We start from the raw sequence: 56638 nt of genomic DNA on the forward strand, positions 1-56638 counted from the left end.
CCCCCCCCCCCCCCCCCCCCCCCCCCCCCCCCCCCCCCCCCCCCCCCCCCCCCCCCCCCCCCCCCCCCCCCCCCCCCCCCCCCCCCCCCCGCTCCTGCGTCTCCCTAGCCCAGACGAGTGAGCTTCGCCCCGAAGCCGGGCTCCGCGAGATTCTTCTGCAGGGCCACCGGAGCCGAGACCTGACCGGTGCCGGAGCCCACGGTCAGCTTGCCGACCACCGTGCCCGCCTTCGCGGAGTGCGGCAGCTTGCCGCCGCCGGCCGTGAGCGAGATCGCCACCTTCAGGCTGGGCCATCCGGCGACGGTCAGGTCCTTGGTCGCGACGACCGGGTCCTTGCCGCCGAGGCCGTCGTCCACGTACCCGACGACGTCACCCTTCTTGATCACGGTCTGCGACGTCAGCGACTTACGGGTGGCGAGCAGGACGTCCTTGCTCACCTTGTTGACCAGGTCGAGGATCGAGACGGCCTTGTGCTGGCCGAAGACCGCGCCCACGATCGTCTGCTTCGTACCGCCGACCTCCTTGACGGCGGCGAAGAGCAGATTGCCGCCCGCCTTGGAGGTGGAGCCGGTCTTGATGCCGATCGCGCCGTAGTAGGGCACCAGCTTGTTGTAGTTCGGCCACTTCTGGCCGGTCGAGTCGTACCAGTACGGCTGCCGGGTGATCTCCACCAGCGCCGGGTCCTTCACCAGCTCGGTCGCGAGCTTCACCTGGTCGGCGGCGGTCGAGACGGTGGTGGCGGTCAGACCGGACGGGTCGGTGTACGTGGTGTTCGTCATCCCGAGCTGCTTGGCGGTGTCGTTCATCTTCTTGACGAACGCCGCCTCCGAGCCCGCGTCCCAGCGCGCGAGGAGGCGCGCCACGTTGTTCGCGGACGGGATCATGACCGCGCTGAGCGCGTCCTTCTGGCTGAGCGACTGACCCGCCTTGATGGTGTCGACGGTCGACTCGTCCTTGCCGGCCTTGTTGTAGCCGCCCTCCTTCTCCGCGAGGCCGTCGACGGGGATGGAGGCACCCTTGGAGCCCACCTTCATCGGGTGGTCGCGCATGATGATGTACGCGGTCATCGACTTGGTGACACTGGCGATCGGGACCGGCTTCTCCTCACCGAACCGCCCCACGGTGCCCAGGCCCGACACGGTGATCATGCCCTGGCCCTCGGACGGCCACGGCAGCTGCGGGGCGGCGCCGTCGAAGGTGAAGTCCGGCGCCGACGTCATCGTCAGCTCAGCGTCAGGAAGCGGGCGTACGAACTGTACGACCGCAAAGACGATCAGCAGCAGGATGACCAGCGGGGTCCAGATCTTGAACCGCCGCACCGCGGTGCGGACCGGGGTCTGCGCCGGGGGCGGGGTGTTGGTGAGCTCCGCGAGCAGGTCGAGCGGCGGCTTCGGCGGCAGCGGCTGCTGCCGGGTCCGCTCGGCGGCGTCGGCGTCCGGCACGGAGATCCGGGGCGAGACGGGCGCGGCCGGCACGGCGGCCTTCGCGACCTCGGCCTTCGGCTTGCCCGGCGCCGGCTTCTCCGTGTCCGGGGCGGCCTTGGGGGTGGCCGGGCGTACGTCGTCGGAGCGCAACGGCACGAACGTGCTGGCCCGCTCGGCCGTGGGCTCGGCCGTGCCGCCCGGCCGCCGGATGGCGGTGGTCGGCTGGTCCACCACGGGCGGCTTGACGGCCTTGAAGACGGCGGTGGGCTGATCGACACCGGCGCCGGCCCGCGCGCCCGCGCCCGCGGCGCTGGGCTTGGCACCCCAGGAGGCGGACCGGCCCCGGGGGCCGGACTCGTCACCATCGGGGTCGGGGACGGCCCCGGCGGCGGCGGCGGGCTTGGCGGCGTCGGCCTTCGCGGCGTCGGCCTTGGCGTCGCCGGTCGGCTTCGCGTCGGTGGTCGGCTTCGCGTCGGGCTTCACCTCGGCGGTCGGCCTCGGGTCGGCCGTGGCATCGCCGGTCCGCTTCGCGTCAGCGGCGGGCTTCGGGTCGGCCGTGGCATCGGCGGCCGACTTCGCGTCGCCGCTCGGCTTCGCCTCGGACCTGGCATCGCCGGTCCGGTTCGCGTCGCCGCTCGGCTTCGCGTCGGACCTGGCATCGCCGGTCCGCTGCACCTCGGCCTCGACGGCAGGCTCATCGGCGTCAGAGGCCCCGCCAACCCTCTGGACGGGCCCGTCGGCAGCCTCGCGAGGCGCCTCGGCCGACTTCTCGTCCGCGCCCCTGTCCGCCGCCTTGCCCTCTGCCTTGTCGGCGGCCCGGCCCGCACGCGACGCCGAAGCGGTCTCGGCGTCGGCATCCGGAGCCCCGGGGACGTCCTCGGAGGCTTCGGCCGCGGCCTTGTCCGGCCCGGCGGCCGGGGTCGCCTTCGGCGCGGGCGCACTCTCCCGTACGGGCGTGGTCTCCCCGGCGGGCTCCTCGTCCTTCGCGGCACCGGCACCCGCACCCGCCGACTCGTCCGCGGCACCAGCGGCATCGGCCTCGTCGTCCGTCGCCACCCACGCCGCCACGGCCGCCCGCAGGCGGGTGTCGCGGGACTCGGGTTCCGCCGGGCGCGGGGCGCGGAAGACCGCGGTCGCCTGGTCCACGGGGGCGGAACCACCGTCCGCGGCCCGGTCGGCACCGGCACCCTCGCCCGAGCCGTTCACGGCCGCGCTCGCGGAACCCTTCGCGGAGCCGTTGGCCGCACCGGCCGCGGACCCGTTCACGGAACCCTTCGCGGAGCCGTTCGTCGAACCAGCCGCGGAGCCGTTCGCGGAACCCTCGCGCTCCGGTGCGGAACCGGACGCGGCGCCGGGACCGTCATCCGGTCCGAACACCGCCACACGGGGATCGCGTTCGCTCGAAGTCGTCTCCCCCGACGACTGCTGCTGCTTCGACCTGTCGGGGGACTCGCCCGCCACCGATGCCTCCTCCCGGCGCCCCGGGGCGCCGTCCGAACCTGTCCGAACCATCTACCAGTGTCCTGTGTGCGGGGTTGACCCCCGTGCTAGACGAGAACGACATACCTGTCGGTTCCCGTACGTACCGGCCAGGCGCTCTCGACAGATGAATGTGAGAGGGGTCACCCTGTCATTCATCCACGCGGGGAGGCATGGATGGGCAGGAGCCGCAGAACAATTCCGGAGGAGCTTCTGCTGCTCGCTCTGGACCCGGCCACGGGTACCACAGCGCAGCCGCAGTCGCTCGACCTCGGCCTCGCCGGAGCCCAGCTAGTGGAGCTGGCTCTGGCAGGACGGATAGCCCCAGACGGGGATCGTATCGCCGTGGTGATGGCACGGCCGACAGGAGATCCGACACTGGACTCCGCACTGGAACTGCTGCGCAGGCGCGGCAGTCCGGTCCGGGCCGTCCACTGGATCGGCGGGCCCCGGCTGGGGCTGCGCCAGATTTACCTCACGCACCTGGAGCGGTGCGGCATGGTCCATGCCGTGGCGGGCCAGATGTGCGGAGTGCTGCCGACGACTCGCTACCAAGCGACGGACACGGCGATCAGCCGGGACATCAGGGCCCGGCTGGACAGTGCGATCCGCACCGGCGTACCGCCGGACCCGCGGACCGCGGCGCTCGCCGCGCTGGCCCACGCGGTCGGACTCGGCAAGCACCTGTACCCCGGCAACGAGGGGCGTTCATCGCGCTCCCGCCTCCGGGATCTGATCAGGCACGACCCGATGGGCGGACTGGTGGCGCACGCCGTCATGGACGTCCAGAACGGAGTGGGCGCGCAACCGCGTCGCAGCGCCGGCGGTCCCGCCGCCGCGGCGGGCGCCCGCGCGACCGCGACCGCGCCCGGCGTCCCGATGCAGCCGCACCGTGGCGGCATGGCCCGCGCCGTGGCCCATTAGCGGCCCGCTCCGGCACCACCTCACGCACCACGGCACCACCGGCACGACCCGTACCACCCAGCACCAGGGCACCACCCCGCACCACCGCCGCACCGACGTCCCCCTCACGACCCGGTTCGGGAGTCGCGTCACGGGCGCGCGGGGCCGGCCTTCGCCGGTCCCGCGCGACTCGCGTCCGCCGAGGCCCGGCGCTCGTACCGCCGGTAGCCAGGACCCCACCGTGTGTGGCCATTTCCCAGCGCGGCCGGGAACTTTGGTGGCAGTCTGCTGAGCACAAGAGCAGAAGAGCAGCAGCAGTGCCGCAGCCGGAGGTGCAGTTCCCGTGGCGTCCAACGTCAATCCCACCGTCAGGCGACGCCGACTGGGCCAGGAGCTCCGTCGGCTCCGCGAGCTCAAGGGCATGACGGCCGAGGAGGTCGCCGAGCGCCTGCTGGTCTCCCAGTCGAAGATCAGCCGACTGGAGAACGGCCGCCGCTCCATCAGCCAGCGCGACGTACGCGACCTGTGCGGGGTGTACGAGGTCGAGGACCACCGGATCGTCGACTCCCTGATGCAGATGGCCAAGGACTCCCGGCAGCAGGGCTGGTGGCACGCCTTCGGCGACATCCCGTACAGCGTCTACATCGGTCTGGAGACGGATGCGGCGAGCCTGCGCGTCTACGAGTCGCTGATCGTGCCCGGACTGCTCCAGACCCGGGAGTACGCGCAGGCGGTCATCGAGGGCATGTGGCCCGAGGCCGCCTCCAGCGACATCGACAAACGGATCCAGATCCGGCTCAAACGCCAGGACCGGCTCACCGACCCGTCCAACCCACTGCGCTTCTGGGCGGTCATCGACGAGGCGCTGCTGCGCCGGGTGGTCGGCAACGAGCAGATCATGCGTGACCAGTTGCTGCACCTGGCGCATCTCAGCGAGCAGCCGCACGTGACGCTCCAGGTCCTGCCGTACGACGCGGGCGCGCATCCGGGGATGTACGGCAAGTTCGCCATCCTGGAGTTCCACGACGCCATGGACGCGAGCGTGGTCTATCTGGAGGGCGTCACCAGCGACCTGTATCTGGAGAAGGCCGCCGACGTACAGAGCTACACCGTGATGTACGAGCATCTGCGGGCCAAGGCGCTCAGCGCCGAGCACTCGCGGGACTTCATCCACCGTGTGGTGGACGGGTACTCGCTGTGAGCGAGTGACACCAGGGACGGCCGGGCCCTCGGGGGCGGGCACCCTACACCTTGGCTTCCTCAACTGAGAAGGTCCCAAGGGAATATGCCATCCGGACGGGTGAACGGCCCCTGCGGCCGGTGATGTTGCGGCGTAGCGTCACACGCAGACCCGCTGGCCTCAGCGGCCGGGCACAGCACCCGGACAACCGGATCAAGCATCGGAGTCATCATGCGTGTTCAGCACCCTGCACTGACGGACTGGACCAAGTCCTCGTACTCCGCCGTGAACGGCGACTGCGTGGAGATCAAGGCGGCGGACCGCTCGACCGTCTCCGTCCGCGACTCCAAGAACCCGCTCCACGGGAAGCTGGACTTCGCCCCCGAGACGTGGTCGGCCTTCCTCCAGGACGTCAACCGCACCTCTCCGCGTGGAGTCTGACCTCCACCGGCATCGCTCCACCGCGAAGTGAGCAAGGCCCTCTCGACTGGTCCGCCGTCCTGGCCGAGGGGGCTGGTTGCTGTCCGGGCACACCCGCTCAGCGACGCAGCCGGTCGACATGGCGGTCGGTGCCCGGCACCGTGGGGATGAAGGGCGCGGCCAGCTCGACCCGACCGAGCCCCGATCCGGCGACCACCGCCCCCAGATCCGCGAAGTGCTCCTGCCACACCTCGCCCGGGTCCCGCTCCAGGAACCACAGCAGCGTGAGACGGGTACCGACCCCCTCGACCTGCTTGACGTAACTCATCCGGTCGCCGGGCAGCGGGGTCGGCCGGAAGACCGTCACCAGCGCGGCCGGGCCGCCCGCGAGCCGGCGCGGCAGATGCCGCGAGCGCAGCCACTCCACCAGCTCGGCGCGCCGGCCCGGGCTCCCGGAGTCGATCACCTGGAGGACCAGGCCCGCGTACGGGTGGTCCAGCGCGTGGTAGTCGCGCGGACCGGCCGCCCCGTCCCGGTAGACGGTCGCCTCGTGGTCCTGGAAGGCGGTGAAGACGTGCGTACGGTCCTGGTAGACGCGGCCGTCCCGGTTGAGCCGCTTGTTGATGCCGACGGTCCACCTCATGTGGTCGTCGTAGCGGCCCTCGGTGATCCAGTACGTGGAGAGGTAGCACCCGGTGGTCACCGGCCGGGCCACCGCCGACTCCTCCGGGTAGCGCAGCTCCTGGAGCGCGCGGGTCGCCACCCAGCGCCGCCCGGCGAACATCCAGGGCATCGCCATGGCCCCGGCGTAGTAGTGGTCGTCCTCGTACCAGCGGTTGTAGGCGTACTCATGGCCCGGATGCGGCTCCACCATGGTGATCAGCGCGTGGCCGGGGTGCACCCCGTACGGTCCCACCGCCGCCAGCTCCGCGTACGTCTCGCTCCTGGTCTCCTCGCCCACCGCGCTCCCCTTCCCTCCTGCCGCCGACCGCCCTACTCTGACGCCCCGTCAGAAGAACTGCCAGAGCCGGGAGGCGCCCAGATGTCGCTGAGCGGGAAGACGGTCCTCGTGTCCGGTGTCGGGGCGGGCCTGGGGCACCGGGTGGCCGCGACCGTCGTACGGGACGGCGGCAACGCGGTGCTGGGCGCGCGCACCGAGGAGAACCTGCTCAAGACGGCCCACGAGATCGACCCCGGCGGCGCGCACACCGCCTGGCGGACCACCGACATCACCGTGGAGGCCCAGTGCGAGGCGCTGGCCGCGCTGGCGCTGGAGCGGTTCGGCCGGATCGACGCGGTGGTCCATGTGGCGGCCTGGGACAGCTACTTCGGCGGGATCGAGGACGCGGACCTCACCACCTGGCAGGGCGTGCTCGACGTGAATCTGCTCGGCACCCTGCGGATGACCCGGGCGTGCCTGCCGGCCCTCAAGGAGCGCGGCGGCGCGGTGGTCATCGTCGGCACGCAGTCGGCGATCGCCGCGCCCTCCCAGGTGAGCCAGGCGGCGTACGCGGCGTCCAAGGGCGCGCTGACGTCCGCGATGTACTCCATGGCCCGGGAGTTCGGGCCGCACCGGATCCGGGTGAACACGGTCCTGCCGGGCTGGATGTGGGGGCCGCCGGTGCAGGCGTACGTCCGGTTCACCGCGCACACCGAGAAGGTGCCCGAGGCCGAGGTGCTCGGGCGGCTCACCGAGCGGATGGCCCTGCCGGAGCTGGCGACGGACACGGACGTGGCGCAGGCCGTGGCGTTCCTGGCCTCGGACCGGGCCAGGGCGATCACCGGGCAGTCGCTGCTGGTGAACGCGGGCGAGATCATGCGCTAGCAGAACCAGGTGGACCCGCTCTCCCGGCCGCACGGGACCCGCATCCCGTGCGGCCCTTCGCGTAGGTACGCGTCTGACGAAGTGGCCCGTTCATGGTGGGGCGGGCCCGCTCGGGGCGACAACACTCAATGAAGCAAAGGGCACGCAAAATCGTTCTGCTTCCTGACCTGCGTTCATATCCGTGACCGCCGAACGTCTTGACCAGCCCTCCGAACAGGCGGTTCAATCCCCGGAAGTCCCCGCTCCCGCACGGGGCCCGCTGAGCCGGACGTACTGACGAAGAGCACCGGCATACACCTCGACGTTCACAAGGCGGACCCCTCGGAGGGGACAAATGAACAGTCTCGACTGGGCCGTACTCATCGGCTACTTCGGCGTGATGGTCGCGATCGGCGTCTGGTCCCACAAGCGGGTGGACGACGTCTCGGACTTCTTCACGGCCGGGGGCCGGATGCCGTGGTGGCTCTCGGGCATCTCGCACCACATGTCCGGGTACAGCGCGGTGATGTTCACGGGATACGCGGGGATCGCCTACCGCTACGGTGTGACGTCCTTCGTCACCTGGTCCTTCCCCATCGCGGTGGGCATCGGCATCGGCGCCAAGCTCTTCGCGCCCCGCCTCAACCGGCTGCGCTCCAAACTGCGGGTGGCTTCGCCGCTCGAATACCTCAAGAACCGCTACAACATCCCCACCCAGCTCGCGCTCGCCCTGTCGGGGATGCTGCTCAAGATCGTGGACGTGGGCGCCAAATGGGCCGCCATCGCCACCCTGCTGTCGGTGTTCACCGGCGTCACCCTCACCCAGGGCATCTTCATCACCGGCTGCATCACGGCCGTGTACTGCACGGTCGGCGGGCTGTGGGCGGACGCGCTCACCGAGCTCGGGCAGTTCGTCATCCAGCTGTGCGCGGGTGTCGCCATGCTGGTCGCGACGATGGGCAAGCTCGGCGGGTTCAGCGCGCTGTGGACCGTGTGGGACAAGCTCCCCAGCGGCCACGCCGACCCCACCGCCGGGCCCTACACGGTGACGTTCCTGCTCGCGTTCCTCTTCATCAAGACCTTCGAGTACAACGGCGGCATGTGGAACCAGGCCCAGCGGTACATGGCCACCGACTCGGCCCGTTCCGCGACCCGTTCGGCCCGGCTCTCCGCGATCCTGTGGCTGGTCTGGCCGGCGGTCCTGTTCTTCCCCATGTGGTGCGCGCCGCTGCTGGTGCACGCCAAGAAGCCGGACGCCTCGGACTCGTACGCCCTGATGACCGAGAGCCTGCTGCCGCACGGACTGCTCGGGTTGGTCATCGTCGGCTTCTTCTCCCACACGATGGCAATGTGCTCCTCCGACGCCAACGCCATCTCCGCCGTCTTCACCCGGGACATCGCCCCGGCGCTCTCGCGGCGGGCGCGCGGCTGGGACTCACGGGCGGGGCTGCTGGCGGCGCGCCTCTCGACGCTGGTGTTCCTCGGCCTGTCGATGTCGATCGCCACGCAGGTCAACTCGCCCGCCTTCAAGGACATCATCACCGTGGTGATCAAGTGGGTGGCGGGTCTGATGGGCCCGATCGCGATCCCGTTCATGCTGGGCATGCTGCGCGCCTTCCGCAAGTCCGGCCCGACGGCGGCGCTCACCAGCTGGGCGGCGGGCCTGGTGACGTTCTTCCTGGTCAACTACGACCTGGACGGCTCCGACCGTACGGGCGTGGCGCTCCAGTACCAGGTGTCGGTGCCGCTGGCGGTCTCGCTGGTGCTGTACGTGGTGATCGGCCTGGTGCGGCCGGAGGACACCCCGGAGCGGGACGCGCTGCTGGCCCGGATCAACTCCGACGGCGACGGCGACGGCCACGGCTCCGGGGCCGGCTCCGCGTCGGCGGCGGTCCCCGCGCAGACGGGCGAGGCGAAGGCGCTGGAGCTCTGAGGACGGCCTGCCCCCAGGGCGTGTCGCCCTAGGCGCGGGGGTAGCGGGCGAGCCAGCCCGGGGAGTTGATGCCCGGGCCGTGCAGGGCGGGCCCCTGGGTCATCTCCATCGCGAAGTCGTCGGCGAGTTGGAGGACCGTGGAGCGCCCTTCCAGGCCCGCGACCCAGCCGGGCGGGAGGGCGGTCTCGCCGTGCAGCGCGCCCAGGAGCGTGCCGCACAGGGTGCCGGTGGCGCCGGAGGGGCCGCCGTGGTTGACGGCGAGCAGCAGGCCGTGGCGGATGTCCTCGCCGACCAGGGCGCAGTACACGGCGACGGCCAGCGCGTCCTGGGCGAGGTGCCCCTCGCCCAGCGAGGCCACCAGGTCCGGGCCGGGCATGCCCTGGCGTACGGCGCCCAGCGCGTTCTGGAGGGCGTCCGTGACGGGCTGGTGGCCGGGGCGCTGGGCGAGCAGGCCGAGCGCCCGCCGGACGGCCGCGTCCAGCGACTCGCCCCGGGCGAGCCCGTGCACGACCACGGCGAAAGCCCCGGCCGAGAGGTACGCGGCGGGGTCGCCGTGGGTCTGCGCGGCGCACTCCACGGCGAGCTGGAGCACGAGCTGCGGCTCCCAGCCGACGAGCAGACCGAAGGGGCCGGAGCGGGTGACGGCGGCGGCGTCGCGGGCGTCGGGGTTCTTGGGCCGGTCGAGGGTGCCCATGACGTCGTCGGCGAGCCCGAGCAGACACGGCCGGGTGGGGTCGCGCCTGCTGTACAGCCACTCCTCCGCGGCCAGCCACCCGTTGTCCGTACGCCGCTCGTCCGGCCCCCAGTCCCGCTGGGTGGCGCTCCAGCGCAGATACGCCCGGTGCACGTCGGTCGGGGGGTGCCAGGCGCCGGTGTCGCGGCGGACCTGGGCGCGGATGAGCCCGTCGACGGTGAAGAGGGTGAGCTGGGTGGCGGCGGTGATACGCCCCCCGGCAGCCGGGCCCGTGACGCCCTGCGGCCCGTACCGGGCGCGGATCGCGTCGAGGGCGAGGGGGGTGACCGGGGCGCCGAGCGCGTCGCCGATCGCACCACCGAGGAGGCTGCCGCGGACTCGGCTGCGGAAGTCCTGCTGCTCGGTGCGGCCCCATATGGAGGTGGCGGGTCCGGTGGCTGCTGCGGTCATGGCGCAGCACTGTAATTGATTGGGTGCGGGCGAATAAGACCGCACGGGACCGCTCTCTGGCGAGATTTGATCCCCCCGGCCTGCGGAGACCCTCCGGGGGGGCGGGGTTTGTCCGCGGGTTAGGGGGTGGCTGGCCGCGCAGTTCCCCGCGCCCCTGGCTGCCTAGGGGCGCGGGGAACTGCGCGAGCAAGCCGGCACGGTCCGCGGGCGAAAGACGCTGTCCGGGGCGCAGCCCCCGTCAGGGGTCCGGGGACGGAGTCCCCGGGGAAATCCCCACCCACCCCCGGAGGGTTCAGGGGGGTGGGGGAAGCTCCCCCAGGAGGGTCCACGCCCGGGTCGTCCGGTCCCTCAGCTCCGACGGGGCGGCCCCGCACAGACCCAGCTCCTCCAACCCCTCCGCCCGCCCGGCCCACCCCTCCCACGACACGCCCCCCGCCGACGCCAGCAGGGCGTCCGCCCGGGACCAGTCGCCCCGCGCGCACGCCGCCACCACGCCGTCGCCCCGCCAGTGCGCCGGGCCGCCCGCCCGGCTCGCCGCCATCGCCCGGTGGAACGCGCCCTCCTCGCCCGGCAGCGAGGCCGCCGCGTCCGCCGCCGCCCCGAAGTTGCCCCGCGCCCGGTGCGACGCCGCCCGGGCGGGACCGGCGGGGACGCGGCCGGACAGCAGCGCCAGGCAGTGGTCCAGGAACGGACCCGCCGCACCCCCCGCCGCCAGGCACACCCGCGCCCGGCGCCCGTACGCCCAGCCGATCTCGGGGTCGAGCAGCAGCGCCCGGTCCAGGGCCGCCAGTGCCTCGCCCGGCCGGGACAGGGACAGCAGCGCCGAGGCCACCGCCGCGTGCAGCGCGCCCTGCCCGGGGTCGAGTGCCACCGCCCGCGCCAGCGCCTCGTACGCCTCCTCGTACCGTCCGAGCGCCAGCAGCACCCGGCCGCGGCCCGCCACCGGCACCGGGTCCACCGGGTCCGCCGGGTCCGCCGGGTCCTGTTCGGCCGCCGCCGCGTAGTCGCGAAGGGCCTCCTCGTACCGCCCGGCCCGCCAGTACGCCTCCCCCCGTGCCGCGCGCACCCCCCGGTCCCCGGAACCGGCCAGGGCCACCGCCCGGTCGAGGTCGGCCAGTTCGGCCGCCGTCTCGCCCAGGTCCGCCAGCAGGAACGACCTCTCCAGCAGCGGCGGCACCCCGGAGCCGGGCAGACCTACCGCGCGGTCCAGGTCCGCGCGCGCCCCCGCCACCCGCCACAGCCGCCGCCGCACCCGGCCGCGCCAGGTGAGCGCGTACGCGTCGTCCGGTGCCTGCGCGACCGCCTGGTCCAGGTCCGCCGACGCGCCCTGGGGGTCGCCCAGTTCGGTGCGCAGCCGGGCCCGCATGATGAGCGCCCAGGTGTAGCCGGGCTCCAGCTCCAGCGCGCGGCCGAAGTCGGTCAGCGCCTCCTCGTGGCGGCCCAGCGCCTCCAGGGACAGGGCGCGGCTGCCGAGCGCCCACGCGTACGACCCGTCGAGGGCGAAGGCCCGTCCGTACTCCGCCACCGCCTCCTCGTGGCGGCCCGCCGAGCGCAGGAGGTCGCCGCGCTCGCCGACCACCCACGCCGGCTGCGCCGACAGCCGCTCCGCGCGGTCCAGGTCGGCCAGCGCGCCCGCCGGGTCCGCGAGGCCGCGCCGCACCTGGGCCCGGCGCACCAGCGCCCACACGTAGTCCGGGTTCAGCTCCAGGGCCCGGTCCAGGTCCGCCAGGGCGTCTTCGAGCCGGCCCGTCTGGTGGCGGATCCGGCCGCGGCTGGCGGGCGCCCAGGCGTCGCCCGGGTCGAGGAGGATCGCGCGGTCCAGGTCCGCGAGCGCCTCCTCGAAGAGCCCCAGCCGCCGGTACATGTCGCCCCGGTAGCCGATGTAGTACGCGTCGTCCGGCGCCAGTTCGCACGCCCGGTCCAGATCGGGCAGCGCCGCCGCCGGGCCGTGCAGGGCGCACCGCGCCACGGCCCGCCCGTAGTACGCCCGCGCCCGGCCCGGGTCCAGCGCGATCGCCTGGTCCAGCTCGGTCAGCGCCTGTTCGTGCGCGCCCGCGTGGCGCATCTCCCGGGCCCGGACGACATGGGCCGCCGCGCGGCCCGCCGCGTCCAGGCCGCCCCGGGACAGCAGCAGGCCCACCACCCGGTCCACGCCCGCCCGTTCGTCGGCGAGGGCCGCCAGGCAGTCCGCGCCCCAGCGCCGCAGCGGCCCGTCGTCGGCGTCCTCGCCCGCCTCGGCGAGCGTGGTGGCCCAGCGGCGGGCGGCGGCGGGCCCGGCCTCGCAGGCGTCCACGCCGTCGCGCAGCATCCGGGCGAGCGCGGCCCCGGGCCGGGCGCACAGCAGGTGGTAGGACTCCTCAAGGCGCAGTTCGCGCCACCGCTCGCCGCTCCACGGCTGCCGGGCGGGGACGGGCCCGGCAGCCTCGCGGCGCGCCGCGAGCGCCTCGGCGAGCCGGTGGTGGCAGTCGCTCCAGCGCTGCGGGGAGCCGGTGCGCTGGACGCCGAGCATGGCCGTGCGCACCACCGGGTGGTACTGGGCGCCCCCGCCGTGGTCGCTGACGAACGGCAGGGACCGCAGCCACCCGTACAGCCCCGCCGCGTCCGCGTCGACCGCCGCCCGGAACACGTCCTCGTCGATGCGGCGGGGCAGCGCGCAGGCGAGCGCGGCGGCCCGGCGCACCGGGTCGCCCTCCCACCTCAGGAAGCGGTCCACGGCGGTGGCGCCGGGGGCGCGCGCGTCGCCGGGGTTCTGGGCGAGCGTGGAGACCAGGACGGGCAGCCGCCCCGACAGCCGCAGCACATCGCGGACGACGTCCTCGTCCACCACGCCCTTGGCGGCGAGCAGTTGGCGCGCCTCGGTCTCGGTGAACAGGTCCAGGGGCAGTTCGGCCACCAGGTCCGCGCTGTCGGCCCAGCAGCCGGGGTCGAGCCGGCGCTGTCCCGCGAGGACCACCACGACCTGGGCGGGCAGCGCCCCGTACCGCTCGGTGGTGATCAGGTCGCGCAGCCAGGTGTCGAGGAAGGGCGAGGTGCGCTCGTAGGTGTCGAAGAAGAGCACCGTCCACGGCGCCTCGTCGGCGAGCCGGGCCAGCTCCGCGACGAAGACCGGGGTGAGGGCCCGCACCGGGTCCAGGACCAGCTGGGCGTCCTGCTGCTTGCCGAACCGGGCGCTCAGCGCCGCCCGCGCCCGGTCGGCGCCCTGGGCGAGCTGCTGGGCGTCCACCGCGCCCGTCAGCGCGCCCACGCCCGGCACCAGGCCGAGGCCCGCCAGGGACGCCTGGGCGAGCACCGAGGCGCCGGGGGAGGGCGCGGTGGGCCCGGAAGCGGCGGGGGCGGCGGCGGACTCCGCCTCGTACCGCATCCGGCGGTAGGTCGCGAGGAGCCGCTCCAGGGACTTGAGGGGGTGTCCCTGGCGGGCGAAGTGGGCGCAGAGCGCGGCGAGCGTCTCGGGGACGCTGTTGACGGCCTCGTCGGCGCACGCCGTCACCGCGCCGCGTTCGCGCGCGGTGTGTTCCAGCTCGCGCACCAGCGAGGTCTTGCCGACCCCGGCGGCCCCGTGGACGTGGAAGACGAACCGGTGCCGCTCGTCGTCGACGGGGATGTCGAAGTTCTGCCGGAACAGGGCGAGTTCGCCCCGGCGCCCGACGAAGCCCGCCCGTCTGCGCCGCCGGATGAGCTCCTGCATCGACGCTCTGCCCGCTGCCATGGGATCAGTATGCGACGCCCCCCTGACAGCGGGCCTCCGGCGCCTCGGCCGCTCAGTCCCCCAGCACCGGCAGGAGCTCCGGCAGATGGCCGTCGGAGGCGAGCGCCGCGGCCCGCCGCTCGGGCGGCACCTCGCCGTACAGCGTGGTGCGCGGCCTGGCCGGGCGGCCCGCCGCCTCCGCGATGGCCACCAGGTCCTTGATGGAGCGGTACGAGCCGTAACTCGACCCCGCCATCCGGGAGATGGTCTCCTCCATCAGGGTGCCGCCCAGGTCGTTGGCGCCCGAGCGCAGCATCTCGGCGGCGCCCTCGGTGCCCAGCTTCACCCAGCTGGTCTGGATGTTCGTGATGTGCGGGTGGAGCAGGAGGCGGGCCATCGCCATCACCGCGCGGTTGTCGCGGGTGGTCGGGCCGGGGCGGGCGATCCCGGCCAGGTAGACCGGCGCGTTGGTGTGGATGAAGGGCAGCGTCACGAACTCGGTGAAGCCGCCGGTCTCCTGCTGGATGCGCGCCAGCGTACGGAAGTGGCCGAGCCAGTGGCGGGGCTGGTCCACATGGCCGTACATCATCGTGGACGAGGAGCGGATGCCCAGCTCGTGGGCGGTCTTCACCACCTCGATCCAGGTGGCGGTGGGCAGCTTTCCCTTGGTGAGGATCCAGCGGACCTCGTCGTCGAGGATCTCGGCGGCCGTGCCGGGGATCGAGTCGAGCCCCGCCTCCTTGGCGGCGGTCAGCCACTCCCGGATGGACAGGCCGGTGCGGGTGGCTCCGTTGACGACCTCCATCGGCGAGAAGGCGTGCACGTGCATGCCCGGTACGCGCTCCTTGACCGCGCGCGCGATGTCGAAGTACGCGGTGCCCGGCAGGTCCGGGTGGATACCGCCCTGCATGCACACCTCCACCGCGCCCACCTCCCAGGCCTGTTCGGCCCGGTCGGCCACCTGCGACAGCGACAGGGAGTAGGCGTCGGCGTCGGTGCGGCGCTGGGCGAAGGCGCAGAAGCGGCAGCCGGTGTAGCAGACGTTGGTGAAGTTGATGTTCCGCGTCACGATGTACGTGACGTCGTCGCCCACCACGTCCCGGCGCAGCTCGTCCGCGATCCGGCAGAGCGCGTCCAGGGCCGGGCCGTCCGCGTGCAGCAGCGCCAGCGCCTCGTCGTCGGTCAGCTTCGTCGGGTCGTCGGCGGCGGTGGCGAGCGCGGCCCGGACGTCGGTGTCGATCCGGGAGGGCGCCATCCCCGGGGCCGCCGCCTCCCGCAGCGCCTCCCAGTCGCCGTACACCTCGTCGAAGTCGTCGCGCCGGTCGGCGGTGCGGCCCTCGGTGTCGATGGTGCGGTGCAGATCGGTACGGCCCGTGGAGGTGAAGGCCTCCTCGGGCTCCTGCCACGGACGGCCCTCGACCACCGCGTCCGGCCGGGCCAGGCCCGTCAGCGGGTCCGCGAGCGCCCGTACGTGCGGCAGCAGCCGCGGGTCCAGCCAGGGCTCGCCGCGCAGCACGAACTCGGGGTACACACACAGACGTTCGCGCAGCTCGAAGCCGGCGGCGGCGGACTCCGCGGCGAGCAGCTCGATCCGCGGCCAGGGCCGCTCCGGGTTCACATGGTCGATGGTGAGCGGCGACACCCCGCCCCAGTCGTCGATGCCCGCCCCGATGAGCCGTCCGTACTCACTGTCCACCAGGTTCGGCGGCGCCTGGAGGCAGGCGGAGGGGCCCATGATGTGCCGCGCCACCGCGACCGTGGCGACCAGCTCGTCCAGCTCCGCGTCGGGCATGCCGCGCATCGCGGTGTCCGGCTTGGCGCGGAAGTTCTGGATGATCAGCTCCTGGACGCCGTGGTACGAGCGGGCCACGCGGCGCAGCGCGAACAGCGACTCGGCGCGCTCCTCGTACGTCTCGCCGATCCCGATGAGCAGCCCGCTGGTGAAGGGGACGGAGGAGCGGCCGGCGTCCTCCAGGACCCGCAGCCGTACGGCGGGCTCCTTGTCCGGGGAGCCGAAGTGCGGGCCGCCCGGCTCCGACCACAGCCGGGTCGCCGTCGTCTCCAGCATCATGCCCATGCTCGGGGCCACGGGCTTGAGGCGCTGGAAGTCGGTCCACGACAGCACCCCCGGGTTGAGGTGCGGCAGCAGGCCGGTCTCCTCCAGGATGCGGATGGAGATGGCCCGTACGTACGCGATGGTGTCGTCGTAGCCGTGCGCGTCCAGCCACTCGCGCGCCTCGGGCCAGCGGTCCTCCGGCTTGTCGCCGAGGGTGATCAGGGCTTCCTTGCAGCCGAGCGCGGCGCCCCGGCGGGCGATGTCGAGGACCTCGTCGGGGGACATGAACATCCCGTGCCCGGCCCGGCGCAGCTTGCCGGGCACGGTGACGAACGTGCAGTAGTGGCACTTGTCCCGGCACAGCCGGGTGAGCGGCAGGAAGACGCTCTTGGAGTACGTGATGACTCCCGGGCGGCCCGCCGCCTCCAGCCCCGCGTCGCGCACCCGGGCGGCGGAGGCGGCGAGGTCCACCAGGTCCTCGCCGCGTGCCTGGAGCAGTACGGCCGCCTCGGCGGTGTCCAGCGCGACACCGTCCCGGGCGCGTCTCAGGGCGCGCCGCATCGCGTTGGCGGTGGGTGCGGTTGCCTGCGGTTCCTGCGCGCTGGAGGTCATCCCCCGAGCATACGAGCGGGGGCCGGTCGGGGGTGCGGGGGTGTTGAAGTGCGGACCGCGGCGCGCTCAGGCCGCGCTCAGGAACGGCCCGAAGTCGTCCAGCGCCTTCAGGACCGTCGCCTCGTCCGCCGACGGGAGCTGGACGATGACCTCCTCGATGCCCAGCCGCTCGTAGTGGGCGAGCTTGCCCGGGTCGGGCAGGACCGCGTACGGGACGACCCGGAGGTCGGCCGGGGCGCGGCCCGCCTCCTCCCAGGCGCGGCGCAGCAGCGGCAGGGAGTCGGTGAGCCCGCCGCCGCCGATCGGCAGCCAGCCGTCCGCGTGCTCGGCGATGTGCGCGAACAGCTTCGGTCCCGCCGCGCCGCCGATCAGGACGCGCGGCGCCCCGTTCCGTACCGGCTTGGGGTGGGCCTCGCTCGCCCGCACCGAGCCGAAGCGGCCCTCGTACGCGGTGGGCTTCTCCGCCCACAGCGCCCGCATCAGGGCCAGACGGTCGTGGACCAGTTCGCGGCGGGTGGACCACTCCACCCCGTGGTCGGCGGCCTCCTCACGGTTCCAGCCGTAGCCGACGCCGAGGGTGAAGCGGCCCCCGGAGAGGTGGTCCAGGGTGGCGGCCTGCTTGGCGAGGTCGATCGCGTCGTGCTGGGCCACCAGCGTGATGCCGGTGCCGAGGTCCAGCGACGGGGCGACGGCGGCGACCTGCGCGAGGGCGACGAAGGGGTCCAGGGTGCGGCTGTACTGGCGGGGCAGCTCGCCGCCCGGCGGGTACGGCGAGAGGCGCTCGACGGGGATGTGGGTGTGCTCCGGCAGGTACACCCCGGCGAATCCGCGCGCCGCCAGCTCGCGGGCGAGCCGGACGGGGGTGATCGTCTCGTCGGTGAGGAAGATCGTGGTGGCGATACGCATCCCCACTTCCTATCCCCGCGCCCCTCCAGGTGCAAGGGATACCGCCCGGCCACACGGGCGCCACGGACCGGCCATCGCCCAACCGCCGCCCCTTGCCCGGACGTTCATACGCGCGTACGACTGTGGACAGCGACGGACACGAACGGACAGGCACGAACGGACAGGCACCAACCGACAGGCCCCTTCCACCCCCGCCGGGAGCGCATGCCATGACCGGATCCGGATCCGAGGACAGAGCCCAGGACGGCACCCGCGACGCCACGCTGGGGCGGCGCGCACTGTTCGTGACGGGAGCGGCCACCGCGCTCACGCTGGGAACCGTGAGCTTCGCGGACGCGGCGCCGGGGGGCGGGGGTTCGGGCGGTTCTGGCGGTTCCGGCGGTTCCGGGGAGACGACCCGGACCGTCACCGGCACCCTGCCGCCCGGCGCGCCGGACTTCGTCCATCTGCCGGTGGAGGTTCCGCGCGGGGTGCGCGAGCTGGCCGTGGCGTACACGTACGAGAAGGCGGCCGTCCCGGCGGGCACGCCGAACAACGCCCTGGACATCGGCGTCTTCGACGAGCGCGGCACCGAGCTGGGCGGCCGGGGCTTCCGGGGCTGGTCGGGCGGGGCCCGCACCGAGTTCTTCATCCGGGCGGACGCGGCGACCCCCGGCTACGTCCCGGGCCCGGTCCGGGCCGGGACCTGGCACATCGTGCTCGGCCCCTACACGGTCGCGCCGCAGGGGCTGCCGTACACCGTGACGATCACCCTGAAGTACGGCGAGCGGGGCACCACGCCCCGGCCGGTGTACCCGCCGGCCCGCGCCCGGGGGCGGGGCCGGGCCTGGTACCGGGGCGACTGCCATCTGCACTCCTGGTACTCCGACGGCCGGCGCACCCCCGCCGAGATCGCGGCGCTCGCGCGGGCGGCGGGCCTGGACTTCATCAACACCTCCGACCACAACACGCACGCCTCGCACCCCGCGTGGGAGGGCCTGTGGGGCGACGACCTGCTGATCCTCACCGGCGAGGAGATCACCACCCGCAACGGCCACGTGCTGGCGCTCGGCGTCGACCCGGGCACCTTCGTCGACTGGCGCTACCGCGCCCGCGACAACCGCTTCGGCCACTTCGCCCGGGAGATCCGGCGTGCCGGGGGCCTGGTCGTCCCGGCCCATCCGCACGGCACGTGCGTCGGCTGCAACTGGAAGTTCGGGTTCGCCGAGGCGGACGCGGTGGAGGTGTGGAACGGGCCGTACACCCCGGACGACGAGGTCTCGCTCCAGGAGTGGGACGGAATGCTGGCGGTGGCGGCGCGTTCGGGCGGGCGGTGGACCCCGGCGATGGGCAACAGCGACGCGCACCGGGACCCGGACCGGATCGGCGGCCCCCAGACGGTGGTCCTCGCCGACGACCTGTCCCGGCAGGCCGTCCAGGCGGGCCTGCGGGCGGGCCGCTCGTACGTCGCGGAGTCCTCGGCGGTCTCGGTGACCTTCGGGGTGTCGGGCGCGCGGGGCGAGCACGCGGGGATCGGCGACCGGCTGCGGGTGCCGGCCGACGAGCCGGTCACGGTACGGCTGGACGTCACGGGCGCACCGGGCTGCACGGTGTCCTTCGTGACGGACCAGGGGACGGTGTTCAGTACGGCGGTGGGGGGTTCCGGGGCGGGGGCGGGGAGTGCGGAGTGGGGGACGACGGGTTCGTACGCGACGTACGTACGGGCGGAGGTCCGCCACGCACCGGTCACTCCGGGCCTGCCCGGACCCTTGGCGGCGTTCACGAATCCGGTGTTCCTGGGGGAGTGATGCTGGGGGGCGTGTGTCGTGTGCGGGCCGGTGGTGGGCCGGTCGCGCAGTTCCCCGCGCCCCTTAGGTACTGCGCCGCAGCCAGAGAACAAGCTCAGCCACAGGCCTTTAGGGGCGCGGGGGTCAGCCCGGCCAGACTATGGACTGGAGCTCGCTGTACGCCTGCAAGGCGTACGACCCCACATCCCGCCCCACCCCACTCCTCTTGAACCCTCCGAACGGCGCCTCCATGTTCCGCCCCACCGTGTTCACCCCCACCCCGCCCGCCCGCAGCCGGCGCGCCACCCGGAAGGCGCGGGCCACGTCGCCCGACCAGACGTAGTCGATCAGGCCGTACTCGCTGTCGTTGGCCAGCGCGACCGCCTCCTCCTCGTCGTCGAAGGGGACCACCGCCACCACCGGCCCGAAGATCTCCTCGCGGACGACGCGCATGTCGTGCGTGCAGTCGGCGAGCAGGGTGGGCGCCACATAGAACCCGCGCCTCAGCGGCGGCCGTTCGCCCCCGGCCACCACCCGCGCCCCCTCCTTCCGTCCCAGCTCCACATACGACTCCACCCGGTCCCGGTGCGCGGCCGAGATCACCGGCCCGACCACCGTCCCCGGCGCCGAGGGATCGCCCACCGCCAAGTGCCGCGCGTACAAGGCCAGTTGGCGCACCAGCTCGTCGTGGACCGACCTGTGGACCAGGACCCGCGTCGGCGCCGTGCAGATCTGGCCGCTGTAGAACGAGAACGTCGTGCCGATCCCCCGCACCGCCGACCCCAGGTCCGCGTCCTCGAACACCACCGCCGCGCCCTTGCCGCCCAGCTCCATCAGCTGGCGTTTCATGCCCCGGCCGCACACCTCCGCGATGCGCTGCCCGACCGCCGTGGAACCGGTGAAGCTGACCATGTCGACGTCCCGTGAGTCCACGGCCGCCTCCCCGACGGCCGGTGCGGAGCCGGTGACCACGTTCACCACGCCCGGCGGCACCCCCGCCTCCGCGAGCGCCTCGGCCATGCGGAAGACCGAGAGGGGGTCCTGCGGGGCGGGCTTCACCACCACCGTGTTGCCCATGGCGAGCGCGGGCGCGACCTTGCCCGCCGGGTTGGCCCAGGGGTTGTTGTACGAGGTGACGCAGGTGACCACACCCACCGGCTGCCGTACCGCGACCGCCCCGAAGACGCCCGCCGCGCCCATCGGCCCGGCCTCGTTGATCTGCGGCGGTACGGCGCTCTCGACCGGTTCCAGGGCGCCCTTCGCGTACCGCCGGAAGCGGGCCGCGCCCACCGCGACCTGCATCCCGCGCGCGGTGGCGGTGGTGGCGCCGCTCTCGGCGCGGACGAGTCCGGCGTACGCGGCGAACTCGCGCTGGATGACGTCGGCCGCCCGGTCGAGGATCGCGGCGCGCTGTTCGGGGGCGGTGCGGGACCAGCCGTCGAAGGCCTGGCGGGCGGCGGACGCCGCCGCGTGGACCTGGGCGCGGCTCGCCTCGGGGGCCAGGCCCACCACCTCCTCGGTGGCGGGGTCGACGATCTCGTACCGTCCGTCGTCGGGCTCGACCCACTCGCCCCCGATGAACAGCTTCGGCTCGTACAGGCTCACTTGACCGACACCGTCCTCGTGTCGCGTCCTGAGCGCAGGACCGTACCGGGCACGGCGCCGGTCACCACGTCGTCGCGGATCGTCTCGACGCCGTTGACGCGGACCGAGACGACACCGATCGCCTTGGAGTCCAGGCGCGGGCTCCTTCCCGGCAGATCGTGGACGAGGGTGGCGGGCCCGGCCGCGACGCGTTCGGGGTCGAAGAGGACGAGGTCGGCGTGGTGGCCCTCCTCGATCCGTCCGCGCCCGCGCAGCCCGAACAGCCGGGCCGGGTCGTCGCTGAGCATCTTCACGGCCTGTTCCAGCGGCACAAGACCGCGTCCGCGCAGACAGTCCCCGAGGAAGCGGGTGGTGTACGGGGCGCCGCACATCCGGTCCAGGTGGGCGCCCGCGTCGGAGCCGCCGAGCAGGACGTCCTCGTGCTGCCAGGTCTCCCGGCGCAGCGCCCAGCTGGCCGGGTCGTTGTCGGTGGGCATCGGCCACAGCACGGTCCGCAGCCGGTCGTTGGCGCAGATCTCGACCAGGCAGTGGAAGGGGTCCTGGCCGCGTTCGGCGGCGATGTCGCGCACCACGCGTCCGGTGAGCGAGGCGTTGGCCTCGGAGTAGGTGTCGCCGATGACGTACCGGCCGAAGTCGGCGAGGCGCCGGAAGACCCCGGCCTCCTTGCTCTGGGCGCGGCGCAGCATCTCGGCGCGTACGGCGGGTTCGCGCAGCTTCGCAATCCGTTCGGGAACGGGGAGGTTGAGGATCTCCCCCCATCCCGGGATCAGGTTGAGGGCACAGAAGGTGCCGAGCGACATGTTCATCGGGGTGAGGATCGGCATGGTCAGCGCGACGATCCGGCCGCCCGCGCGGCGGGCCCGCTCACTGGCGGCGAGCTGGCGCGGGACGCGTTCGGGGACGGCCGCGTCGATGGTGAGCACGTTCCAGTTGAGAGGACGCCCGGCGGCGGCCGACATCTCCACCAGGAGGTCGATCTCCTCGTCCGCGAACTGGTCGAGGCACCCCGCCACGATCGCCTCGATCTGGGTGCCCTCGTGCTGCCCGACCGCCCGCGCGAGGGCGATGAGCTCGGCGGGGCCGGCGTGCCGGGAGGCGACGGGACGGCCGTCGCCGTCGGAGTGGGTGGACGACTGGGTGGTGGACAGGCCCCAGGCGCCCGCGTCCATGGCGTCGTGGAGGAGGCGCAGCATCGCGTCGAGCTGGGCGGGGGTGGGGTCGCCGCCGACGGCGTCGGGGCCCATGACGTAGCGGCGGAGCGCGCAGTGGCCGACCATGAACCCGGCGTTGACGGCGATACGTCCTTCGAGGGCGTCCAGATACTCCCCGAACGTCGACCAGCTCCAGTCGACCCCGTCCTCCAGGGCCTTGAGCGCCATGCCCTCCACCCGGGCCATCATCCGCCGGGTGTAGTCGGCGTCCTCGGGGCGGTCGGGGTGGAGGGGGGCCAGGGTGAAGCCGCAGTTGCCGCCGGCGACGGTGGTGACGCCGTGGTTCATGGACGGGGTGGCGTACGGGTCCCAGAAGAGCTGGGCGTCGTAGTGGGTGTGGGGGTCGACGAAGCCGGGGGCGAGGACGAGTCCGTCGGCGTCCTCGCTGGTGCGGGCGGTGTGGGGGGCGAGGGTGCCGGGCTCGGCTATCGCCTCGATGCGGCCTGCTCGGATGCCGATGTCCGCGGGGTAGGCGGGGGCGCCGGTGCCGTCGGCGACGGTGGCGCGCCGGATCAGGTGGTCGAGCATGTCCCTCTCCCTCACGTGGGTGCCCCGGCCGGGGCCGTGTGGCGGGCCGCCGCCGCGGGGGGCTCCGGCCGGGGGTACGGGCCGACGTTCCGGGAGGTCGCCGTCCCGCGCCTGTTTTGACCCCCACCCCGCCCCTTCCCCAAACCCTCCGGGGGCTGCGGGTGGGGTGGGGGCTGCTCGCGCAGTTCCCCGCGCCCCTTAGGTACTGCGCCGCAACCGGAGAACCCAGCTCAGCCACAGGCATTCAGGGGCGCGGGGAACTGCGCGACCAGCCCACCCCCACCCGCGGACAAACAGCGGCCGAGAAGGGGGTTCGGGGCGGAGTCCCGAGTCAGACTCCCGCCGACCCGCGGAATCGGGTCGTCCTGTGCACAGGATCCGTATCGATCTTCGGAATCACATGCTCCCCGATCAACCGGATCGTGTTCATCGTGTCCTCGTACGGCACCCCGATGGGCAGCCCGAACGACAGCTGGTCCGCCCCCGCCTGCTCCCACCGCTTGCACTGCCGCGTCACCTCCTCCGGATCACCGCAGATCATCAGCTCCTCCGCGATGAGGAGTTCGATGATCTCGGTGGTGTACTCGGGCAGCAGCTCGGGCCACTCCGGTACACCCTCCGGCCTCGGGAACGTGTCGTGGTAGCGGAAGACCAGGGACTGCAGGCGGTTCAGTCCGCCGGCCGCCGCGATGGCCACCGCCTTGTCATGGGTCTCCGCGCAGATCGCCGTCGACGTCACCATCACGTTGTCGTTGACGAAGTCGGAGATCGGCTCCGCCTCCCGGATCGCCGTCTTGTACTGCTCCAGGACCCACTCCATGTCCGAGACCTTCTGGACGGAGAAGCCGAGGACGCCCAGGCCCTTCCTGGCGGCCATGGCGTACGACGAAGGGGACCCGGCCGCGTACCACATCGCGGGGTGCGACTTCCCGTACGGCTTGGGGAAGATCTTGCGCGGCGGCAGCGACCAGTGCTTGCCCTGGAACCCCACGTACTCGTCCTGGAGCCACATCTTGGGGAACTCCGCGATGGTCTCCTCCCAGATCTCCTTGGTGTGGTTCATGTCGGTGACTCCCGGCATGAACCCCAGGATCTCGTGGGAGCCCGCGCCCCGCCCGGAGCCGAACTCGAAGCGGCCCTCGCTGAGGTGGTCCAGCATCGCGACCTTCTCCGCGACCTTCACCGGGTGGTTCACCGCGGCCAGCGGGTTGAAGATGCCCGAGCCGAGGTGGATGCGCTCGGTGGCGTGGGCGAGGTAGCCGAGGAAGACCTCGTTGGCGGACAGGTGCGAGTACTCCTCCAGGAAGTGGTGCTCGGAGGCCCAGGCGTACTTGAAGCCGGACTTGTCGGCCTGGATGACGTACTCGGTCTCCTCCATCAGCGCCTTGTGCTCGGCCTGGGGGTCGACCGACGAGCGTGCCACCGGCACGTATCCCTGTACGAACAGCCCGAATTCCAAGGCGGTTCACCGTCCCTGTCGTCGTCACCACGTCTGGTCAGATTCTGACGTACCGTCAGATGTCTGGTGCTGCGACTGTTCCACCGGGCCGCCCCGCCCGTCAATACCTGATGCACGGTCAGAAGAGGCTCACGCCGGCCAGCCAGCCTCCGTCGATCACGAACGGCTGGCCGGTGATGTACGCCGAGTCCTCGCTGGTCAGGAAGAGCGCCAGCGCCGCCACCTCCTCGGGCCGGCCGATCCTGCCCAGCGGCACCAGCCGCTTGTAGAGCTCGCCCACCGCCGCCCCGGCCTCCTCCGGATCGGCCGTCGGGTCCAGGGCCGCCGGATTGGTCATGGGGGTGTCCACCGCGCCGGGGCACACCGCGTTGACCCGGATCCCCTTCGCCGCCAGCTCCACCGCCGCCACCCGGGTGAGGCCCAGGACGGCGTGCTTGGTGGCGGCGTAGGCGCCGACGTACGCCATGCCCGTGAGCGCGGTGTACGAGGCGGTGTTGACGATGGTGCCGCCGCCGGCCGCCTCGATCTCGGGCGCCGCGTGCTTGATCCCCAGGAACGTGCCCACCTGGTTCACCTGGACGATCTGCTGGAACTCCTCCAGCGGCGTGGCCACGAGCTCGTTGAAGCGCAGGATGCCCGCGTTGTTCACCAGCCCGTCCAGATGCCCGAAGGCCTCCTTGGCCAGCGTGATCGCGGCCCGCCACTCCTCCTCCCGGCCCACGTCCAGGTGCGTGAACCGCGCCGACCCCGCGCCCAGCTCCTCGGCCACCGCCTCGCCCTGGTCGTCCAGGACGTCCGCGACCACCACCTTCGCCCCCTCGGCCGCGAAGAGCCGCGCCTCCTGCTCGCCCTGCCCGCGCGCCGCGCCCGTGACGAGGACGACCCGCCCGTCCAGCTTGCCCATGTCCGTACTCCCTAGCTCAGATGGGGGGCCACATCGGCGGCGAACGCCGCGATCTGGTCGACGAGTTCGGCACGGCCGCGCGAGCGGAAGCGCAGCTGGACCTGGTGGACGCCGAGCGCGGCGTACTCGCGCAGGGAGTCGGCGAGCGCGTCCGGCTTGCCGCTGAGGGTGCGGCGCCCGAGGTCCCACCGCGCCTCGCCCACATACAGGGGCTCGGCGATGGCGCCGACGCAGAACGGACCGTCGAGCCCGGCCCGCTCCCGCAGCTCCCGTATCCGCGCGATCTGGTGGGGCAGCCGGTCGCGCGGGTCGCCCTGCGGGAGCCAGCCGTCGCCGCGCAGCGCGGCCCGGCGGACGGCGGCGGGCGAGGAGCCGCCCACCCAGACCGGCACCCGCTCCTGGGCGGGGCGGGGCCGCTGCCCGAGGCCGGAGAAGGCGAACCGCTCGCCGTGGAACTCCGGGAACTCCTCCGGGCCCAGCGCCGCCCGCAGCGCGTCGATGGACTCGTCCAGCACCGCTCCCCGGCCCGCGAAGTCGGCGCCGAGCACCTCGAACTCCTCCTGTACGTGTCCGGCCCCGACCCCCAGGACCAGCCGGCCGCCGCTGAGGTGGTCGAGGGTCGCGTACTGCTTGGCGGTGAGGAGGGGGTGGCGCAGGCCCACCACGGCGACATGGCTGAGGAGCAGCGTGCGGGTGGTGAGGGCCGCGAGATAGCCGAGGGTGGCCACCGGGTCGTACCAGGTGGTGCCCATCGCGCCGGCCAGTCGGCGCGGGATGGCGACGTGGTCGCAGGTGGCGAGGTAGTGGAAGCCGGCGCGGTCGGCGGCCCGGGCGATCTCGGCGAGGTCTTGCGGGGTCGCGCCGGCTTCCCAGGGTTCGGCGTAGAGGGTGCTCTGGGACTGGATGGGGAGCTGCATCCCGTAACCGAGCCGCCCCCCGGTGGGTGTGTGCGCGTACGGGTCCACGGTGCCGCCTCCTCGCTCCGGACGGGCGCCGGGGAACTGACGCGCGTCACGTCGACTCGTCCGTGCCCATCGTGGTATCTGATGGACCGTCAGACAAGGCCCCTGGCGGACCCCTCGGGAGGCGTACGGTCAGCCGAGGAGCGCGTAGACCGTGCTGGCGCGGGCCGCGGGCTCGTCGGCGCCCTCGGCGGTGAGGGTGATGTCGGCGAACGCCATGCGCCGCCCCAGCTTGGTGACCCGCGCCTCGACCAGGACGTCCGCGCCGACGACCGGGCGCTGGAAGCTGGTCGACTGCTGCACGGTGGTCATGGGGACGTACGCGCCCCGGGCGGCCGAGACGGCGATGACGGTGGCGGTGTCGGCGGCGGCCATCAGCGCCTGTCCCGACATCCCGCCCCCCTCCCGCGCCAGCCGCGCGTCCCACGGCAGCCGCAGCACGGCGCGGCCCGCCCCGGCCTCCTCGACGGCCAGGCCGAGGTCGAGCACCCAGGGGGCGAAGTTCTCGGCGAGGATCTGCTGTGCGGTGCGGGCGTCCATGAGGGGATGGTGGCGGGGGGCGGCGCCGGGGGCAAGGCCGCCGGGCCCCCGCGCACACGGCGAAGCGCCCCGCGGCACGTCCGGCCGCGGGGCGCTTGGTTCCCCCGTACCTCCCCCGTTCCCCCCGTACCTCCCCCGTTCCCCCGTGTCCCCCGTACTTCCCCCGTGTCCCCCGTGCTCCCCCGTCCGGGGACGCGCACCCCCAAGTACGCGTCCCCGGGCGATCCCCCGTGGCCCCCGTTCCCCCGTGGCCCGGTGGTTCCCCCCGTGGTTCCCCCGTGGTTCCCCCGTACGTCCCCCGTACGTCCCCCGTGTGTCGCCGGCCTCGGTGACCCCCCCTCCGCGTCGCCGCGGCCGGTCCCCGCCCAGCGGTGGTGCCCGGGTGCTCAGACCTCTTCGGAACCGGCGTGGTTCTCCTGGGGCTTGAGCACGTCCGTACCGATCAGACCCGCGTGGTTCTCCATGGGCTTGACCGGACCGCCCACGCCCACGAGCCCGGCGTGGTTCTCAAGGGGCTTGATGGTGGCGTCGCCACCGAGCAGGCCCGCGTGGTTCTCCATCGGGACGATGGTGCCCGTCCCCGTACCCGCGCCGGAGCCCGGGATCCCCGCGTGGTTCTCCTGCGTGGTGGTGTCGCCGGTCTCGGGCTTGTTACCGTCACTCATCGTGTTCAGCTCCCCTGAGTTGCTGCATGTCGTGCTGTGAACGGTGCCCGCCCGGCGGCTCCCCCGAGGGTCGCCGGACGGGCACTGCAAGGGCCGTCCACAGTAGCGGGGAGGCCCACCGTCGACCCGCCTGCCCCCCGACGCGGCGGATCGTTGAGTAGAAGAGTGCCGAGGGGCGATAAACGAAGGCTAAACGGCGTCGGCAACCCCTTGGACGGTGCCGGGACGGCCGCTTCGGCTCGGGGCGCGCGAAGCCGCCCCGCCGAGCGAAAGCCCTGGTGGCGGCGGGTGCGGTAGCCGCTACGCCGCCGCCGTCAGACTCAGCAGCTGCCGTACGTCCTTGGCCTCCGCCGCACCCGTCGACTCATAGATGGCCAGCGCCTCGCGCCAGCACGCGCGCGCCCGGTCGGCCTGGCCGAGCTGGTCCAGGGCCCGGCCCAGCGTCGTCAGGACGTTGCCGCGCATCCACTCGCCGCCGATGCAGCGCAGCGCCAGCGCCTGTTCCGCGTGCTGGGCCGCCCGCGCCGGGCGCCGCGCCGCGAAGTGGGCCTCGGCGATACGGAAGTGCGTGGTGCCCTCCCACAGCCGGTGCCGGTTCTCCTGGAAGACCTCCAGGGCCTGGCCGAGCTGGGACAGCGCCTCGTCGAGCCGGCCCGCCCGGGTCAGCGCGATTCCCAGCGCGAAGCGGCCGTTGGCGCACCGCAGCGCCAGGCCCATCTCGCTGAAGATGTCCAGCCCGCGCTGGGCGAGCTCGACCGCGCTCGCCGTCCGGCCCATGTTCACGTGGATACGGGAGAGGTTGCACAGCGCGCTGGCCTCGCCGGGCCGGTTGCCGTCGGCCCGGTAGTTCTCTATGGCCTCCTGAAGGAAGCGCTCGCCGTCCGCGTGCCGGTTCTGGTAGAACGCGATGATCCCGCGGTCGGTGGGTGCGGCCCCGGCCGGCATCGGATCGCCGGCCTCCCGGGCGAGCAGCGCGGAGACCCGCGCCTCCTCGTCGGCCTGCTCGAAGCGGCCGGAGACGAGCAGCACGGTGGAGAGCGCGAGCCGGGCCCGTCCCTCGGCGAGCGCGTCGCCCCGCCGGTGTCCGGCGTCCCGTACCGCCACCGCCGTCGTCTCGTACTGGCGCGAGTTGGCGCCCGACTCGGCGAGGTCCTTGGCCGCCCACAGCAGGTCCACCGCGCGCCGCAGCATCGCCGGGTCGGCCGCGCACTGGTGCAGGCACGCCAGGAGGCAGTTGGCCTCCGCGTACAGCCAGTCCACGGCCGCGTGCCCGTCGGTGAAGGTGAGGCCGGGGTACTGGGTGGGCGCCAGGTGCTCCACCAGCCGGTCGCCGGGCCGCTCGATCGCGTACACCCGGGCGGCCGTGGCCAGATAGAAGTCGAGCAGCCGCGACATGGCGTCGGCCCGCTCGGAGGGCGGGTCCTCGTCGCGCTCGGCGCAGGCACGGGCGTAGAGCCGTACGAGGTCGTGGTAGCGGTAGCGGCCGGGGGCCGCCGATTCCACCAGGCTGGTGTCGACGAGGGATTCGAGGAGGTCCTCGGTCTCCTGGAGCGGCAGGTCCAGGACGGCGGCTGCCGCGGCCAGCGAGATGTCCGAGCCGTCGGGCAGGCCGAGCAGCCGGAAGGCGCGGGCCTGGGCGGGCTCCAGCTGGCCGTAGCCGAGTTCGAAGGTGGCCTTGACCGCGAGGTCGCCCGCCTGGAGCTCGTCCAGGCGGCGCCGCTCGTCGGCGAGCTTGGCGGCGAGGACCGAGACGGTCCAGGTGCGCCGGGCGGCGAGCCGGGAGGCGGCGATACGGATGGCGAGCGGCAGGAAGCCGCAGGCGGCCACCACGTCGAGGGCCGACTGGCGCTCCGCGCTCACCCGCTCCTCGCCCACGATCCGGGTGAAGAGCTGGAGGGCCTCCTCCGGGGACATCACGTCCAGGTCGACCAGGTAGGCCCCGGCCAGGTCCAGCATCCGGATCCGGCTGGTGACCAGCGCGGCGCAGCCCGCCGTGCCGGGCAGCAGGGGGCGGATCTGGGCCGCGTCGCGCGCGTTGTCGAGCAGCACCAGGACCCGGCGGCCGTCGAGGGTGGAGCGGAACAGGGCCGCGCGCTCCTCCAGCGAGTCGGGGATGGACGCGTCGGGGGTGCCGAGCGCCCGCAGGAACGCGCCGAGCACCGCCTCGGGCTCGCAGGCGCGCGGCCCGGTGCCCTGGAGGTCGACGTAGAGCTGGCCGTCGGGGAAGTGCGGGCGGGCCGCGTGGGCGACGTGCACGGCGAGCGTCGTCTTGCCGACGCCGCCGATCCCGGCCAGCGCGGAGACCGCCATGACGGTGGACTCGGCGGCGGCGAGCCGCGCCGACAGCTCCTGGACGAAGGAGACCCGGCCGGTGAAGTCCGGGACGGAGGCCGGGAGCTGGGCGGCCCGGACCGGCGCCGGGGCGGCCGGGGCCTCGGCGGGCCGGGCCAGGTCCTCGTCGGCCTGGAGGATGCGCTGCTGGAGCCGGGCGAGCTCGGGGCGCGGGTCGACGCCGAGCTCGTCGGCGAGCAGGCGCCGGGTGTCGGCGTAGACCGCGAGGGCCTCGGCCTGGCGTCCGCTGCGGTAGAGCGCGAGCATCAAGAGCTCCCGCAGCCGCTCGCGCAGCGGGTGCGCGGCGGTCAGCGCGGTCAGTTCCGAGACGGCCTCGGCGTGGCAGCCGGCGTCCAGCTCCATGTCGAGCCGGGCCTCGGTCAACTGGAGGCGCCACTCGACGAGCCGGGTGCGCTCGGTGTCGGCGTGCGGGCCGGGGATACCGGCCAGCGGCTCACCGGTCCACAGCGCGAGCGCGGCCTTGAGCAGGTCGCGCGCCCGCGTCTGGTCGCCGCCGGCCCGCGCCTTCTCGGCCTCGGCGGCCAGCTCCTGGGCCTCGGCGAGGTCGAGGACGCCGGAGGTGAGGCGGATGGCGTACCCGCCGGACTCGCTGACCAGTACGCCGGGCCCAAGCGCCTTGCGCAGCCGCGAGGCGTACGTCCGTACCGCGGCCAGGGCCTGCGAGGGCGGCTCGTCGCCCCAGATGGCGTCGATCAGCTCGGCGGCGGTGGCCGTGCGGCCGTCGCGCAGCAGCAGGGCGGCGAGCAGGGCCCGCTGCTGCGGTGAGCCGGACGGCAGGGCCTCCGGACCACGCCAGGCGCGTACGGGTCCGAGCACGCCGAAGCGCAGGTCCGCGGTGTCCGCGGCCTGGCCGGCGTCCGCTGCCGAAACCGGAGCCCGTTGCTCCGGAATGCGCGGCTCGCCGTTTCGGTCCATAGCGACCCCCTGTGCCCCCGTAGAGCTGGTAATGCCCGTGCCAGTCTGCCCTGTCCATGGCATGCGCGTCAGCTACGGGTGACGCTCCGCACAAGGGCTCTGCACACTTTCGTTACAGGTCAGCAGTGCTTGTCCACGGCCGCGTCCGGGGACGGACGGGCGTCGCGCGGCGGGGCCGGAGGGGCGAATGGCCGACGAGTGATGGGTGAGTGGCCGAGGTGCGACCGGTGCGCGGGGCCCAGGGAGCGACCGGCTCCGCCGCCCCGCGCCGCGAGCGCCCCGGACCGACTGGCTGACGGATCGTCAGATCGGGTCTACCGTGAGGAGTCATGGAGACCATGGAGAGTGTGGAGAACGTGGAGACCGTGGAGAGCTTCCCGAGGATCATCTCGGTGGACGACCACACGGTGGAGCCGCCGCACGTCTGGCAGGACCGGCTCCCGTCGAGGTACCGGGACTCGGGCCCGCGCATAGTCCGCGCGCCCCTCAAGGAGATGACCTTCCTCGGCGGCAGGTTCGCGCCGGTCATGGGCGCGCCGGGCGACGAGGGGCCGGTGGGCGACTGGTGGGTGTACGAGGACCTGCACCGCCCGCTGACCCGGCTGGACACGGCGGTCGGGTACGCGCGGGACGAGATCCGCCTCGAAGTGATCACCTACGAGCAGATGCGGCCGGGTTCGTACAGCGTCCCGGAGCGGCTCGCGGACATGGACATCAACCACGTCCAGTCGGCGCTGTGCTTCCCCACCTTCCCCCGCTTCTGCGGCCAGACGTTCACGGAGGCGTCCGACCGGGAGCTGGGGCTGCTGTCGGTGCGGGCGTACAACGACTGGATGGTGGAGGAGTGGTGCGGGCCCGAGGCGCACGGCCGGCTGATCCCGCTCACGCTGATCCCCCTGTGGGACGCGGAGCTCGCCGCTGCGGAGGTACGGCGCAACGCGGCGCGGGGCGTGCGGGCGGTGGCCTTCTCCGAGATCCCGCCGCACCTGGGGCTGCCCTCGGTCCACACGGACTACTGGGACCCGTTCCTGGCCGCCTGCGACGAGACGGGCACGGTGATCGCGATGCACATCGGCTCGTCCTCCCGCATGCCGTCCACCTCGGCGGACGCGCCCCCGGCCGTCGGCTCCACGATCACCTTCGCCAACTGCTGCTTCTCGATGGTCGACTGGCTGATGAGCGGCAAGTTCGAGCGCTTCCCCCGGCTGCGGGTGATGTACGCGGAGGGCCAGATCGGCTGGATCCCGTACATCCTGGAGCGCGCGGACGTGGTCTGGGAGGAGAACCGCGCCTGGGGCGGAGTGGCGGACAAGGTCCACCGCCCCCCGTCCGAACTCTTCGCGGACCACGTCTACGGCTGCTTCTTCGACGACGCCTTCGGACTGCGGAACCTGGGGGCGATAGGGGTGGGGAACGTCCTGTACGAGACGGACTACCCGCACTCGGACTCCACCTGGCCGAAGTCCAAGGAGGTCGGGGCGGCCCAGATGGCGCACCTCAGGCAGGACGTGGTGGAGCGGATCGTCCGGGGGAACGCGATCGGCCTGCTGGGGCTGACGGAGACGGGGCTCTGGGCGGGGTAGCGGGACCCGCCCGCACATGAGGACCCGCCACTCCCCACGGAGACGGGAGTGGCGGGAGGATGCCGCCGGTACGCGCCCGGCCGGGCACTCAGGCGTGGTCGAACCAACCTGCCTTGACGCCCGAGACGAAGGAAGAGTAGGCCTCGGCTCGGATGCCCAGGACGGGACCGTCCGGGCGCTTGGAGTCACGGACGGGGACCACGCCGCGCGCGGCGGCGACGGTGTGGGCGACCTCGACACACTGGCCGCCGTTGTTGCTGTACGAGGACGTGAACCACTGCAGATGGTCGGTCGTCACGGGGTGCCCTTTCGTAACCTGCTGATCATGGCCACTGCCTCCGCCTGGGAGGGGGATTCGCCTTGCAGTTGATGGTAGGCCGTCAACAGCGGCAGTACGAAGGTGGATTCGCGCTCCAGATGCCCTCGGTGGGCGGATTCCGCGTACGAGACGAGTGACCGGTCCGGCAGCGTCAGGATCGTGACCGGCAGGTCGAACGGACGGCGGTCTCCCATGCTGAACGGGGCCACCTGGAAGAGCGTGGTCGGCAGGTCGGCGAACTCCAGCAGACGCGCCAACTGCGCGTCCATGACGTCCTGCTCCCCGATGGGCCGACGGACACAGCTCTCGTCCAGCACCGCGTGCACCAGCGGCGGGGGCGTGCGGTCGAGGGCGGCCTGCCGTTCGGCGACGAGCGAGATCCGCTCCTCGGCCTGCTCGTGGGTGATCGCCCCGCGCTTGACCGCGCTCCGGGCGAGCACGGCGGCATACTCCTGCGTCTGGAGCAGACCCGGAATCACCCCGACCTCGTAGAGCCGGACCTCCGCCGCGCGCGCCTCGTGCTCCACGAACTGCGGGAAACCCTCCAGCAGTCCGGTGTTGCGGACCTTCCGGTACGCGCGCTCGAACGCGTCGCCGCTGCCGAACGCCCTGTCCGCACTGCGCGCGAAGCGAAGAGTCGGCAGTTTGCGACCAGTTTCCACGGCCGAGACATGCGTACTGGAATACCCGATGCGCGCGGCCGTCTCCTCCTGCGTCCACCCCCGCTCCTCCCGCACGCTGCGCAGACGTGCGCCGAAAGCGGCTTGGGGCGAGCTGTCTGGATCCAACTCCTTGCGGTTCAAGAGGCGTTCACCGGCCTTCCGTGCCGTTCTGACAGGTTGAGGGGTTCCCGCTGCGCGGTCACGCTGAATCCACAGAGTAGTGCCATCACTACGGAGAGGAGTGACCATGCCGGACGAGAACGGCCCGCCGAGAGCGCGGCGACATACATGGCGGACACCGCGAACGACGACCGGATCGGCGCGGTGCGGCACCGCTACGAGGGAAGGGGCGTGCCGGGGGAGAACCCCCGCAGCGCCCCCTTCACCACCTTCCCCGACGCGTTCCGCGGCAGCTCCGCCACGAACACCACCTCCCGCGGCACCTTGAAGTTCGCCATCTCCCGTCGCGCCCACGCGATCAGCTCGTCCGCCGTCAGCGGCGACCCCTTCCGTCGCACCACGAACGCCCGGCCCACCTCCCCCAGCCGGCCGTCCGGCACCCCCACCACCGCCACGTCCGCCACCTCCGGATGCAGCCCGAGTACCTGCTCGATCTCGGCGGGGTAGGCGTTGAACCCGCCGACGATGAACATGTCCTTGATCCGGTCGGTGATCCGGAGATTGCCCGCCGCGTCGAGGACCCCCACGTCCCCCGTCCGCAGCCACCCGTCGGACGTGATCGCCCGGGCCGTCTCCGCCGGGTCCTCGAAGTACTCCCGCATGACGTTGAATCCCCGCACCTGCACCTCCCCGGGCTCTCCCGCGGGTGCCCGCACCCGTACCTCCGTACCGGGTATCGCCCGCCCCGACGTGGCCGCGACCACCCCCGGCGGGTCCTCGCGCCGGCACATCGTGACGATGCCGCTCGCCTCGGACAGCCCGTACGCCGTCAGCACCGTCCCGATCCCCAGCTCCGTCCGCAGCCGCTCGACGAGCCGCAGCGGGACGACGGCCGCGCCCGTCACCACGAGCCGCAGCGCGGACAGGTCGTGGGCCGCGCGCGCCGGATGGTCCAGGAGGGACTGGTGGAGGGTGGGCGGGCCGGGGAGTACGGAGATGCGCTCGGCCGCGATGTTCGCCAGGACCGTCTCGACGTCGAACACCGGCTGCGGCACCATCACCGCGCCCCGCATCAGACAGGCGATGATCCCCGCCTTGTACCCGAAGGTGTGGAAGAAGGGGTTCACGATCAGATAGCGGTCGCCCTCCCGCAGCCCCGCCAGCTCGCTCCACAGGGCGTACCCCCGCAGCGTCTGCGCGTGCGTGATCACCGCGCCCTTGGGGCGGCCCGTCGTGCCGGAGGTGAAGACGATGTCCGAGGGGGCCGAGGGCCGCACCGAGTCCGCCCGCCCGCGCACCTCCTCCGCCGGCACGCCCTCGCCGCCCGCCAGGAAGTCCTTCCAGGTCCGGAAGGACTCCGGCGCGTCCTGCGCCAGCACCACCACCTGCTCCAGATGCGGCAGCCCCGGCAGCGGCCCGCCGCCCTCCCCCTCGGCGGCGGCGCTGCGCAGGGTGGCGACGTACGACGTGCCCAGGAACGTCCCCGTCACGAACAGCAGCTTCGCCCGGCTGCGGCGCAGGACGTACACCGCCTCGGAGCCCTTGAAACGCGTGTTCAGCGGGACGAGCACCGCCCCGGCCGTGACCGCGCCGAGCGCGGAGACGATCCAGTCCAGGGTGTTGGGCGCCCACACCGCGACCCGGTCGCCGCTCTCGACCCCGGCCGCCATACAGGCCGCCGCCGCCCGCTCCACCCGCTCGCCCAGCTCCGCGTACGAGAGACGGACGCGGCCCTCGACTACGGCCTCCCGCTCCCCGTACCGCTCGGCGGCGCCGCGTACGAGCCCGGGGACCGAGCCCCACTCCAGGTCACCCCGTACATCCGCCCGTATGTCCGCCCCCATGGCAAGCCCTTCCGCCGACGGTAGCCGTGCACAGTAGCTGACTGCCCGTCAGATTAGCTGTACCCTTCCACGCTGTCAGCAGCAACAGCGGCAATGACGCACGGCGTTGGCGGAGGTGGCGGGTGTCGATGCTCAAGGACGCGACGGCGATAGCGGGCATAGGCCAGACGGAGTTCGCCCGCCGGCTGGGCGACTCCGAGAAGAAGCTGGCCTGCCGGGCCATCCTCGCCGCGCTCGACGACGCCGGAATCCCTCCCCGCGAGGTGGACGGCTTCGCCTCGTACACGATGGAGGAGACCGACGAGGTGGAGATCGCCAAGTCGATCGGCGCCGGCGACGTCACCTTCTTCGGCAAGGTCGGCTTCGGGGGCGGCGGTTCGTGCGCCACCGTCGCCCATCTCGCCGCCGCCGTCGCCACCGGCCAGGCCAATGTCGGAGTCGCCTGGCGCTCGCGCAAACGCGGCAGCGGCCCGCGCCCCTGGACCAACACCACCGTCCAGCTCCCCACCCCCGCCCAGTGGACGCGCCCCTTCGGGCTGCTGCGGCCCGCCGACGAGATCGCCATGCTGGCCCGGCGCTATATGCACGAGTACGGCGCCACCCGCGACCACCTCTTCAACGTCGCCCTGGCCTGCCGCAACCGCGCCAACCAGAACCCGGCCGCGATGATGTACGAGCGCCCCCTGACCCGCGACATGTACATGAACTCCCGCTGGATCAGTGAGCCGCTCTGCCTCTTCGACAACTGCCTGGAGACGGACGGCGCGCTGGCCTGCGTGATCGTCTCCGCCGAGCGCGCCCGCGACTGCCGCCGGAAACCGGTGTACGTGCACTCCGCCGCCCAGGGCCTGCCCGCCCAGCACCACGGCATGGTCAACTACTGGAACGACGACCCCCTGACCGGCCCCGCCTGGACCGCCGCCCGCCATCTGTGGAAGCAGGCCGACTTCGGCCCCCAGGACGTGGACGTCGCCCAGATCTACGACGCGTTCACCCCGCTGGTGCCGCTCTCCCTGGAGGGGTACGGCTTCTGCGGCCGGGGCGAGGGCGGCGCCTTCACCGAGGGCGGCGCCCTGGAGATCGGCGGCCGACTGCCGCTCAACACCGGCGGCGGCGGCCTGAGCGAGGCGTACGTCCACGGCTTCAACCTCATCAACGAGGGCGTGAAGCAACTGCGCGGCACCGCCACGGCGCAGGTGCCGGGCGCCGCGACCTGCCTGGTGACGGCGGGCGAGGGCGTCCCCACATCGGCCCTTCTGCTGAGGAGTTGAGAAGTCGCGATGCTGACCCCGGTGACCGACGACGACGGCGCCCCCTTCTGGGAGTACGCCGCGCGGGGCGAACTCCGCGTCCAGGCGTGCGCCGCCCCCGGCTGCGGACGGCTGCGCTTCCCGCCCCGCCCCTGCTGCCCGCACTGCCACTCCTTCGACAGCGAGTGGCGCCTGATGTCCGGGCGGGGCCGCATCTGGTCGTACGTCTTCCCCCACCCGCCGCTCCTGCCGGAGTACGCGGCCCAGGCCCCGTACAACGCGGTGGTGGTGGAGCTGGCCGAGGACCCCCTGATCCGCCTCGTCGGCAATGTGGTGGCCGAACCGGACGCGCCGCTGGACTCGGTGGCGCCGGACCGGCTGCGGATCGGGGCGCGGGTGCAGGTCGCGTTCACACGGGCGGACGGCAGCGGCATGACCGTCCCGCGCTGGCTCCTGGAACGCCCATGACCCTCTCCGTCGTACGGGACGAGCGGACCGGCGTCGCGGTGGTGACACTGAACCGCCCCGAGAAGCACAACGCGATCGACCTGGAGACGGCGGCCGAACTCTCCGCCGCCTGGCGCGGCTTCCGCTACGACGAGGCGATCCGCGCGATCGTACTGACCGGGGCGGGCGGGAAGGCGTTCTGCACCGGCATCGACCGCTCGGCCGAGGTCCCGCAGCCGACCTCGCCGTACGCGATCGACGATCCGCTGCTCACCATCGGCCCGAAGGCGAACGACCTGTGGAAGCCGGTGATCGCGGCGGTCCGGGGGATGGCCTGCGGCGGGGCGTTCTACCTGCTGGGGGAGGTCGAGTTCGTGATCGCGGCCGAGGACGCCACGTTCTTCGACCCGCACACCACGTACGGCATGGTCAACGCCTACGAGTCCGCCTACCTGGCCGCCCGGATGCCCTTCGGCGAGGCGGCGCGGCTGGCCCTGATGGGCACGGCGGAACGGGTCTCGGCCCGCAGGGCGTACGAAACGGGCCTGGTGAGCGAGGTGACGCCGCCGGGCGAGGAGACGGCGGCGGCACTGAGGTGCGCGGAGACTCTGGCGTCCTGCCCCACCGGGGCGGTGCAGGGGACCGTCCGGGCCCTGTGGACCACCCGCGCCCCCGCCCTGGCGGCCTCCTTCGCCCACGCGCCGCAGCTGATCGCGCTGGGGAACCTGCCCCCGGAAAAGCAGGGGGAGCTCTTCGGGCGGCGGGACACGGGGTTCAGGGTGAGGTGAGGAGCGCGGGGAACCGCGCGGGCGACCCGGTCCTCCGGTCCGCGGCCGGGAGGCCGGGTCCGGCGGCGCTCGCGTCCGCGCTCAGCTCCACTCCATGACCCGCGTCAGCCGGCACTCCTTGACCTTCGCGACCCGCGACGGCACCGCCATCGGCACCTCCACGCTCCGCGACCGGCCCGCGTCCAGGGTCACGAACATCGATCCGCTGTCGACGCTCTCGCCGGCCGCGCCGAGGAAGTCGACCTCGACCCGGTACCGGTGGCTGCCGGCCGCCAGCGGGTCGGCGGTGACCCGTACGGTCGCCGAGGTGACCGCCGCCCGCTTGCCCTGGGCGGGCGCGGCACAGGAGACGACGGTTCCGGCCGGCGTGGCCGAGGGGGACGGCGTCGGGCCGGGGGTGGAGCTCGACCGGGAACCCGAGCCGGAGCCGGAGCCGGTGGTGCTGTCGTGGTCGTCCGTGTGCCGGTACCCCGAACCGCCGTTGCTCTTGTGGGAGTTGGAGCAGCCGCCCCCGTCACCGCTGCTCTTGCCGTGCCCGTGCCCGTGTCCGGAGAACCCGGTGAGCGCCAGCACCACCCCGGCCAGTACGGCCGTGAACCTCATCCGTCGGCGCAACACCAGCGCCCCACCCCCCGTACCGAAGCCTGCCGAAGTCCCGGTCCCTCGAAGACCGCCGACACCGTAACAGCGGGGCCGGGCGGGGATGTGCCCGCCCGGAGAGCCGCCACACGATCTCCCCGGCGCCCCCGTCGTCCCCGCACGGCTACCTCCCCGAGGTCGCCGTCCCCTTCACCGCGTCCAGCGCGTACACACAGCGGTCCTTGCTGCACGCGTAGACCACACCGTTGCGCGCCACCGGCGAGCCGGTGATCTCGCCGCCCGTGGCCAGCTTCCAGCGGAGCTGGCCGCCCGCCGCGTCCAGGGTGTAGAGGCAGTGGTCGGCCGAGCCGAAGTGGATACGGCCGTCGGCCACCACCGGGGCGCCCACCACCTCCGCGCCCGCCGCGAAGCGCCACTTGGGGGTGGAGGTGACCGCGTCCAGGGTGTAGAGCGCGTTGCCGCTGCCGACGTGGATGTTGCCGTCCGCCACCAGGACCGGTTCGATGGACTGGCGGGACTCCGTCGCGATGCGCCAGCGGTCCTTGCCGGTGGCCGCGTCCAGCGCGTACACCGTGCCGAGGTAGTCCGCCAGGTACACGCCGCCGCCGACGACCGCCGGGCCCGGCGCGAACGCGGGCGGGCAGAGGAAGACCGCCGGGGCCTCGAAGTGCCAGCGGACGTGGCCGCTGACGATGTCGATCGAGAGGACCCGGGTGCCCGCCGACACGTACACATAACCGTCCGGCGCGGGCGCCAGGCGGACCGGGACACCGCCGCAGGAGGCCGCGTCACCCACCGGGTACGACCAGCGCTCGGCGCCCGTCCGCGCGTCCAGGGCGCGCAGCCGCGCGTCCTGCCACACGTACACCGTGCCCTCGTGGATCACCGGGGCGGCCTCGGGGGTCTCGAAGTCGGTCTGGGCGCCGGTGATCTCCCAGAGCTTCTCGCCGTTGGCGGCCTCCCAGGCCTGCACCCCGCCGCCCCGGGTCGCGGTGACGACCGTGCCCCGGGCGGCCTTGAGGGCGTACACCCAGGCGTCCGTCGGCAGCCGCCACAGTTCGCGGCCGTCCGACGCGTCCAGCGCGTAGAGCGTGGGGCCGTCCGAGGCGTGGATACGGCCCGCCTCCACGGCCATCGCCCAGGCGACGTCCCGCGTCTTGAACTGGCGCCGGCCGCTGCCCACGTCCAGCGCGTGCACCTCGAAGGAGGTGACGTAGAGCAGATCGCCCGACACGGCGGGGGTGCCCCACACGTCGTTCGACATACGGAAGCGCCAGGGCCGCCAGCGGCCGGGCGGCTCGGGCGAGGGCGCCGGGGACGGCACGGGGGGCGCCGCCGTGGGCGCCCCGTTGGCCGGGGGCCGGTCCGGTCTGCCCAGGGGGCCGCCGGCCGGGAACCTGACCCACCCGGTGGCGGGGCTGGCCTCGGCCACCGCGCGCGTGCCGTCCAGGACCCGGGGTCCAGGTCCGATCGGCACCTTGGCCCCGGCGAGGCGCACGGGGCCGTCCGGCACGGGCTGGGGCAGGGAGGGCTGGTGCGGGGGCTGGTAGGGCGGGCGGGGCGGCGGCGAGGGGGCGGGGTCCTGGACGGGACGCGCCACCGCCTTGGCGCGGCCACCGCCCCGGCGCTGCTCGATCATCGCCACCGAGCGGTCGGGCAGCCACGCGGAGGCGGTGCCGCTGTCGTCCGAACCGCCGAAGAGGTGCGGGGCGAGCTGTGCCTGGAGGTCCTCGGGCGAGGGCCGCAGCGCGGCCTCCATCTGCATACAGGACTCGATCAGCGGGCGCAGCTCGTCGGGCAGCCCGGTGATGTCGGGGCCCTCGCGCAGCAGCATGAAGACGGTCTCGACCGGGTTGGCGCCGTGGAAGGGGGCGTGACCGGTCGCCGCGAAGACCAGCGTCGAGCCGAGCGAGAACACATCGCTCGCGCCGGTCACGCTGCGCGAGTCCTTCGCCTGCTCGGGCGACATGTACGCGGGCGTGCCAACGGCGACGTTCGTCATGGTCAGACGGGTGTTGGAGACACCGGACGCGATACCGAAGTCGATGACCCGGGGGCCGTCCTCGACCACCAGGACGTTGGAGGGCTTGAGGTCGCGGTGGACCAGGCCCGCCCCGTGGATGGACTGCAGCGCCTCGGCGATACCGGCCGCGAGCCAGCGCACCGCCTGGGCCGGGAGCGGCCCGCACTCGTTCACTATTTCTTCCAGCGAGGGCGCCGGTACGTACGCGGTGGCCAGCCACGGCACGGCCGCGCGCGGGTCGGCGTCGACCACCGCCGCCGTGTAGAAACCGCTGACGGCCCGGGCCGCCTCCACCTCACGGGTGAAGCGGACCCGGAACAGCTGGTCCTCGGCGAGCTCCGTGCGCACCGTCTTGATCGCCACGCGGCGGCCGGACGCCGAGCGCGCCAGATAGACCAGCCCCATGCCGCCGGCACCGAGCCGTCCCAGCACCTCGAAGGGGCCGATACGCCTCGGGTCGTGCTGCGTCAGCTGCTCCACTTGCCTGCCACCTCCCCGTACGGGCCCTAAGTATCAACGCGTCGCGACAAGGCCCCGTGCAGCGTCTCACGCGTCGCCCCGATTCTTCCTGCCGGAGGCACCCGGTGGCCAACCCGCGTACGGATCGGGATGTCTCATCCCGATCCGGACATCTCCCCGACCCGGCTCCACCGCCCCCACCTGCACAAACACCCTCCGCCGCCCCGGCGTGCGCCCCCTGCCTCACTCCTTCTGGAGGATGGCGAAGCTCGCTCCTTGGTCATCGGTGAGGACCGCCATGCGCCCGTACGGGATGTCGACGGGCTCGGCGGTGACCCGGCCGCCCAGATCACGGCAGGCCGCGGCCGTGGCGTCGCAGTCCCCGACCGCGAAGTACACCAGGAAGTGGTCGGGCATCTCGGCGGGGAAGGCGTCCCCCAGGAGGCAGCGACCGCCGAAGGCGGTGTCGGGGCCCGGCGCGGAGCCCGCGGGCGACCAGGTGCGGTAGTCGCCGTCGGTCTCGTCCAGGTCGCGGCCCTCGAAACCGAAGACGGACTCGTAGAAGCGGTCGGCGCGGGCCGTGTCCCGGGCGTACACCTCGGTCCAGCAGAAGGCGCCCGGCTCTCCGCTCTTCTCGAAGCCGGCGTGCGCGCCGGCCTGCCACAGACCGAAGACCGCGCCGCCGGGGTCGGCGGCGACCGCCATCGTCCCGTACGGAGGGACCTGGACCGGGTCCGTCACCAGCTGGCCGCCCGCCGCCCTGAGCCGCACGGCGAGCGCCGCCACGTCGGGGGCCGCGAAGTAGACGCCCCAGGCAGTGGGCATCCGGCCGTCGCGCTTGGGGACGAGGGCGGCGACGCGCTTCCCGCCGCTGAACGCGGTCGTGTAGTGCCCGTACCTCTCCTGCGCGTCCTCGTCGAAGGTCCAGCCCATCAGCGCGCCGTAGAACCGCTTGCCCGCCGCGAGGTCGGGCAGCGTCGCGTCGGCCCAGCACGGCGCGCCTTCCGGAAATCCGCCCATGCGCCTGGTTCCTTCCTGGGGTGGCCCCGCCCCGCGTGCGGGACGGGACGCGGGTGCCGCTACGCGGTGAAGCTAACGGGCCCGTCCGCACCCCGCACCGGCACAAATAGAACAAATGAGCTGCATTGCCCCCACTGTAGACGTCCGCCCCCTTTTCCCGCACGGGTTGTCCACAGAGCGTGTCCACAGGCTGTTGATAACACCATTCGAGTGGCGGACGGGTGCGCGAGGAGGGGCGGCGGGTGCCCGGCGCCCGACGGGGGCCGGGAGCGGCGGGTGCCGGAGGCCGGCGGGGTACGTCCCCGGGGCGGCCGTCAACCCCGGGCCCCCATTTGCAGTCGGCCGAATCGCGCTCCGATCACCCCTCGGTAAGCTGACGGCATGACAGGACAAGTACGCACCGTCGACGGCCGCGTGGCAGGCCGACGCGGCCAGGCGACGCGGCAGAAGCTGCTCGACTGCCTCAGCGAGATGCTCAGCTCCTCGCCGTACCGGGACGTGAAAGTCATCGATGTGGCGCGGAAGGCGGGCACTTCACCCGCGACCTTCTACCAGTACTTCCCGGACGTCGAGGGCGCCGTCCTGGAGGTCGCCGAGGAAATGGCCAAGGAGGGCGCCGCGTTGACCTCCCTCGTGGAGGGCCGCTCCTGGGTCGGCAAGGCCGGCTGGCAGACGGCGGAGGAACTGGTCGAGGGGTTCCTCGACTTCTGGCGCAAGAATGACGCGATCCTGCGGGTGGTCGACCTGGGCGCGGCCGAGGGCGACAAGCGGTTCTACAAGATCCGCATGAAGATCCTCAACTCCGTGAACAACTCCCTTACGGACGCGGTGAAGGAGCTGCAGTCGAAGGGCAAGGTCGACAAGGACATCAGCCCCGCGGCGATGGCGGGCTCGATCGTCGCCATGCTCGCGGCGGTCGCCTCGCACCAGAAGGGCTTCCAGACCTGGGGCGTCAAGCAGGCCGAGCTGAAGCCGAACCTGGCGCTGCTCGTACATCTGGGCATCACCGGCAAGAAGCCGACGAAGTAGCGGCGCCGGCCGCGGCCCGCGGACCGGCCGAGCCCGCGCCGGGGCACCCGCCCTCGCGCCGGCCCGGAGACCGCCGCGGCGCGCCCCCGGCCGCCCTCAAGCCTCAAGTCCTGTCACGCCGGCGGCGGTTCACCGAGGTGAGCCCCGCCGGCGTTCCCATGCCCGCTTCCCTTCCCGTCCCCTTTCCCGTCCCCCTTCCCGCCCCGTTTCCCGTCCCCTCCGCCTCCCCGTTCCGTCGGCGCGTCCGCGTCCGCCTCCCTCCGCTCCAGCCGGAAGAGCCAGATCTCGCGCTCGACGCGGGCCTGGTACGTGGCGTACGGGGGCCAGAACTCCAGCGCGGCCCGCCAGGCCGCCGCCCGCTCCTCCCCCGTGAGCAGCCGGGCCCGTACCGGCAGGTCCCGCCCCTTCCAGCTGATCTCGGCGTCCGGGTGGGCCAGCAGGTTGCCGGTCCAGGCGGGGTGCCCGGGGCGCCCGAAGTTCGACCCGATGAGCAGCCAGGTCCCGGCGTCCTCCGGCATACAGGCGAGCGGCGTCCGCCGCGGGAGCCCCGAGACGGCGCCGCGCGCGGTGAGCACGACCCCCGGGAGCATCCGCGCGCTCGGCAGCACCCGGCCCCGGGTGAGCCGGTGCACGGCCCGGTCGAGGACGGGGACGACGTGCGGGGCGACCTTCGCGAACGCGCGCGTGGAGGACACCTTCTGGACCAGGCGCACACCGCGCGGGGCCCGGCTCACCGGACGGCCGCTCGCGCGCGCGGGGCGGCGGCGCGCACGGTACGGGGCGTAGAGGGCGGAGGGGGTGCGGGAGGCGTACGGAACAGTCCCGCGTGCTCGGCCGCGCGGGCCCGCAGCGCCGGCACCGGCCCGAAGAGCAGCTCGTCGGCCGCGGCCCGCTTGAAGTACAGGTGCGCCTCGTGCTCCCAGGTGAACCCGATGCCGCCGTGCAGCTGGACGGTCTCGGCGGCGGTGCTCCGCAGCGCCTCCAGCGCCTGCGCGAGGGCGAGCCCCCCGGCGTCCGGGTCCCAGGCGGCGTAGTAGGCGGCGGAGCGGGCCGCCTGCACCTGTACGTAACGGTCGGCCAGCCGGTGCTTCACGGCCTGGAAGGACCCGATGGGCCGCCCGAACTGCTCGCGCTCCTTCACGTACGCGACGGTCCGCTCCAGCGCGCGGTCGGCGGCGCCGACGGCCTCGGCGGCCAGGAAGGCGGCGGCGGTGCGCCCGGTGGCGGCGAGGACGCCCAGCGGCTCCCCGTCGCCGAGCAACTCGCCCTCCACGTCCCGCAATTGCACTCTCCCCTGGGTGCGGGTCTCGTCGAGGGTGGTGTGGCGGGTCCGGCGGAGACCGTCGGCGTCCCCGCGTACCAGGAAGAGACGGACCCGGCCGCGGGTGAAGCCGCCGGTACGGGCGGGCACGAGGAGGAGACCGGCGCGGTGGCCGTCGAGGACCTGGGCGGCCTCCCCGTACAGCCGCCAGCGCCCCTCGGCCTCCCGTGCCTGCACCCCTCCGGCGCGCCCGCCGCCGACCCAGGAGCCGTCGGAGCCGTCCCCGGTGAGCCCGAGGGCCGGGGCGAGGGCGGGCCCCGGGACGGCGAGGGCGGCGGTCAGCTCGCCGCGGGCGAGGAGCGGCAGGTGGGCCTGTTTCTGTGCCTCGGTGCCGAGGGCGAGGAGGACGGGGGCGGCGAGGACGGCGGTGGCGAGGAGGGGTGAGGGGAGGAGGGCACGGCCGGTCTCCTCCGCGGCGAGGACGAGCTCGGCGGTGGTGCAGCCGGTCCCGCCGTACGCCTCGGGCACCGCGAGCCCCGGCAGCCCCAGCTCACCGGCGAGCCGCCGCCACAGGCCGTCGTCGTACCCGGGTGCGGTGAGGGTCGCGGCCCTGACGTCGTCGGGGCCGCAACGCTTGGTGAGGAGGGTGCGGAGGGTACGGCGGATCTCCTGCTGCTCGGGGGTGAGCTCGGGGTCCATGAGTGGGCTTCTCCTCCCGGGGACGGGGCAACGCCGGAATCTGACGGTACATCAGTTCCCGCCGCCCCACCCCTACCCCGGCCCCCCGGGCCCGGGGTCGGGCAGCCGCGAGGGATTTCCCCCGTAAGCCGGACGGGGGACCTTCCATCTGATGTACCGTCAGATCTATGGCAGCCCTCGCCCGGTCCTCCCGCCCCGTGGCCATCGTCGGCGTCGCCCTCTCCGACACCGGCCGCGTCGACGACGCCACCCCCTACGCCCTGCACGCCCAGGCCGCCCGCCGGGCGCTCGCCGACTCCGGGCTGGAGCGGGGCGTCGTCGACGGGTTCGGGTCCGCGGGTCTTGGGACGCTCGCCCCGGTCGAGGTGGCCGAGTACCTGGGGCTGAAGCCGGCCTGGGTCGACTCCACCTCGGTCGGCGGCGCCACCTGGGAGGTGATGGCCGCCCACGCCGTGGACGCCATCGCCGCCGGGCACGCCAACGCCGTACTCCTCGTCTACGGCTCCACCGCCCGCGCCGACATCAGGGCCGGGCGGCGGACCTCGAACCTGTCCTTCGGCGGGCGCGGCCCCCTGCAGTTCGAGGTGCCCTACGGCCACACGCTCGTCGCGAAGTACGCCATGGCCGCCCGCCGCCATATGCACGAGTACGGCACCACCCTGGAACAGCTCGCCGAGGTCGCCGTGCAGGCGCGCGCCAACGCGGCCACCAACCCCGACGCGATGTTCCGCGACCCCATCACCGTCGACGACGTCCTGGCCGGGCCGATGATCGCCGACCCGTTCACCAAGCTGCACTGCTGCATCCGCTCCGACGGCGGCTGCGCGGTGCTGCTCGCGGCGGCGGAGTACGTCCCCGACACCGTCAAGCCGCCCGTCTGGGTGCTGGGTTCGGGCACGGCCGTCTCGCACACCACCATGTCCGAGTGGGACGACTTCACCGTCTCGCCGGCCGCCGTCTCCGGTCGGACCGCCTTCGAGCGCGCCGGAGTCCGCCCGGCCGACATCGACCTCGCGGAGATCTACGACGCCTTCACGTACATGACCCTCGTCACTCTCGAAGACCTCGGGTTCTGCGCAAAGGGGGAAGGGGGCGCCTTCGTGGAGAAGGGGCGGCTGCTCACCGGCGGCGCACTGCCCGTCAACACCGACGGCGGCGGGCTCTCCGCCTGCCACCCCGGGATGCGGGGGCTGTTCCTCCTGGTCGAGGCCGTACGGCAACTGCGCGGCGAGGCGGGACCGGGCCAGGTCCGGCGGTCCGACGGCACGCTGCCCGAGCTGGCCGTGGCCTCGGGCACGGGGGGCTGGTTCTGCTCTTCGGGGACGGTGGTGCTGGGGCGGGGGCGCGGGTGAAAACCCGTGGCCGTCGGGTCCGGCGCCGCCGACAATCGTCGCCATGACCGACACCCCGGCCCCCTTCCTCACCACCGACCGCCTCGTCCTCCGCCCCTTCACCGACACCCCCGCCGACCTCGACCTCGTCGTGGAGCTCGACAGCGACCCCGAGGTCATGCGGTACATCACCGGGGGCCGCCCCATGAGCCGCGAGGAGATCCGCGCCGAGTCGTTCGCGCGGATGCTGCCCGGGGGCTTCTGGGCGACGCATCTGCGCGACACCGGCGAGTTCATCGGCTGGCACTGTCTGCGCCCCGGCCTGAACGCGCCCGCGGACCACGCGGACCTCGGGTACCGGCTGCGCCGGGCGGCCTGGGGCAAGGGGTACGCGCGCGAGGGGGCGCTCGCGCTCATCGAGAAGGGCTTCGGGGAGCTGGGGTACGCCCGGATCACCGCCAACACGATGTACGTGAACGACCGCTCGCGGCGGGTGATGGAGGCGTGCGGACTCAGCTACGTACGGACGTACTTCGAGGAGTGGCCCCACTCCGTCGAGGGGGACGAGCACGGGGACGTCGAATACGCCCTCACCCGTCAGGAGTGGCTCGGAGTGCCGGGGCGCGCGTGAGTACGGGGCGCGTGTGGGCGCCGGGTGACAATCCGGGTATGGAATTCCAGGAGTACCTGCACACCCTGCGCGTCTGGGACACCGAGCTGCCGAGCTTCGCTCCGGGGGACGCGCCCGAGGAGCCCGTGGCGCTCTTCCAGGAGTGGCTGATGCACGCCGGCCGCGCCGGGCAGGCCGAGCCGCACACGATGTCGCTCGCGACCGTGGACGGGGAGGGGCGGCCGGACGTACGGACCGTGATGCTGCACGGGGCGGACGCGGCGGGGTGGTGGTTCGGGTCGCACTCCGGCAGCGCGAAGGGACGGCAGCTGGCCGGCTGCCCGTCGGCGGCGCTCGGGTTCTACTGGCCCGCGGTGGGGCGGCAGGTCCGGGTACGGGGCACGGTGACCCCGGCCGGGGCCGAGGCGAGCCGGGCCGATCTGCACGCCCGGTCCACGGGGGCGCTGGCCGCGGCGCTGGTGGGGCGCCAGAGCGAGGTGCTGCCGTCCCTGGACGAACTGGCGCTCGCCTCGGAACGGGCCTGGGCCCACGCCGAGGCCGCACCGGACACGGTGGTACCGAGCTGGACGCTGTACGTCCTCGACCCCGTGGAGGTCGAGTTCTTCCAGGGGGACGCGTCGAGGCGGCATGTGCGGTTGCGGTACGGGCGCGGGGCGGCGGGGGCGGCGGGTTGGGGGCGGGAGCTTCTTTGGCCGTAGGCCCGAGGTGGGGGGCGGTCATCACCTGCGGGCCGGTGGGGGCGGGTCGCGCAGTTCCCCGCGCCCCTCGGGGGGTCCGGCGCAGCCTTGGCGTCTGGCTCGGGGCGTTGCCCTTCAGAGGCGCGGGGAACTGCGCGAGCAACCCACCACCGGGCCGCAGACAAAGTCAGCCCGCACACCTCGTCCCGCACCCGGCGCACCTCACCCCTCCGGGCGGAACACCGGCACCGCCACCCCGCCCCCCTCCCTAAACCCCACCCGCAGACCCATCCCCACCCGCAGCGCCGCGCCCCCCGCGCCCACCACCTCCGTCATCATCCGTGGGCCCTCCTCCAGCGTCACCACCGCCGCCGTGTACGGCACCCGGTCCCCGAAGGGCGGCAGGTCGTTGCGGTGGACCACCGACCACGTGTACAGCGTGGCCCGGCCGCTCGCCCGTTCCCAGGTCACGTCCTCGCTCCAGCAGTACGGGCAGAACTCGCGCGGGTAGTGGTGCGCCCGCCCGCACCCCCCGCAGCGGCGGATCAGCAGATGGCCCGCCGCCGCCGCGTCCCAGTACGCGCGCGTGAACGCGTCGGTCTCCGGCGTCGACCCGTCGGGCGGCAGCGGCGTCACCGGAACCACCCCAGCGCGTCGTCCAGGGACCACGTCTGCCACGCCATCGCGAACAGCGCCACCAGCGAGATCAGCGCCATCATCGCGTTCTGTCCCTGCTCGGCCCAGTCGTGGATCATCAGGACCAGGTAGAGGAGGTTGAGCAGCAGGCCCCCGACCAGCGCCGCGGGGGTGAGCAGGCCCGCCACCAGGCCGAGCCCCAGGGCCAGTTCGGCGTAGACCACCACGTACGCCATCGTCCGGGGCCGGGGCGCCACCACGGCCGTGAAGCCGCTGCGGACCGCCTCCCAGCGGTGCTTCGCCGCCACGTCCGCCGCCCACGCGATACCCGTACCGCGCTCGAACCAGCCCTTCTTGTCCTTGTGGCGCCAGCTCTCCAGCCACCACAGGCCGAGGCCGATCCGCAGGACGGCCATCCACTCGGCACCGCTGAGCCCGATCGAGTCCATCCGCAGCCCCTTCCCCGAACACGCCGTCCACCATCTGACGGTACGTCAGTTCAGCGGACGGCGGCGTCCCGCGCAAGGACTCCCGCCCCCGCGCACTCCGGAGCGCAATCGATTCGTAACCGATTCAGGTCTTGACCGAGACCCATCAAACAGCCGCGTCGATACGCTCGGTTCCCATGGCCACCAACGACCCCACTCAACCCGTCTACGTCATCGGCGCGGGCCCCGGCGGCCTCGCCGTCGCCGCCGCGCTGCGCGGCCGGGGCGTACGGGCCGTCGTACTGGAGAAGGCCGACGCCGTGGGGGACTCCTGGCGCCACCACTACGACCGTCTGCGGCTGCACACCACCCGGCGCCTGTCCGCGCTGCCGGGGCTCAAGATGCCCCGGTCGTTCGGGCGCTGGGTCGCCCGCGCCGACGTCGTGCGGTATCTGGAGAAGTACGCCGAGGTCCACGAGCTGGAGATCGTCACCGGTGTCGAGGTGTCCCGGGTCGAGCGCGCCGAGGACGGCGGCTGGCTGCTGCACGCCACCGGCGGGCGGCGGCTGACCGGGCGGGCGGTCGTGGTGGCGACCGGGTACAACCACACCCCGTACGTGCCCCAGTGGCCCGGCGCCGACACGTACACCGGCACCCTGCTGCACGCCGGGCGGTACACGGACCCCGCGCCGTACGCCGGCCGGGACGTGCTCGTGGTGGGCGCCGGGAACACCGGCGCGGAGATCGCCGTCGACCTGGCCGAGGGCGGCGCCGGGCGGGTGCGGCTCGCCGTGCGCACGGCGCCCCACATCCTGCGCCGCTCCACCGCGGGCTGGCCCGCCCAGGCCTCCGGCATCCTGGTGCGGCGGCTGCCGGTCCCGCTGGTCGACCGGGCGGCCGGGGCGCTGGCCCGGCTCAGCGTGCCCGACCTGGCGGACAAGGGGCTGCCCCGGCCGGAGAAGGGGCTCTACGCGCGGGTACGCGAAGGCGCCATCCCCGTACAGGACGTGGGGCTGATCGCGGCCGTTCAGGCGGGGCGGGTCGAGCCGGTGGCGGCGGTCGAGTCGTTCGAGGGGGCGAAGGTCGTGCTGGCCGACGGCAGCCGCATCTCGCCCGAGGCCGTCGTCGCGGCCACCGGCTACCGGCGGGCCCTGGAGGGTCTGGTCGGCCACCTCGGCGTCCTGGACGGGCGGGGCAGACCGGCCGTCCACGGCGGCCGGTCGGCGCCGGGGGCCCCCGGCCTCTACTTCACCGGGTTCACCAACCCCATCAGCGGCATGCTCCGCGAGCTGGGCATCGACGCCCGGAAGATCGCCAGGGCGGTCGCGCGCTCCTGACGCGGCGGCCGGCGGCACCCGGCCCGCGCCCCCGCGGCGCCACCCGCGCACGCCGTAGTTGGCGCAATGGTGACGGGTAGGCGCCCTGCGGACGGGTACGGAAAACGTACTCGCCCGCAGCTCCCGCACGTCCCGGAGCCTTCGGTGAGCATGTGCCCGCACGACGGTTCCTGACTGGTCGTCAGGTCTGTAATCTGACTGTGCGTCAGTTACCAGCCAGTTGCGTCACGACGGATACGCACGTGCCATGTTGGCCATCGACCAGGAGCGGGCGGAACGATGCTTGGATCGACTCACGGCACCCTCACGACCGACCTCCGCGCACGGGTGGTCGCCTGCGGCGAGCAGCCCCGGCCCGGCACCGTCCACGGCACCGCCGCCGCCGAGGGCGATCTGGACGTCAGCGGGCGGCCCCTGTACGCGCCCGTGCCCGACCTCGACCGGTTCTTCCGGCCCGAGTCGCTGGCCGTCGTCGGCGCCTCCGACACCGAGGGCCGCCCCAACACGGGGATCACCCGCCAGCTCATCGCCTGGGCCGAGCGGGTGGGCGCCCGTGTCCACCCCGTGCACCCCACCCGCGACGCCGTCTTCGGCCTGCCCTGCGCCGCGTCCGTCACCGAGCTGCCGGAGCAGGTGGATCTGGCGGTGCTGCTGGTGGCCGACCCGCTCCCGCTGATCGACGAACTGGCCGAGGCCAAGGTGAGGTTCGCCGTCGCCTTCGCGTCCGGCTTCGCCGAGACCGGTGACGACGGCGCCGCCGCCCAGGAGCGCCTGCGCGCCGCCGTGGAGCACTCCGGTGTGCGCCTGCTCGGCCCCAACACCAACCTCAACGCCTTCGAGCGCTTCCGCGACGACCTCTCCGGGCCCGCGATCGCCCTGATCACCCAGTCCGGCCATCAGGGCCGCCCCCTGTTCGCGATGCAGGAGCTCGGGGTGCGCCTCTCCCACTGGGCGCCCACCGGCAACGAAGCCGATCTGGAGAGCGCCGACTTCATCGCGTACTTCGCCGAGCGCCCCGAGGTCGGGGCGATCGCCTGCTATCTGGAGGGGCTCAAGGACGGCCGCTCCTTCCTGCTCGCCGCCGACCGGGCGGCGCGGGCGCGGGTGCCGGTGGTGGCGGTCAAGGTCGGCCGCACCGAGACCGGGGCGCGTACCGCCGCCTCCCACACCGGCAAGCTGACCGGCGCGGACCAGGTGGTGGACGCGGCGATGCGGCAGTACGGGGTGATCCGCGTCGACGGGCTCGACGAGCTCCAGGACACCTCGGCCCTGCTGGCGCGGGCCCGTCCGCCGGTGGCCGACGGGGTCGTCGTCTACTCGATCTCGGGCGGCACCGGCGCCCACTTCGCGGATCTGGCGACGGCCGCCGGGCTCACCCTCCCCACCCTCTCCGAGGCCAAGCAGGCCGAGCTGCACACCTGGATACCGCCGTATCTGAACGTGGCCAACCCGGTCGACAACGGCGGCCACCCGGTGGGCGACTGGCGCGGCCGGAAGATCATCGACGCGATCCTGGACGATCCGTCCGTCGGCGTGCTGATCTGCCCCATCACCGGTCCGTTCCCGCCGATGAGCGACCGGCTCGCCCGGGACCTGGTGGAGGCGGCGGAGCACACCGACAAGCTGGTGTGCGTGGTGTGGGGCTCCCCGGTGGGCACCGAGGCCGCCTACCGCGAGACCCTGCTCGGCTCCTCGCGGGTCGCCACCTTCCGTACGTTCGGCAACTGCGTGGGCGCCGTCCGCGCCTACCTCTCCCACCACCGGTTCACCTCCTCCTACCGCTCCCCCTTCGACGAGGCGCCGCGCGTCCCCTCCCCCTCCTTCCGCAAGGCCCAGGCCCTGATGCGGCCCGGCCACCAGCTGAGCGAGCACGCCGCCAAGCAGCTGCTGCGGGCGTACGGCATCCGGGTGCCGCGCGAGCAGCTGGTGACCAGCGCGGCGGCGGCCGTGCGGGCGGCGGGCCAGGTCGGCTACCCGGTCGTCATGAAGGCCTCCGGCACCCGCCTCGCCCACAAGACCGAACTCGGCCTGGTCAAGGTCGGGCTGACCTCGGCCAGTCAGGTGCGCGACACCTACCGCGAGCTCACCGACATCGCCCGGTACGAGGGGGTGGAGCTGGACGGCGTGCTGGTGTGCCAGATGGTCGCCCGGGGGGTCGAGATGGTCGTCGGCGTCACCCACGACGCGCTCTTCGGGCCGACCGTGACCGTGGGCCTGGGCGGCGTCCTGGTGGAGGTGCTGGGCGACGCGGCCGTACGCGTACCCCCCTTCGGCGAGGAGCAGGCCCGCGCGATGCTCGGCGAGCTGCGCGGCCGGGCGCTCCTCGACGGCGTACGCGGCGGGCCCCCGGTCGACGTGGACGCGCTGGTGGAAGTGGTGCTGCGGGTGCAGCGGATGGCCCTGGAACTCGGCGGCGAACTCGCCGAGCTGGACATCAACCCGCTGATGGTCCTGCCACGCGGGCAGGGGGCGGTGGCGCTGGACGCGCTGGTGGTGTGCTCATGAGCGCCGAGGGCGGCCGTCCGCTCACCGAGACCGTCCGCCACACCACCGACGGCGGTGTCTCCTGGATCACGCTCGACCGGCCCGAGGCCATGAACGCCGTGACCTGGGAGCAGCGGGAGCGGATCATTGCGCTGCTCGGCGGGGCGAGCGCCGACCCGGCCGTCCGGGCCGTCGTGCTCACCGCCACCGGCACGGGCTTCTGCGCGGGCGCCGATCTGCGGGGGGCGGTGGTGTCCGGCGAGCGGGTCGCCGGGGACGTGGCGCGCACCATCCGTCTCGGCGCCCAGCGGCTGGTGGCGGCGGTGCTCGACTGCGAGAAGCCGGTGATCGCCGCCGTCAACGGTACGGCGGCCGGGATCGGCGCGCATCTGGCGTTCGCCTGCGACCTGGTGCTGGCGGCGGAGTCGGCCCGCTTCATCGAGGTGTTCGTCCGGCGCGGGCTGGTCCCGGACGGCGGGGGCGCGTATCTGCTGCCCCGGCTGGTGGGGCCGCAGCGCGCCAAGGAGCTGATGTTCTTCGGGGACGCGGTGGCGGCGGTGGACGCCGAGCGGCTGGGGCTGGTCAACCGGGTGGTGCCGGACGACGAGCTGCCGGCGCTGGCCCGGCAGTGGGCCCAGCGGCTCGCCGGCGGCCCGACCCGCTCGCTGGCGCTGGCCAAACAGCTGGTCAACGCCTCCCTGGACGGCGACCGTACGACGGCCTTCGCCGCCGAGGCGGCGGCCCAGGAGATCAATATGACCACCCGGGACGCCCAGGAGGGCGTGGCGAGCTTCGTGGAGCGCCGGACGCCCAAGTACCGGGGGCTGTGAGGGTTCCCATCTGACGGGCCGTCAGGTTCAATGAGGGCGTGATGGGACACGAAGGGATGGCGGCGACCGTCGTCCGATACCTGCGGTCCGTCGGCGCGGCGGCCACGGCCCCCGCCGAGCCCGTCGAGGCGCTGCCCCGGCCGGACTTACGCGCGGTACGCGACGACGAGCGGCTGCCCGTGGACCCCGCCGAGTTCCGGGGCGTGCTGGGCCACTTCGCCACCGGGATCACGGTCGTCACGGCCCGCGACGGGGACGGCCCGGTGGGCTTCGCCTGCCAGTCCTTCGCCTCGCTCTCGCTGGACCCGCCGCTGGTCGTCTTCATGGTGGGCCGTACGTCCACGACCTGGCCGCGCATCGCCCGCGCGGGCACCTTCTGCGTGAACATCCTGGGCGCGGCGCAGGGGCCGCTGTGCCGGGCGTTCGCGGTGAGCGGCGCCGACAAGTTCGCGGGCGTCGACTTCGACGCGGCCCCCGTGACGGGCTCCCCGCGCCTGGCCGGCGTACCGGCCTGGGTGGACTGCCGCATCCAGAACGTGCACACCGGCGGCGACCACCTGATCGTGGTGGGCCGCGTGGAGGCGCTCGGCGGGACGGCGGACGGCGAGCCGCTGCTGTTCCACCGGGGCAGGTTCGGGCGCTTCACGCCCTGAGGGCAGCCTCTGTCCTCACCAGGACCGCTCGACGACCCGGCCGCCGCTGCGGGTCTCGATCCGCAGCTTCCCCCTGTCCCCGTACGCCGCGTGCCGCCAGGCGGCGAAGACGTCCGCGATCCGGCGGCCGTCGTAGTCGTCCTCGACGGCCGGGACGAAGTTGACGGTGACCAGCGCCCTGACCGAGTCGCCCTCCTGCCTGAGCCGGGCGGCCACCACCGAGGGCCACCGGCCGTCGTCCGCCTTGGTGAGGTGCTGGGCGTAGTAGTCGGTGAACTCCTGGGTCATGTCGAACCACCCGGCGGGCAGACAGGGCGGGGCGGTGCCCTCGGTGGGCGGCCCGGGGTCACCGGCGTCGTCGTCGGTGGTCTCGTCGGTGGGCGGTTCCGGGGCGCCGGTGTCCTCGTCCGTGGGGGGCCCGGCGCTGCCGGAGGTCTCGTCCGTCGTCTCGTCGACCCCGCCCGACGCGTCCTCGGTCGTCTCGTCCGGCGGGCACGGCTGCTTCCCGGCGGCGGCGGACGGCGGCGGAGCGGGCCGCCCCTCGGCCCCCGCACCGCCCGCCCTCTCCGTCCCGCACCCCGCCAGTACGGCGCAGAGCAGCCCCGCCACCGCCACCGCGCCCGGTCTGTTCCTCGGCTTCATCGGCCCCCCTCCACCAGTCAGAGGGGATCAGGCGACCGCGGGTTCCGCCACGGGCGCGGTACGGGCGCCGGGTCCCGGGCGGCGGATCACCAGGGCCATCAGCGCGGCCACCGCGCACAGCGCGCCCGAGCCGTACCAGACCATGTCGTACGAGCCGAAGGCGTCGCGCGCGAGGCCGCCCAGGAAGGCGACGACGGCCGCGCCCACCTGGTGCGAGGCGAGCACCCAGCCGAAGACGATGGCGCTGTCCTCGCCGTAGTGCTCGCGGCACAGCGCGAGGGTGGGCGGGACGGTGGCGACCCAGTCCAGACCGTAGAAGACGATGAAGAACAGCATCGGCGGGTGGATGGAGGGCGCGAGCAGCATCGGCAGGAAGAGCAGCGAGACGCCGCGCAGCGCGTAGTACGTGGCGAGCAGCCGGCGGGACTCGAAGCGGTCGGTGAGCCAGCCCGAGAAGATCGTGCCGGCCACGTCGAAGACACCGATGACGGCGAGCAGTCCGGCGGCGGCCGTCGACGGCATGCCGTGGTCGTGCGCGGCGGGCACGAAGTGCGTCTGGATGAGGCCGTTGGTGGAGGCACCGCAGATCGCGAAGGTGCCGGCGAGCAGCCAGAACGGTCCGGTGCGCACGGCGGAGAGCAGCACCTTCACCGTGCGCACCGCGGCGCCCGGCACGGGGGCGGGCTTCGCCACGTACGTGTCCGAGCCGTACGGCGCGAGCCCCGAGTCCGCCGGGTGGTCGCGCAGCAGCAGCCACACGAACGGCACCACCGCGAGCGCGGCGAGCGCGACTGTGACGGCGGCCGGACGCCACCCGTGGTGCTCCACCAGCCACGACAGGACCGGCAGGAAGATCAGCTGTCCGGAGGCGGACGCGGCGGTGAGGATGCCGGTGACCAGGCCGCGCCGGGCAGTGAACCAGCGGTTGGTGACGGTCGCGGCGAACGCCAGCGCCATTGACCCGCTGCCCAGCCCCACGAGCAGACCCCAGCAGAGCATCAGCTGCCAGGCCGCGTCCATGAAGACGGTGAGCCCGGCCCCGGCCGCGATCACGGTCAGCGCCGCGGCCACCACCCGGCGGATGCCGAACCGGTCCATCAGCGCGGCGGCGAAGGGCGCGGTGAGCCCGTACAGCGCGAGGTTGACCGAGACCGCCGCCCCGATCGTGCCGCGCGACCAGCCGAACTCCTGGTGCAGCGGATCGATGAGCAGCCCCGGCAGCGACCGGAAGGCCGCCGCGCCGATGATCGTCACGAAGGTGACGGCGGCGACGAACCAGGCGCGGTGGATACGGCGGGCGGGCCCGGGCCGCGGGGCGGGGGCGGCCTGAGCGCCCGGGACGGCGGCATCGGTTGTCTGGGACATGCCGACAGCCTGGCCCGGCGGTCCGGCCCGTACGAGTGGCTGGGTAGCCATGGTTCGCAGGGATCGGGCCATGCGCCGCGTAGACTCGGCCCCATGACCCCGGCCGCTCCCCACCGCGTCGTCGTCCTCGCCCTCGACGGCATCCTTCCCTTCGAACTCGGCATCCCGCAGCGGATCTTCGGGCTGGCGCGGAGCGCGGGTGGGGAGCGCGAGCCGCTGTACTCCGTCACCACCTGCTCGGTGCGCGCGCCCGGCCCCGTGCGGACCGACGCCGACTTCGCCGTGCTGGTGGAGAACGGGCCCGAGGCGCTGGCCCACGCGGACACCGTGGTCGTGCCCGCCTCGCACGAACTGGGGCCGGTCTACGAGGAGGGCGTGCTCACCGACGAGCTCACGCGCGCCTTCGCCCACGTACGGCCCGGTACGCGCATGGTCTCCATCTGCACCGGCGCCTACGTCCTGGCCGCCGCCGGGTACCTCGACGGGCGGCCCGCCACCACCCACTGGCGGCACGCCGAGCACTTCCAGCGGCTCTTCCCGTCCGTCGCCGTCGACCCGGACGTGCTGTTCATCGACGACGGGGACGTGCTGACCTCGGCCGGTGTCGCCGCCGGGATCGACCTGTGCCTGCACCTGGTGCGGCGCGACCACGGGGCGGCGGTCGCCAACGACGTGGCCCGGCGGACCGTGGTGCCCCCGCACCGGGAGGGCGGCCAGGCCCAGTACATCGAACGGCCGCTGCCCCAGCCCCGGGTGGCGACGACCACGAGCGCCCGCGCCTGGGCACTGGGCCGCCTGGACGAGCCGATCCAGCTGCGCGACATGGCCGAGCAGGAGGCGATGTCGGTACGGACGTTCACGCGCCGGTTCCGTGAGGAGACGGGGATGAGCCCCGGCCAGTGGCTCACCCAGCAGCGCGTCGAGCGGGCCCGGCACCTGCTGGAGTCGAGCGACCTGTCCGTCGACCGGATAGCGCGGGCCGCCGGGTTCGGCACGGCGACCTCGCTGCGCCAGCACCTACAGGCTGCGCTCGGCGTCCCGCCGACCGTCTACCGGCGCACCTTCCG

At 73.6% G+C, this 56638-nt stretch carries 45 protein-coding genes and 1 pseudogene (2 of these 46 running past the window's edge); 19 read left to right on the forward strand and 27 right to left on the reverse strand.

Going from position 1 to position 56638, the window contains the following annotated elements; genetic code table 11:
- Window positions 1-104 precede the first annotated feature (104 nt).
- Window positions 105-2690 (reverse strand): D-alanyl-D-alanine carboxypeptidase, encoded by a 2586-nt coding sequence (locus ACZ5ID_RS04040; protein ID WP_468893193.1) that lies wholly within the window; start codon window positions 2688-2690, stop codon window positions 105-107.
- A 390-nt stretch (window positions 2691-3080) separates the two neighbouring features.
- Here ACZ5ID_RS04040 and ACZ5ID_RS04045 point away from each other — a divergent pair, with 390 nt between their 5' ends.
- From ACZ5ID_RS04045 to ACZ5ID_RS04055, 3 genes are all read left to right on the forward strand, one after another.
- Window positions 3081-3827, forward strand: coding sequence for a GOLPH3/VPS74 family protein (locus tag ACZ5ID_RS04045; protein ID WP_468893195.1), 747 nt, complete (start codon window positions 3081-3083; stop codon window positions 3825-3827).
- 322 nt (window positions 3828-4149) lie between these two features.
- Window positions 4150-5007 (forward strand): helix-turn-helix domain-containing protein, encoded by an 858-nt coding sequence (locus ACZ5ID_RS04050; protein WP_358836841.1) that lies wholly within the window; start codon window positions 4150-4152, stop codon window positions 5005-5007.
- Window positions 5008-5217: 210 nt separating this feature from the next.
- Window positions 5218-5427, forward strand: coding sequence for a DUF397 domain-containing protein (locus tag ACZ5ID_RS04055; RefSeq protein WP_468893197.1), 210 nt, complete (start codon window positions 5218-5220; stop codon window positions 5425-5427).
- A gap of 97 nt (window positions 5428-5524) precedes the next feature.
- Here the strand turns inward: ACZ5ID_RS04055 and ACZ5ID_RS04060 are convergent, their stop codons facing one another.
- Window positions 5525-6367 (reverse strand): hypothetical protein, encoded by an 843-nt coding sequence (locus ACZ5ID_RS04060; protein WP_468893199.1) that lies wholly within the window; start codon window positions 6365-6367, stop codon window positions 5525-5527.
- A gap of 81 nt (window positions 6368-6448) precedes the next feature.
- On the opposite strand from ACZ5ID_RS04060, the gene ACZ5ID_RS04065 reads away from it, so the two are divergent.
- Window positions 6449-7231 (forward strand): SDR family oxidoreductase, encoded by a 783-nt coding sequence (locus tag ACZ5ID_RS04065; protein WP_468893201.1) that lies wholly within the window; start codon window positions 6449-6451, stop codon window positions 7229-7231.
- 334 nt (window positions 7232-7565) lie between these two features.
- A complete protein-coding gene (locus ACZ5ID_RS04070; RefSeq protein WP_468893202.1) occupies window positions 7566-9143 on the forward strand; it encodes a sodium:solute symporter family protein in 1578 nt (525 codons plus the stop codon).
- 28 nt (window positions 9144-9171) lie between these two features.
- Here ACZ5ID_RS04070 and ACZ5ID_RS04075 read toward each other — a convergent pair whose 3' ends face one another.
- The 4 genes from ACZ5ID_RS04075 to ACZ5ID_RS04090 all read right to left on the reverse strand — a co-directional run bounded on the left by ACZ5ID_RS04075 (window position 9172) and on the right by ACZ5ID_RS04090 (window position 17546).
- A complete protein-coding gene (locus tag ACZ5ID_RS04075; protein WP_468893204.1) occupies window positions 9172-10287 on the reverse strand; it encodes an ADP-ribosylglycohydrolase family protein in 1116 nt (371 codons plus the stop codon).
- Between the two features lie 292 nt (window positions 10288-10579).
- Window positions 10580-13993 (reverse strand): tetratricopeptide repeat protein, encoded by a 3414-nt coding sequence (locus ACZ5ID_RS04080; RefSeq protein ID WP_468893206.1) that lies wholly within the window; start codon window positions 13991-13993, stop codon window positions 10580-10582.
- 52 nt (window positions 13994-14045) lie between these two features.
- Window positions 14046-16640: a bifunctional FO biosynthesis protein CofGH gene (locus tag ACZ5ID_RS04085; protein ID WP_468893208.1), complete on the reverse strand. Its 2595-nt coding sequence runs from the start codon at window positions 16638-16640 to the stop codon at window positions 14046-14048.
- A gap of 66 nt (window positions 16641-16706) precedes the next feature.
- On the reverse strand, window positions 16707-17546 hold the full coding sequence (locus tag ACZ5ID_RS04090; protein ID WP_468893210.1) for a TIGR03619 family F420-dependent LLM class oxidoreductase: 840 nt from the start codon (window positions 17544-17546) through the stop codon (window positions 16707-16709).
- Between the two features lie 209 nt (window positions 17547-17755).
- On the opposite strand from ACZ5ID_RS04090, the gene ACZ5ID_RS04095 reads away from it, so the two are divergent.
- Entirely contained in the window at window positions 17756-19333 is a 1578-nt protein-coding gene (locus ACZ5ID_RS04095) for a CehA/McbA family metallohydrolase (protein WP_468893211.1), read from the forward strand.
- A 123-nt stretch (window positions 19334-19456) separates the two neighbouring features.
- Here ACZ5ID_RS04095 and ACZ5ID_RS04100 read toward each other — a convergent pair whose 3' ends face one another.
- The 8 genes from ACZ5ID_RS04100 to afsR form a co-directional block, all read right to left on the reverse strand.
- On the reverse strand, window positions 19457-20917 hold the full coding sequence (locus ACZ5ID_RS04100; RefSeq protein WP_468893212.1) for an aldehyde dehydrogenase family protein: 1461 nt from the start codon (window positions 20915-20917) through the stop codon (window positions 19457-19459).
- A complete protein-coding gene (locus ACZ5ID_RS04105; RefSeq protein WP_468893214.1) occupies window positions 20914-22656 on the reverse strand; it encodes an N-acyl-D-amino-acid deacylase family protein in 1743 nt (580 codons plus the stop codon). Before ACZ5ID_RS04105 ends, ACZ5ID_RS04100 begins: the two co-directional genes overlap by 4 nt.
- Before the next feature lie 331 nt (window positions 22657-22987).
- Window positions 22988-24115 carry an LLM class flavin-dependent oxidoreductase gene (locus ACZ5ID_RS04110; RefSeq protein WP_358835534.1) on the reverse strand — a complete coding sequence of 376 codons (1128 nt, stop codon included), beginning with the start codon at window positions 24113-24115 and terminating at the stop codon, window positions 22988-22990.
- A 118-nt stretch (window positions 24116-24233) separates the two neighbouring features.
- Entirely contained in the window at window positions 24234-25019 is a 786-nt protein-coding gene (locus ACZ5ID_RS04115) for an SDR family NAD(P)-dependent oxidoreductase (protein ID WP_468893217.1), read from the reverse strand.
- Between the two features lie 11 nt (window positions 25020-25030).
- Window positions 25031-25936: an LLM class F420-dependent oxidoreductase gene (locus tag ACZ5ID_RS04120; RefSeq protein WP_468894165.1), complete on the reverse strand. Its 906-nt coding sequence runs from the start codon at window positions 25934-25936 to the stop codon at window positions 25031-25033.
- Window positions 25937-26113: 177 nt separating this feature from the next.
- Window positions 26114-26521, reverse strand: a complete 408-nt coding sequence (locus tag ACZ5ID_RS04125) for a PaaI family thioesterase (RefSeq protein ID WP_468893219.1) — start codon at window positions 26519-26521, stop codon at window positions 26114-26116.
- Between the two features lie 386 nt (window positions 26522-26907).
- Window positions 26908-27186 (reverse strand): hypothetical protein, encoded by a 279-nt coding sequence (locus ACZ5ID_RS04130; protein ID WP_358832786.1) that lies wholly within the window; start codon window positions 27184-27186, stop codon window positions 26908-26910.
- A 300-nt stretch (window positions 27187-27486) separates the two neighbouring features.
- Entirely contained in the window at window positions 27487-30453 is a 2967-nt protein-coding gene (gene afsR, locus ACZ5ID_RS04135) for an SARP-family global regulator AfsR (protein WP_468893221.1), read from the reverse strand.
- Window positions 30454-30818: 365 nt separating this feature from the next.
- On the opposite strand from afsR, the gene ACZ5ID_RS04140 reads away from it, so the two are divergent.
- Window positions 30819-32036, forward strand: coding sequence for an amidohydrolase family protein (locus ACZ5ID_RS04140; RefSeq protein WP_468894167.1), 1218 nt, complete (start codon window positions 30819-30821; stop codon window positions 32034-32036).
- A gap of 88 nt (window positions 32037-32124) precedes the next feature.
- Here the strand turns inward: ACZ5ID_RS04140 and ACZ5ID_RS04145 are convergent, their stop codons facing one another.
- The 3 genes from ACZ5ID_RS04145 to ACZ5ID_RS04155 form a co-directional block, all read right to left on the reverse strand.
- Window positions 32125-32334, reverse strand: a complete 210-nt coding sequence (locus tag ACZ5ID_RS04145; protein ID WP_468893223.1) for a DUF397 domain-containing protein — start codon at window positions 32332-32334, stop codon at window positions 32125-32127.
- Entirely contained in the window at window positions 32331-33158 is an 828-nt protein-coding gene (locus ACZ5ID_RS04150; RefSeq protein ID WP_468893225.1) for a helix-turn-helix domain-containing protein, read from the reverse strand. Before ACZ5ID_RS04150 ends, ACZ5ID_RS04145 begins: the two co-directional genes overlap by 4 nt.
- Window positions 33159-33352: 194 nt before the next feature.
- Window positions 33353-34981 (reverse strand): FadD3 family acyl-CoA ligase, encoded by a 1629-nt coding sequence (locus tag ACZ5ID_RS04155; RefSeq protein WP_468893227.1) that lies wholly within the window; start codon window positions 34979-34981, stop codon window positions 33353-33355.
- A 128-nt stretch (window positions 34982-35109) separates the two neighbouring features.
- On the opposite strand from ACZ5ID_RS04155, the gene ACZ5ID_RS04160 reads away from it, so the two are divergent.
- Genes ACZ5ID_RS04160 through ACZ5ID_RS04170 form a run of 3 tightly spaced genes read left to right on the forward strand, consistent with a single transcriptional unit; the run spans window position 35110 to window position 37466 of the window.
- Window positions 35110-36252, forward strand: a complete 1143-nt coding sequence (locus tag ACZ5ID_RS04160) for a lipid-transfer protein (RefSeq protein WP_468894169.1) — start codon at window positions 35110-35112, stop codon at window positions 36250-36252.
- 9 nt (window positions 36253-36261) lie between these two features.
- The gene (locus ACZ5ID_RS04165) at window positions 36262-36699 is read left to right on the forward strand and encodes a Zn-ribbon domain-containing OB-fold protein (RefSeq protein ID WP_468893229.1); all 438 of its coding nucleotides are present in this window, start codon (window positions 36262-36264) and stop codon (window positions 36697-36699) included.
- Window positions 36696-37466, forward strand: a complete 771-nt coding sequence (locus tag ACZ5ID_RS04170; RefSeq protein ID WP_468893231.1) for an enoyl-CoA hydratase/isomerase family protein — start codon at window positions 36696-36698, stop codon at window positions 37464-37466. Before ACZ5ID_RS04165 ends, ACZ5ID_RS04170 begins: the two co-directional genes overlap by 4 nt.
- An 81-nt stretch (window positions 37467-37547) precedes the next feature.
- Here ACZ5ID_RS04170 and ACZ5ID_RS04175 read toward each other — a convergent pair whose 3' ends face one another.
- From ACZ5ID_RS04175 to kbpA, 3 genes are all read right to left on the reverse strand, one after another.
- Window positions 37548-38069: a hypothetical protein gene (locus ACZ5ID_RS04175; RefSeq protein WP_468893233.1), complete on the reverse strand. Its 522-nt coding sequence runs from the start codon at window positions 38067-38069 to the stop codon at window positions 37548-37550.
- 160 nt (window positions 38070-38229) lie between these two features.
- Window positions 38230-40569 (reverse strand): serine/threonine-protein kinase, encoded by a 2340-nt coding sequence (locus ACZ5ID_RS04180; RefSeq protein ID WP_468893235.1) that lies wholly within the window; start codon window positions 40567-40569, stop codon window positions 38230-38232.
- A gap of 222 nt (window positions 40570-40791) precedes the next feature.
- The gene (kbpA, locus tag ACZ5ID_RS04185; RefSeq protein ID WP_468893237.1) at window positions 40792-41568 is read right to left on the reverse strand and encodes an AfsK-binding protein KbpA; all 777 of its coding nucleotides are present in this window, start codon (window positions 41566-41568) and stop codon (window positions 40792-40794) included.
- 381 nt (window positions 41569-41949) lie between these two features.
- On the opposite strand from kbpA, the gene ACZ5ID_RS04190 reads away from it, so the two are divergent.
- On the forward strand, window positions 41950-42597 hold the full coding sequence (locus ACZ5ID_RS04190) for a TetR family transcriptional regulator (protein ID WP_406557093.1): 648 nt from the start codon (window positions 41950-41952) through the stop codon (window positions 42595-42597).
- A 257-nt stretch (window positions 42598-42854) separates the two neighbouring features.
- On the opposite strand, the pseudogene ACZ5ID_RS04195 reads toward ACZ5ID_RS04190, so the two are convergent.
- Window positions 42855-43331: pseudogene (locus ACZ5ID_RS04195) on the reverse strand (nitroreductase/quinone reductase family protein); the annotation flags it as partial.
- Window positions 43328-44557, reverse strand: a complete 1230-nt coding sequence (locus tag ACZ5ID_RS04200) for an acyl-CoA dehydrogenase family protein (protein WP_468893239.1) — start codon at window positions 44555-44557, stop codon at window positions 43328-43330. The gene ACZ5ID_RS04200 and the pseudogene ACZ5ID_RS04195, both read right to left, overlap by 4 nt.
- A 167-nt stretch (window positions 44558-44724) precedes the next feature.
- Here ACZ5ID_RS04200 and ACZ5ID_RS04205 point away from each other — a divergent pair, with 167 nt between their 5' ends.
- The 3 genes from ACZ5ID_RS04205 to ACZ5ID_RS04215 are packed head-to-tail and all read left to right on the forward strand — an operon-like array spanning window position 44725 to window position 47217.
- On the forward strand, window positions 44725-45909 hold the full coding sequence (locus ACZ5ID_RS04205; protein WP_468893242.1) for a thiolase C-terminal domain-containing protein: 1185 nt from the start codon (window positions 44725-44727) through the stop codon (window positions 45907-45909).
- Window positions 45910-45952: 43 nt separating this feature from the next.
- Window positions 45953-46519, forward strand: a complete 567-nt coding sequence (locus ACZ5ID_RS04210; protein ID WP_468893244.1) for a GNAT family N-acetyltransferase — start codon at window positions 45953-45955, stop codon at window positions 46517-46519.
- Window positions 46520-46557: 38 nt separating this feature from the next.
- Window positions 46558-47217, forward strand: a complete 660-nt coding sequence (locus ACZ5ID_RS04215) for a pyridoxine/pyridoxamine 5'-phosphate oxidase (protein WP_468893246.1) — start codon at window positions 46558-46560, stop codon at window positions 47215-47217.
- Between the two features lie 201 nt (window positions 47218-47418).
- On the opposite strand, the gene ACZ5ID_RS04220 is transcribed toward ACZ5ID_RS04215, so the two are convergent.
- Entirely contained in the window at window positions 47419-47832 is a 414-nt protein-coding gene (locus ACZ5ID_RS04220) for a Zn-ribbon domain-containing OB-fold protein (RefSeq protein WP_468893248.1), read from the reverse strand.
- Window positions 47829-48281, reverse strand: coding sequence for a DoxX family protein (locus tag ACZ5ID_RS04225; RefSeq protein ID WP_468893250.1), 453 nt, complete (start codon window positions 48279-48281; stop codon window positions 47829-47831). The genes ACZ5ID_RS04220 and ACZ5ID_RS04225 overlap by 4 nt, the downstream gene beginning before the upstream one ends.
- A gap of 176 nt (window positions 48282-48457) precedes the next feature.
- On the opposite strand from ACZ5ID_RS04225, the gene ACZ5ID_RS04230 reads away from it, so the two are divergent.
- The 4 genes from ACZ5ID_RS04230 to ACZ5ID_RS04245 all read left to right on the forward strand — a co-directional run bounded on the left by ACZ5ID_RS04230 (window position 48458) and on the right by ACZ5ID_RS04245 (window position 53564).
- The gene (locus ACZ5ID_RS04230; RefSeq protein ID WP_468893251.1) at window positions 48458-49597 is read left to right on the forward strand and encodes a flavin-containing monooxygenase; all 1140 of its coding nucleotides are present in this window, start codon (window positions 48458-48460) and stop codon (window positions 49595-49597) included.
- Window positions 49598-49876: 279 nt separating this feature from the next.
- Window positions 49877-52102: an acetate--CoA ligase family protein gene (locus ACZ5ID_RS04235; protein WP_468893253.1), complete on the forward strand. Its 2226-nt coding sequence runs from the start codon at window positions 49877-49879 to the stop codon at window positions 52100-52102.
- Complete coding sequence (locus ACZ5ID_RS04240; RefSeq protein WP_468893255.1) at window positions 52099-52911, forward strand: enoyl-CoA hydratase/isomerase family protein; 813 nt, start codon at window positions 52099-52101, stop codon at window positions 52909-52911. The genes ACZ5ID_RS04235 and ACZ5ID_RS04240 overlap by 4 nt, the downstream gene beginning before the upstream one ends.
- A 56-nt stretch (window positions 52912-52967) precedes the next feature.
- On the forward strand, window positions 52968-53564 hold the full coding sequence (locus ACZ5ID_RS04245) for a flavin reductase family protein (RefSeq protein WP_468894171.1): 597 nt from the start codon (window positions 52968-52970) through the stop codon (window positions 53562-53564).
- Between the two features lie 15 nt (window positions 53565-53579).
- Here the strand turns inward: ACZ5ID_RS04245 and ACZ5ID_RS04250 are convergent, their stop codons facing one another.
- Together ACZ5ID_RS04250 and ACZ5ID_RS04255 are read right to left on the reverse strand one after the other, a co-directional pair.
- Entirely contained in the window at window positions 53580-54206 is a 627-nt protein-coding gene (locus ACZ5ID_RS04250; RefSeq protein WP_468893258.1) for a hypothetical protein, read from the reverse strand.
- A gap of 27 nt (window positions 54207-54233) precedes the next feature.
- Window positions 54234-55571 carry an MFS transporter gene (locus ACZ5ID_RS04255; protein ID WP_468893260.1) on the reverse strand — a complete coding sequence of 446 codons (1338 nt, stop codon included), beginning with the start codon at window positions 55569-55571 and terminating at the stop codon, window positions 54234-54236.
- 93 nt (window positions 55572-55664) lie between these two features.
- Here ACZ5ID_RS04255 and ACZ5ID_RS04260 point away from each other — a divergent pair, with 93 nt between their 5' ends.
- A protein-coding gene (locus ACZ5ID_RS04260) for a GlxA family transcriptional regulator (protein ID WP_468893262.1) crosses the window boundary here: on the forward strand, window positions 55665-56638 show its 5' portion. Its footprint extends 31 nt past the window's final position; the window shows 974 of its 1005 coding nt (coding positions 1-974); its start codon is at window positions 55665-55667; its stop codon lies beyond the right edge, outside the window.
- A protein-coding gene (locus ACZ5ID_RS04265) for an MFS transporter (RefSeq protein WP_468893264.1) crosses the window boundary here: on the reverse strand, window positions 56589-56638 show its final stretch. Its footprint extends 1198 nt past the window's final position; 50 of the gene's 1248 nt are visible here — the last part of the coding sequence; its start codon lies beyond the right edge, outside the window — the gene reads right to left on this strand; it ends in the stop codon at window positions 56589-56591. The two genes, ACZ5ID_RS04260 and ACZ5ID_RS04265, sit on opposite strands and share 81 nt — an antisense overlap.

The organism is Streptomyces sp. NPDC031670, from assembly GCF_055580545.1.

What these genes read in the sequence shown, in the direction of transcription:
- ACZ5ID_RS04045 (WP_468893195.1), top strand. Translation starts at nt 3,081, where the DNA reads ATGGGCAGGAGCCGCAGAACAATTCCGGAGGAGCTTCTGCTGCTCGCT.
- ACZ5ID_RS04055 (WP_468893197.1), top strand. Translation starts at nt 5,218, where the DNA reads ATGCGTGTTCAGCACCCTGCACTGACGGACTGGACCAAGTCCTCGTAC.
- ACZ5ID_RS04065 (WP_468893201.1), top strand. Translation starts at nt 6,449, where the DNA reads ATGTCGCTGAGCGGGAAGACGGTCCTCGTGTCCGGTGTCGGGGCGGGC.
- ACZ5ID_RS04070 (WP_468893202.1), top strand. Translation starts at nt 7,566, where the DNA reads ATGAACAGTCTCGACTGGGCCGTACTCATCGGCTACTTCGGCGTGATG.
- ACZ5ID_RS04075 (WP_468893204.1), bottom strand. Translation starts at nt 10,287, where the DNA reads ATGACCGCAGCAGCCACCGGACCCGCCACCTCCATATGGGGCCGCACC.
- ACZ5ID_RS04080 (WP_468893206.1), bottom strand. Translation starts at nt 13,993, where the DNA reads ATGGCAGCGGGCAGAGCGTCGATGCAGGAGCTCATCCGGCGGCGCAGA.
- ACZ5ID_RS04085 (WP_468893208.1), bottom strand. Translation starts at nt 16,640, where the DNA reads ATGACCTCCAGCGCGCAGGAACCGCAGGCAACCGCACCCACCGCCAAC.
- ACZ5ID_RS04090 (WP_468893210.1), bottom strand. Translation starts at nt 17,546, where the DNA reads ATGCGTATCGCCACCACGATCTTCCTCACCGACGAGACGATCACCCCC.
- ACZ5ID_RS04095 (WP_468893211.1), top strand. Translation starts at nt 17,756, where the DNA reads ATGACCGGATCCGGATCCGAGGACAGAGCCCAGGACGGCACCCGCGAC.
- ACZ5ID_RS04105 (WP_468893214.1), bottom strand. Translation starts at nt 22,656, where the DNA reads ATGCTCGACCACCTGATCCGGCGCGCCACCGTCGCCGACGGCACCGGC.
- ACZ5ID_RS04115 (WP_468893217.1), bottom strand. Translation starts at nt 25,019, where the DNA reads ATGGGCAAGCTGGACGGGCGGGTCGTCCTCGTCACGGGCGCGGCGCGC.
- ACZ5ID_RS04120 (WP_468894165.1), bottom strand. Translation starts at nt 25,936, where the DNA reads ATGCAGCTCCCCATCCAGTCCCAGAGCACCCTCTACGCCGAACCCTGG.
- ACZ5ID_RS04125 (WP_468893219.1), bottom strand. Translation starts at nt 26,521, where the DNA reads ATGGACGCCCGCACCGCACAGCAGATCCTCGCCGAGAACTTCGCCCCC.
- ACZ5ID_RS04130 (WP_358832786.1), bottom strand. Translation starts at nt 27,186, where the DNA reads ATGAGTGACGGTAACAAGCCCGAGACCGGCGACACCACCACGCAGGAG.
- afsR (WP_468893221.1), bottom strand. Translation starts at nt 30,453, where the DNA reads ATGGACCGAAACGGCGAGCCGCGCATTCCGGAGCAACGGGCTCCGGTT.
- ACZ5ID_RS04155 (WP_468893227.1), bottom strand. Translation starts at nt 34,981, where the DNA reads ATGGGGGCGGACATACGGGCGGATGTACGGGGTGACCTGGAGTGGGGC.
- ACZ5ID_RS04160 (WP_468894169.1), top strand. Translation starts at nt 35,110, where the DNA reads ATGCTCAAGGACGCGACGGCGATAGCGGGCATAGGCCAGACGGAGTTC.
- ACZ5ID_RS04165 (WP_468893229.1), top strand. Translation starts at nt 36,262, where the DNA reads ATGCTGACCCCGGTGACCGACGACGACGGCGCCCCCTTCTGGGAGTAC.
- ACZ5ID_RS04170 (WP_468893231.1), top strand. Translation starts at nt 36,696, where the DNA reads ATGACCCTCTCCGTCGTACGGGACGAGCGGACCGGCGTCGCGGTGGTG.
- ACZ5ID_RS04175 (WP_468893233.1), bottom strand. Translation starts at nt 38,069, where the DNA reads ATGAGGTTCACGGCCGTACTGGCCGGGGTGGTGCTGGCGCTCACCGGG.
- kbpA (WP_468893237.1), bottom strand. Translation starts at nt 41,568, where the DNA reads ATGGGCGGATTTCCGGAAGGCGCGCCGTGCTGGGCCGACGCGACGCTG.
- ACZ5ID_RS04190 (WP_406557093.1), top strand. Translation starts at nt 41,950, where the DNA reads ATGACAGGACAAGTACGCACCGTCGACGGCCGCGTGGCAGGCCGACGC.
- ACZ5ID_RS04200 (WP_468893239.1), bottom strand. Translation starts at nt 44,557, where the DNA reads ATGGACCCCGAGCTCACCCCCGAGCAGCAGGAGATCCGCCGTACCCTC.
- ACZ5ID_RS04205 (WP_468893242.1), top strand. Translation starts at nt 44,725, where the DNA reads ATGGCAGCCCTCGCCCGGTCCTCCCGCCCCGTGGCCATCGTCGGCGTC.
- ACZ5ID_RS04210 (WP_468893244.1), top strand. Translation starts at nt 45,953, where the DNA reads ATGACCGACACCCCGGCCCCCTTCCTCACCACCGACCGCCTCGTCCTC.
- ACZ5ID_RS04215 (WP_468893246.1), top strand. Translation starts at nt 46,558, where the DNA reads ATGGAATTCCAGGAGTACCTGCACACCCTGCGCGTCTGGGACACCGAG.
- ACZ5ID_RS04225 (WP_468893250.1), bottom strand. Translation starts at nt 48,281, where the DNA reads ATGGACTCGATCGGGCTCAGCGGTGCCGAGTGGATGGCCGTCCTGCGG.
- ACZ5ID_RS04230 (WP_468893251.1), top strand. Translation starts at nt 48,458, where the DNA reads ATGGCCACCAACGACCCCACTCAACCCGTCTACGTCATCGGCGCGGGC.
- ACZ5ID_RS04235 (WP_468893253.1), top strand. Translation starts at nt 49,877, where the DNA reads ATGCTTGGATCGACTCACGGCACCCTCACGACCGACCTCCGCGCACGG.
- ACZ5ID_RS04240 (WP_468893255.1), top strand. Translation starts at nt 52,099, where the DNA reads ATGAGCGCCGAGGGCGGCCGTCCGCTCACCGAGACCGTCCGCCACACC.
- ACZ5ID_RS04245 (WP_468894171.1), top strand. Translation starts at nt 52,968, where the DNA reads ATGGCGGCGACCGTCGTCCGATACCTGCGGTCCGTCGGCGCGGCGGCC.
- ACZ5ID_RS04250 (WP_468893258.1), bottom strand. Translation starts at nt 54,206, where the DNA reads ATGAAGCCGAGGAACAGACCGGGCGCGGTGGCGGTGGCGGGGCTGCTC.
- ACZ5ID_RS04255 (WP_468893260.1), bottom strand. Translation starts at nt 55,571, where the DNA reads ATGTCCCAGACAACCGATGCCGCCGTCCCGGGCGCTCAGGCCGCCCCC.